The sequence below is a fragment of the Arthrobacter sp. TJ-217 genome, assembly GCF_058269255.1.
The window spans coordinates 1-55559 of record NZ_JBZCNJ010000002.1 but is presented as its reverse complement, the minus strand read 5'-3'; the positions used below and the strand labels follow the sequence as shown (position 1 = coordinate 55559).

The window sequence follows — 55559 nt, the reverse complement described above, 5'->3', positions numbered from 1 at the left end:
TCGGCGATCAGCCCGGCCCAGGGCGAAATCAGCAGCTGCGGGCCGAGCTGCAGGGCCAGGACCACCCCGAGGGCCGAAGCGTTCTGTTCGGTGAGGATGTCATAGACGAGCCAGTCCTGGGCAGTGCGCTGCATCCAGGTACCGATGTTTGAAACGAGCGCGCCGACGAACCAGATCCGGTAGTTGGCTATCCGCAGCGACCGGAACATGCCCACGTGCGCGCTCCTTCCGCCGTCGCCTGCAGCAACCGGCTAAGTTGTCCCCGGCCTAGTTGTCCCCGGCGTCGTGCGCCTTTATGGCGTCATCCGGGTCGCCGAAAGGCGCCTCGGCTTCGACCCCGACATCCACCGGTGAAGGCTCATCCGCGGATGGCTCTTCTCCGGTGGTCTGTTCTGCGGCAGGAGTATCCCCGGCAGCCTGCTCCTCGGCAGGGGCCTCACCGGCTACCTGCTCCTCGGCAGGAGTATCCCCGGCAGCCTGCTCCTCGGCAGGGGCATCACCGGCAAGAGAATCTTCGGCGGCCTGTTCCTCGGCAGGAGCATCGCCTGCAGGCTCATCCTCGGCAGGCTCATCCTCGGCGGCGGCATCCCGAGCCGCCTGCTCTCCGGCGGGCTGCTCTTCGGCAGGCTGTTCGTCGGCAGGGGCATCCTCTGCCGCCGGAGCCTGTTCATCGGCGGCGGAGTCCTCAGGGAGCACCCGCTCGGACCAGGGCAGCCACTCGGGCGCAAGCAGCGCCCGATCCGAAGGAAGCAGCCCCACTTCGGAGACCGTCGGTTCCTTGCCGCGGGGAACCCGGGCGAGCGTCGCGAACCACTCCCAGCCCCCATACCCCGGAACGAAAGCCTCGAAGCGGTGCGTGAGCAGGCGCTCACCGTCCGGATACGAAGCCACATGTTCGCCGATCTGATCGGCCGGAGCGACCTGCAGCAGGCTGTCCCGGGCGAAATCGACGGCCGCTGCGAGCAACGCGTCGGGCTTCGCCGGCCGGCGTGCGGCCCGGCGTTTGACCGGCGCTGCGGCGGTGCCGCCTGCGGTTATTTCAGCGTCGGTCGAGTTGTCAGGCGAGGGAACGTCGGGGCGTGCAGGCATCATCGCTTGGCTACGCATCCAGGTCGTCGGCAACGGCCCGGAGAACCGCTGCGACCTTGCTCGCGTGGGCCTTCTCGGGGTACCTGCCCTTGCGCAGCCCGTTCGACACGTCGTCGAGCAGCTTGATGAGGTCCTCGGTGATCACTGCCATGTCGTCGGCCTTCTTGCGCGTCGCCTTCACGACCGAGGGCTGCGTTTCGAGGATCCGGGCCGAGAGCGCCTGAAGCCCCCGCCGCCCGTCGGCCACTCCGAATTCGAGCTTGGTGCCGACCTTGACCTCGGTGACTCCGGCCGGGAGCGCAGAGGCGTGGAGGAAGACTTCTTTGCCGTCGTCCGTTGCAACGAAGCCGAAACCCTTGTCAGCGTCGAACCATTTCACTTTGCCGATGGGCACGTAGGTTACCTCTTCTTGGGTCTGCTGAGGCGGTGACCGCCTCCGGTTGTTGGAACCCGGCGCTGCGTCGGTGATATGCCGGTGGTGCTCAGCCACTGCCGGGGAAGTCTTTGGAAATAGAATATCCCCTCAGCGCTCACCCGTGCGCGCCGCCGTTCTTGTACGCTGTAAGCGTTATGGCCCCTGATTCCCCTTCCCTGCAGCGCGGGCACGCGCCCCGCCGCACTGCGTCGTCCCTCCGGCTGGTGCTCATGGTCGCGGCGGTTGTGTCCGCCGTCGTGGGCCTGGTTTCACTGGGTGCGATCCTGGCTATCGCATGGCTCCAGGGCGCCATATGGCCCGGGTTCCTCGTGGCAACGTATGTGTGCCTTCCCCTTGCGTTCCTGCTCATGTGCGCCCTGATCATCGACTCAGTCATCGGACGCCGGCGGCTCTGACCCCAGATGCGGTGGGGGTGGTTCGATCCTGCTGATCCATGCCTGCTGATCCAAGCCTGTTGATGCATGCCTGCTGATCCACCGGGCGGCGCCGGCAATGCCCCGGCGGTAACCTTAAGCCAATGTCCGCCATCCGCGCCCTGGCCGATCAGTTGGCCGCCCGCAGCGACTCCGAGCTGCGGTACCTCCTTTCGGCGCGCCCCGACCTCCTGCTCCCTCCGGTCCCCGATTTCGGCGCCCTTGCCGCACGTGCATCAACGCGCGCCAGCGTGCAGCGGGCCCTTGAAAACCTCACCACGCCCCAGCAGCAGCTGCTTGAAGCGGTCCTCCTCGCAGCGGGCGACGAAGACGCCGGCGTAAGCGCCGAAACCCTCGAGGGCCTCGTTGGCGGCGCCGGGCGGGACGAACTCAACCCCATCCTTGCGGACCTCGCTGCGAGGGCCCTGCTCTACGCCGCACCTTCAAGTCAGGCACAAGGGGCGGGAAGTCCTGGGGCATATCTTCCCGTTGGTTCCCTTGGCGAAGCGGTAGGACCGTACCCGGCGGGACTCGGCAGGCCGCTTCCCGTCCTTGCCCGCGTCCTGCCCGCGTACGGCGCCGGACTCCCCAGCGCCGCCCAGCGCGCGCGCGAGCTGGGCGTTGAGCTTGGCGGCACCCCGACACCGGGCGCCGCGGCCGAGGAACTCGACGCTGCGCTGCGGCAGCCCGATTCCTGGACGCGGCTGAGCTCCAGTGCACCGCCCGGGGCAGCCGCACTGTTGGGCAAACTCGGAGGGGCGCCGGTGGGAGCGGTGCCTCCAACGGCCGCACGCGGCCCGCAGACCGATGCGGCCGCCGCACTCGAGTGGCTGCTGCGGCACGGGCTGCTGGCCCAGCTTGACGCCTCCCATGTTGAGCTCCCGCGCGTGGTGGGTCAGGCGGTACGCGGCCACCGGATTATCCAGGTCCTGCAGGCGCATCCGCCGCGGCCGGACCTCCGGAGCGTGCGGGCGGGCATCCGGGACAACGCCGCTCACAGTGCTGTCGCTGAGACGCTGCGCATGATCAGCGCCCTGCTCGGCTCGGCAGCTGCCGCCCCCGTCGCGACGCTGCGCTCCGGCGGGGTCGGCGTCCGGGAGCTCCGCCGGCTCAGCGACGCACTGCAGGTCGAACAGTCGGTGACGCCATGGCTGCTCGAACTCGCCGCCGCCACGGGAGCACTCGCGCTCGACGTCGACGATTCGCGGTGGAAACCGGCCCGTTCCTCAGGATGGGAGCGGGCATCCCGGGACGAGCAGTGGCTTGCCTTGGTGCGCGGCTGGCTCGATCTCGACCGGGCGCCCTCCCTTGTCGGATCGAAGCTGACCGACGGCGGAGCGATCAATGCCCTCGCAGCCGAAGGCTCACGCCCCGACGCCCCCCGGACCCGACGCCGGATGCTCGCCGCCGCCGTTTCGCTCAGCGGCGTCCCTGCCGGCCGGGATGCGCGGGAGTCCACCGAGGATCATCAGGCAAGCGTCGTGCTCGGCGCTGAGGTCCTCGTGGAGCGCCTTGCCTGGGAGCAGCCGCGCCTGGCACGGCGGTTTGAGCGCCTTGTTCCGGGGATGTTCACCGAAGCCGCCGCCCTTGGGCTGTTTGGAGGCGGTGGCCTCACCCACATTGGCCGGCTGGTTGCCGGGGACCGCCTCGACGACGCCGCGGGTGAGGTCCGTGCCACGCTTCCGGCTCCCGTGCGCCACTTCCTCCTCCAGGCCGACCTGACAGCAGTGGCTCCCGGTTACCTCGACCCCGAGGTGGCACGGGAACTGCTCCAGCTTTCGACGCCGGAGGGTCAGGGGCCCGCCACCACCTACCGTTTCTCGGCTGAATCGATCAGGGCCGCCCTCGACACGGGCCTGACCGCGCCCGGAATCCTGGACTTCCTTCACCGCCACAGCGCCTCGGCGCTCCCGCAGGCACTGACGTACCTCGTCGAGGACACCGCTTCACGGCACGGCAGGCTCAGGGTGGGCCGGGCCCAGAGCTACCTGCGCACCGAAGACGCCGCAGCCGTGACCGCCCTGCTCTCGAATCCTAAAGCCGCCGATTTCGGCCTCGTCCAGCTCGCGCCGACCGTCGTGGCCGCCCAGGCGGGACCGGCCGAGCTGGCGGCCCTGCTGAACGAGCTCGGCTTCTCCGCCGCACGGGACCAGGCACCGCCGCGCACCGCCCCGGCCACGCCGCCGGCGTCCCCGGAGAAGCCGCAGGGGCCGCAGTTGACTGCCCGCGCGCGGGTGAACCCCTGGGCCGTCACCGATGACGAGGTTGCCGCTCAGGTCGCCTCACTACGCGCCGGTTCCCGGGCCAATGGGCCCGCCCAGCGCACCGGCGGCGCCGAGGGCGAAGTGATGCTCGGCCTTGAGACCCTGCGCACCGCGATCCGCCGGAAGGTTCCGGTGCGCCTTGGCACGGCGGACAGCTCAGGGAATGCGGTCCGCCAGGTCCTTGTTCCCCTTTCGGTATCCGGTGGAAGGGTACGCGTGTTCGACCCCCTGAAGCAGGTCGAAAAAGTGGTGTCGGTGCACCGGGTAATGGACGTCGAACTTATTGAAGGGACACCGGATGACTGATGGACCGCTGATCGTCCAGAGCGACAAGACAATCCTGCTCGAGGTTGACCATGAACTGGCGACCGAGGCGCGCCACGCCATCGCGGCGTTCGCGGAGCTTGAGCGGGCGCCCGAGCACGTCCACAGCTACCGGTTGACGCCGCTCGGGCTGTGGAATGCGCGCGCCGCCGGCCTCGATGCCGAACGGGTGCTCGACACGCTGCTCAAGTATTCGCGCTTCCCGGTGCCCCACGCCCTGCTCATCGACATCGAGGACACGATGTCGAGGTACGGCCGGCTCCGGCTGGAAAAAGACCCCCAGCACGGCCTTGTGCTGCGGACAACCGACTACCCGGTGCTCGAAGAGGTGCTCCACGCCAAGAAGATCGCCCCGCTGCTAGGGCCGCGGATCGACGGCGAGACGGTTGTTGTCCACTCCTCCCAGCGGGGCCAGCTCAAGCAATTGCTCCTCAAGCTCGGGTGGCCCGCAGAGGACTTCGCGGGGTATGTCGACGGCACGCCGCACCCGATCGCCCTCCGCGAAGAAGGCTGGGCGCTGCGCCCCTATCAGCAGCTGGCCGTCGAGAATTTCTGGTCGGGCGGCTCGGGGGTGGTCGTGCTCCCCTGCGGTGCCGGAAAGACGCTCGTCGGGGCGGCCGCGATGGCGACGAGCAAGACAACAACGCTGATCCTCGTCACGAACACCGTTTCGGCCAGGCAGTGGAAGGACGAACTGCTGCGGCGCACCTCCCTCACCGAGGAGGAGATCGGCGAGTACTCCGGCGCCGTGAAGGAGATCCGCCCGGTCACCATCGCCACGTACCAGGTGCTCACCACACGCCGCGGGGGCCTTTACCCGCACCTTGAGCTGCTCGACGCCAATGACTGGGGGCTGATCGTGTACGACGAGGTGCACCTGCTTCCGGCACCCATCTTCAAGATGACGGCGGACCTCCAGGCCCGGCGGCGGCTCGGACTCACCGCCACCCTGGTCCGCGAGGACGGGCGGGAGGGTGAAGTCTTTTCGCTGATTGGACCCAAGCGGTACGACGCGCCCTGGAAGGACATCGAGGCCCAGGGCTACATCGCCCCCGCCGACTGCGTCGAAGTCCGTGTCGACCTGCCCCGGGACGAGCGCGTCGCGTATGCGATGGCCGACGACGGCGACAAGTACCGGCTGTGTGCGACGTCGGAGACGAAGTCCGGGGTCGTCGAGAAGCTTGCCGCGGCCCATACGGGTGAGCAGCTGCTGGTGATCGGACAGTACATCGACCAGCTCGACGAGCTCGGCGACCGCCTTAATGCTCCGGTCATCAAGGGAGATACCTCGGTCAAGGAGCGCCAGCGTCTCTTTGGTGCCTTCCGCACCGGCGAAATATCAACCCTCGTCGTTTCGAAGGTGGCCAATTTCTCGATCGACCTTCCCGAGGCGTCGGTGGCGATCCAGGTGTCCGGGTCCTTCGGCTCCCGGCAGGAGGAGGCCCAGCGCCTCGGCAGGCTCCTGCGGCCCAAGGCCGACGGCCGGGCGGCGCGGTTCTACACCGTTGTCGCGCGCGACACCCTCGACCAGGACTTTGCCGCGAAGCGCCAGCGCTTCCTGGCCGAACAGGGCTACGCCTACCGGATTCTCGACGCGGCGGGGTTGAGCGGCTGACACCCAGCCCGTGTGGAGCGGGCGCCCAGCAGGCTCCCAGCCAATCTCCAGCTATTTCGCGGATAATGGTGGGCGTGAAGAAAACAGGACCGGAAGCCAGACTGCTCGTCGTTGACGATGAACCGAATATCCGCGAGCTGCTTTCGACGTCCCTGCGCTTTGCCGGGTTTGACGTTGTGGCGGCGGGCAACGGACGCGAGGCGCTCGCGGCTGCGGAAAGCCACAACCCCGACCTCGCCGTCCTCGATGTGATGCTGCCGGATATGGACGGGTTCACCGTCACACGGCGCCTGCGTGCCGCCGGCCGGCATTTCCCCGTCGTTTTCCTTACCGCGCGGGACGACACGGAGGACAAGGTCACCGGCCTGACCGTCGGCGGCGACGACTACGTCACCAAGCCGTTCAGCCTCGACGAGGTGGTGGCCCGGATCCGTGCGGTCCTGCGGCGCACCCAGCCGATGCCCGAGGACGACGCCGTCATCCGCGTCGACGACCTCGAACTCGACGATGACGCACACGAGGTCCGCAGGGCGGGTGAGACAATCGAGCTTTCGCCAACGGAGTTCAAGCTGCTCCGCTACCTCATGATGAACCCGAACCGCGTGCTCTCGAAGGCCCAGATCCTCGACCATGTCTGGGAGTACGACTTCAACGGGGACGCGTCGATCGTCGAATCCTACATCTCCTATCTGCGGCGCAAGATCGACAAGAACCCCGCTGCGGCGGCGCTGATCCAGACGAAGCGCGGAGTGGGCTACCTGCTGCGCAGCACGGACAAGCGGTAGGCAGGGGAAACCTTGCTCAGGCGCTGGAACTCGGCCTCGCTGCGCTCGCAGCTCGTGGCCATCATGACCCTGCTCATGGTGGTCACCGTCGGCATCACTGGGATCGTCACGATCTCCCTGCTGCGCAACGGCCTCATCGAGCGCATGGACAACGACCTGAGCGCCAACGCGCAGAACATCTCCAACGCGTTCTTTCATGAGACCGCACCCGCCGACAGTGCCCTCTTCCGGTTCTACGGCGCCCTCCTCGGACCCGACGGCCGCATCCTCAAGGCAACGCATTCCGCCACCGAAACGGATGTTCCACGGATGCCCGTCATGAGCGCCGCCCAGGTGCGGGAGCTCGACGGCAAGGGATTCGACGTGGAGGGCACCGCCCAGGACAGCCAGGGCTGGCGCGTAAGAATCCTGGAATACGACGACGGCCCGCAGTCCCTGGCCATCGCGTCCCCGCTGGAGACCGTCAACAACTCCCTGCAGGAGGCCTCGGAGATCATCTTCACCGTCGGCCTGCTCTCCACCGCGGTGGCCTCCGCCATCGCGTTCGTCGCCGTCACCCGCCAGTTCCGCCCACTTGCACGCGTTGAGCGCACAGCAGCAGCCATCGCCGCCGGCGATCTCTCGCGGCGTGTTGCAGTTGAGCGGCCCGCAACCGAGGTGGGAAGACTCTCGCGCTCGCTCAACGCGATGCTCGCCCACATCGAGCGCGCGTTTGCGGCGCGGACCGAATCCGAGCGGAAGATGCGCCGGTTCGTCGCCGACGCCTCGCATGAGCTGCGCACTCCCCTCGTCACGATCCGCGGGTTTTCCGAGCTTTACCGCCACGGCGCACTGCAGCAGGAAGCCGATGTCGCGGCGGCCATGGGGCGCATCGAGAGCGAAGCGATCCGGATGGGCCACCTCGTCGAAGACCTGTTGACCCTTGCACGGATCGACGAACAGCGGCCCCTCGAGGCCAAGCCGATCGACCTGATGGTGCTGGGAAACGATGCAGCCCTCGATGCCCGGGCCATCGCCCCGAACCGGACGATCACCGTGACCGGCCTGGACGGCGGCAGCCCCCGGCCGGCGCCCACGGTGGGCGATGAAGCCCGGCTCCGGCAGGTCCTCGCGAACCTCATGACGAACGCGCTGCGCTACACCCCCGACGGAAGCCCGATCGAGATCGCGGTCGGCGTCGAACCCGTCATTCACGGCCGAAGCGATTCAGTGATCGAGGTGCGCGACCACGGACCCGGCATTTCGGAGGACGACGCCGCACGGGTCTTCGAACGTTTTTACAGGGCCGATTCCTCCAGGCACCGCGAAACGGGCGGCACCGGCCTCGGCCTGGCCATCGTCGCCGCGCTGGTGGCCCAGCACGACGGAACGGTGCGGCTCGAGGAGACCCCCGGTGGCGGGGCGACGTTGTCGATCCGGCTCCCCCACGCCGTCGATACGACAGCCGACGCGCCCGGAACCGAGGCGTCGGACGCCGTCTGAGCCGACTTTTCCACATGCCGCCCAGGACCAGTGCGGGCGCCCGGCACACCCCCTACCGTTCAAGGGTCAGCTAACCGGAAACCAGCATCGGGAGCACCCGTGACCCACTTCCACGTAGACACCGACGGCCTGGCAGCGAAGAGCAGCCAGGTCCAGTCAACCATCGGCAGGCTCAACGCCGAGGTCACCGCTATGCAGGCCGGCCTGCAGGAGCTTGAAGCCCTGTGGGGCGGGCAGGCGGCCGTGAATTTCCAGCAGGTCATGCTTCAGTGGCGTTCAACGCAGGCCCAGGTCGAGGAAGCCCTCTCCGGCATCCACGCAGCACTCGTCACCGCCACCCGCCAGTACGCCGAGGCCGAACTGAGCAACGCACGCATGTTCCTTTCCTGACCACGCACGCACTCTGGACACGAAAAAGCGGCACCCCCGAAGGAGTGCCGCTTTCTCGAAAGTGGAGCGGAGGGAACCGGACCGGCTAGAAGCCGCCCATTCCGCCCATCTCGTCTCCACCCGGGCCCGCGGGTGCGGACTTCTCGGGCTTGTCGGCCACAACGGCCTCCGTGGTGAGGAACAGCCCTGCGATCGAAGCGGCGTTCTGCAGCGCCGAACGCGTGACCTTTACGGGGTCGTTGACGCCGGCGGCCAGCAGGTCCTCGTACACGCCGGTTGCAGCGTTGAGGCCGTGGCCCGCGGGAAGGCCGCGGACCTTGTCGACGACAACGCCGGGCTCGAGGCCCGCGTTGAAGGCGATCTGCTTGAGCGGGGCGTCGATTGCGACACGGACGATGTTGGCGCCGGTTGCTTCGTCACCGGTGAGCTCGAGGCTTGCGAAGGCCTTGGCTCCGGCCTGGATCAGGGCTACGCCGCCACCGGCGACGATTCCCTCTTCAACAGCGGCCTTCGCGTTGCGGACGGCGTCCTCGATGCGGTGCTTGCGCTCCTTGAGCTCGACCTCGGTGGCCGCGCCGGCCTTGATGACTGCAACGCCGCCGGCCAGCTTGGCCAGGCGCTCCTGCAGCTTCTCGCGGTCGTAATCCGAATCCGAGTTGTCGATCTCGGCGCGGATCTGGGCAACACGGCCGGCGATGGCGTCGGCGTCGCCGGCACCCTCGACGATCGTTGTCTCGTCCTTGGTGACGACGACCTTGCGTGCCTGGCCCAGCAGGTCAACAGTGGCGTTCTCGAGCTTGAGGCCGACCTCTTCGGCGATGACCTGGCCGCCGGTGAGGATGGCGATGTCGGCGAGCTGCGCCTTGCGGCGGTCACCGAAGCCCGGAGCCTTCACGGCAACAGACTTGAACGTGCCACGGATCTTGTTGACGACGAGGGTGGCAAGGGCTTCGCCCTCGACATCTTCGGCGATGATCAGCAGCGGCTTGCTCGACTGCATGACCTTCTCGAGGACGGCAACGAGGTCCTTGACGTTGGAGATCTTCGAGTTGACGATCAGGATGTACGGGTCTTCGAGGACCGTCTCCTGGCGCTCTGCGTCGGTGACGAAGTAACCGGAGATGTAGCCCTTGTCGAAGCGCATGCCCTCGGTGAGCTCAAGCTCGAGCCCGAAGGTGTTCGACTCCTCGACAGTGATGACGCCTTCCTTGCCAACCTTGTCGAGAGCTTCGGCGATCAGGTCGCCGATCTGCTGGTCGCCGGCGGAGATTGACGCTGTCGCGGCGATCTCTTCCTTGGTCTCGATTTCCTTGGCCGAGGCGAGCAGTTCGGCGGTAACCGCAGCAACTGCCTTCTCGATGCCGCGCTTGAGGCTGAGGGGGTCGGCACCGGCGGCAACGTTCCGCAGGCCTTCCTTGACGAGGGCCTGGGCGAGCACGGTAGCGGTGGTGGTGCCGTCGCCTGCTACGTCGTCGGTCTTCTTGGCGACTTCCTTGACCAGCTCTGCGCCGATCTTCTCGTAAGGGTCGTCAAGCTCGATCTCCTTGGCGATTGAGACGCCGTCGTTGGTGATCGTGGGGGCGCCCCATTTTTTCTCGAGGACGACATTGCGGCCGCGTGGGCCGAGCGTCACCTTAACGGCGTCAGCGAGGATGTTCAATCCGCGCTCGAGGCCGCGGCGGGCCTCTTCATCAAAAGAAATGATCTTGGCCATAACGGCGTAGGTCCTTTCGGGGACAGATATGCGTTTCAGCAAACGAGTGCTCGCCTGCCTGTGGTGCCCGCGACGGCCGGGCCAGCCCGGAAAACGATCTCTTTACGCTCCGGTTCCGGCCCTCACCACAGAGGTTTGCCTGCTTCACCCAACACCCGCCGTTTTAGCAGTCAGCGGGTTCGAGTGCTAAGTCAATAATTAGCACTCCCGCCAGATGAGTGCAAGCCGTGCATTGCGGTAAACCCCTGCTCCACCCTGAGCACAGCCCGGGAAAACTCCGGGGATTTACCTGATGACGGCGCTGCCGGCCAAGGCATAGGTTGAAGAAAGTTCCAACCATCAAGGAGAAATGTGTCAACGACCCCAGACCCCGAGCAGCACAAGCCAGGTTCCGATCGGGAGCCTCTTGATGTTCCCCCCGCCCCGGGCGAGGATCCGGGCTTCGGCCCCGGGCCCTACCCGCAGGGCGGCGAGGCCCCAATGCCGGCGCAGGGCGAGCCCTACCCCGGGCAGTACGGTCCCCCGGGCGGCTATGCGGGCCAGTACCCGCCGCCGGGCGGGCACCCCAACGCCTACCAGCAACCGGGGCAGTACCAGGGAAGCCCCTATGGAAATCCACTTGGAACCTACCTCCAGGGCTACCCGGAGCAGAAGTCGCGCCTTGTGGCAGGCCTGCTCGGGGTCCTGCTGGGCTCCCTCGGCATCCACCGCTTCTACCTCGGCTACGTGGGAATAGGCGTGGCACAGATCATCGTCACCTTCGTAACCTTCGGTGTCGGTGCCATCTGGGGGTTCATTGAAGGCGTAATGATCCTGGTCGGCGCCGAGGCGTTCCGACGCGATGCAAAGGGCGTACCGCTCAAGGAGTAGCCGGACCGCGGCGGCTGGTCCGCTGCTACTGGAAGCCGGGACCCAGGACCACGGTGATGCTGCCGGGAACCCCTGCGGCGTCAACGACCGACGCAATGCCCAGCACCGAGGCTGCTTCCGCGGCGCTGGCCCGCTGGGTTTCGCCGTTGTAGAACACGACTGAGCCCTGGACGGGCGACCCGGTCCAGTTTCCGGGAACGGCGGCGCTCCAGCCGCCGGCCGCGAGGCGACCGGCGGCCGACGCTGCGAGTCCCGGCACCCCGGTTCCGTTGAGTACGTTGACGGCCTGGGTGCGGTCCGGGGCGGCCGGGGCCTTCGTTCCGGCCCGCTTTGTCGCAGAAGCCGACGGCGATGCAGCGGAGCCCGTCCGGGCGGGGGTCGGTGTCGCCGTGGTGCCGCTGGCCTCCGAGGCCACCCCTGTCGCCGACGCCGTGCCGGAGGCTGCCGGGAACTCAGGCGTTTCCGTGCCGGAGGTGGGAACCGACCCGGAGGCGGGTTCGGTCTCGCCTGCCCCTAGCCGGGGAACAACGAAGTACGCGGCGAGCCCGAGGAGCAGCACGAGGATCCCGACGACGATTTTCAGCCAGAGGCCGCTGGAGCGGGTTGGCAGAAAGTGCTCCCGGTGGACGCCCTGCCGGGCTGCGGATTCGGGAACCCGGTCGAATTCGTCACGGGGATAGTTGGTCATGGTGATGGAGGGTCCTTGGGGTAGGTCAGATGTCCGCGCCGAGCCGACGTGCGGAGCGCGCGCGCTGGCGGGAAGTTCGAAGTCTGCGCAGCCGCTTGACGAGCATCGGATCGTGGGCCAGGGCGGCCTCCGAGTCGATGACGGCATTGAGGACCTGGTAGTAGTGGGTGGCCGACATGTTGAACAGGTCGCGGATTGCCTGTTCCTTTGCCCCCGAGTACTTCCACCATTCACGCTCGAGCGCGAGCATCTGCTGCTCACGCTCACCGAGCACGGGCCGGTTGGCGCCGGCCCCCGGCGCCTCGGCGCCTAAACCGGTACCGGCGGCGATTGCTTCAGCGCCTTCGCCCTGTGGCGCGGGATGCGGCTGATCGGCCCCGGTCTGCTGACCCATTCCCACCGCCCCCTCGTGCCCGGCATGCGCATTGTTGCTCTGCCTACTTCCGCACCCATGGTAATGGTGAATGCCACGCATGTCATTTGCGGCGCTGCCGGCGCAGGCGCGGAAGAATGGAGCAATGGACGATGCAACCCCTGCCCTGTTCGAGCTTCCCTCACCCGGTGCTCCGCCCGCGGCACGGGGGGACGGCGCCCCATCGATCCCGTTCCAAGCCCCGGCTCCCCTCACGTCGGTCCTTCCGGCCGACTGGGCGGCAGCCCTCGCCCCGTGGGAACCCACCCTCCACCGGATCGCCGACAAGCTCGTTCTCGAATCCCAGCGAGGACATGAGGTCCTCCCCGCACCGGAGCACATCCTGCGGGCTTTTCGGGTTCCGCTGGAGGAGGTCAAGGTGGTGATTGTCGGCCAGGACCCCTACCCCACCCCCGGACACTCGGTCGGACTGTGCTTCGCCGTCGATCCGGCAACCCGCCCCTTGCCGCGCAGTCTCGTGAACATCTACCGGGAACTTTCCGCCGACCTCGGTGCTGCCGCACCGGCCACCGGTGACCTCTCGGGATGGACGCGGCAGGGGGTGCTGCTGCTCAACCGGGTCCTCACGGTACGCGCCGGAGAGTCGGCGTCGCACCGCGGCTGGGGCTGGGAGGAAATCACCGACGCCGCCCTCAGCGCACTCGTGGCCCGGGGCGGACCGCTTGTGGCGGTCCTCTGGGGGCGCGATGCGCTGAGGCTGAAACCGCTGCTTGGGCACACCCCGACCGTTGAATCGGCCCACCCAAGCCCGCTTTCGGCGTCACGGGGCTTCTTCGGCTCCAAGCCCTTCAGCCGCGTGAACGACCTCCTGCGCCAGCAGGGCGCTGAGCCGGTCGACTGGCTCGCCTTGTAGCCGGCCCCGCATCATGGGGCGGCGCTTGGTTACCGGGATTCCTAGCGGCGCCGGTTGCGCCGGCGTTCGTTGCTGCTCAGCCCCTTGGTGAAGGGGCGTGCGATGTTGTCGCCGAGGACCACGCCGCCCGCGATGGCAAGGATGACGGTGAGCGCGTTGAACAGCCCCAGCGCGCCGGCGCTTGGGACTCCGACGTTGGTCGTCAGCATGTACATCGAACGGAAGATCGACAGTCCCGGGTAGAGGAACATGACCGCCGGAACCGCCACCACAAGCTGGGGCGCCCCCAGGCGGAGCGCGACGGCGCGGGAGAGGGCCCCGATGAGGACTGCGGCGAGCGCCGGCGCCAGCCGGTATCCGACGCCGGCGTTGATCGCCGAAATCCACAGGACGTAACCGGCAGTGCCCACAAGTGCGGTGGGGACCACAAGTTTGAGGTCGGTCTGCTCGGTGACGCCGAACATTGCCACGGCGATGAAGATCAGCACCGCCACCACCGGCCAGGGATACAGCGGGGCGGGAGCCTCAATCAGGTCAAGTTCCGGGATGCCGATGGCGGACCCGAACACCAGTGCGACAGCGATCCCCGAGACAACGCCGCCGAAGATCAGCAGCGCCGAAAGGAACCGCCCCGCCGCGGTGACCGGAAAGCCGTTGATGGCGTCCTGGGTCGCCGAGACAAGCCGCCCGGCGGGCAGGAGCAGCAGGATCCCTCCAACAACCACAAGGGACGGTGCGATTGGCACGTTGAGCCACCAGAAGAGCATGGCGATGAAGGTCGCCATGGCGGACGCGGTGGCCACCGAGAAGAACTCCGGGACCCTCCACCGCCCCAGCTGGCGGGACACAAGGTCGACGAGGATGCAGCTGAAGAGCCCCACGAGGGCACCCAGCACTCCCCCGCCGATGAAAGCGACAATCGCCGCGCCGAAGATTCCGAAGGCCGCGGTGACCATCCAGCGCGGAAAGGGCTTGGGCCGCCGGGTGATCTCCTCGAGGCGTTGGGCCGCCTCGATCCGCGAGACGCCGCCGGCCGCGATGTCGGAGACAAGCTGGTGGATCGCCGCGAGGCCCGCGTAGTTGTTGGTCCATGAACGCACAACGCGCAGCACAGTCGTTGGCGTCTGGTCCTTTGCCGAGTAGTTGATCACCACCGACTGGTTGGTGATGTCCACTTCGATGTGCTGCAGACCGAGCGCGGCAGTGACCGCGATGATGCTCGTTTCGACCTCGAGGGCACCGGCACCGTACCGGAACATCGTCTCGGCGAGGCTGAGCGCGAAGTCGAGTGTCTTGCGGGCGTTGGCGTCCGGCCCGCCGGCGGGAATCGTGGGGTTCGCGTAGGGGCTTCCGGCGAGCCGCTCAACGATGCTCATCGCCTGGGTGGGCGGAACCTCGCCCTGCACCAGCCGGCGCAGCATGCCGCGCGCTGCGGCGTTCGAGCGGTCCGGGCGGACGGCCCGCGGCGTGGTGGGCAGGGCGTCGGTCGGAGAGACGGAGCGCGGCTGCCTGCGCGGCCGCCGCGGGCCCGCAGGCAGGGCGGCCGGAGGTTCGGGCGTGGTGCGGCGGGAGGTACGCGCCGCGGCCTTCGCCTTCTCCTCGGGTGTCGGGTCGAAGGACCGGCGGATGACCGGCAGCGGGCCCGCCGCCGGGGAAGGATTGGTGCCCGGCGCCTTGTCGTTTCCTGCATCGGCGTTGTTGTTCATGATTCACCCCTTCGCCTGTGGCAGGTCAAGGTCAGTAGAAAGGCTGCTGGTGCCGGCGCCAGTAGATCTGGCGTGCGACGCGTTCTCCGGCGGTGTTCCACAGCCGATACTTCCAGCCGCTGAGGACGAGGTCCCAGCAGCCGGTGAAATCGGTGACTGTCTTGGTGAAACTCGTCTTGAACAGTCCGAGCCCATGGTGGGGGTGGGAGGTGTCCTTCAGCTTGTCCGCGGGCGGAGTGCCGCAGAAGTCGTATTCGTGGATGCCGAATTCGTCCTTGAGGTCGTTGATCGCCGTCCACTGGAGCAGGTGGGAGTCCCCGTACTGGGACCGGCCGGGCCTTGACCCGCCGTCCTTGTAGGTTCCCTTGCTGCCGTAGTTGATGATGAAGGCCCCGACCGAGGGTTCCCCGTCCTCATAGACGAAGTAGAGCCTGCCCTGGCCTGCGGCCGCGAAGTTCCCCCAGAACCGGCTGTAGTACTCGAAGGACCTCAGGCGGGCCGCTGAACGGTCCTCGATGTGGGCCATCAGCCGGTACATGATGCGGAAGTTTTCCTCGGTCGGCTCCACCCGGCGCACCTCCACGCCTTCCCGGATGGCACGGCGCACTGCATTGCGTCCCCGCGACGAAAGCGTGCGCAGCAGTGCGTTTGATTCGGGGGTGGTGTCGAGGATGGCCGTGTGGTCATTCGGCTGCAGGTCGAAGGTCTTGACCAGGCCGGCCCCGGGGAGCACCTTGCGCACCTCAGGGCCGTCGACGATGTCGGGTTCGATCTTCACGGCGAAGACATTGAGCCGCGAAACCGCGGCGAAGGTCTTGACGGCCTGGAGGGCCGCGGGGATGTGGGCGACATCGGCCACTCCCGGCCCCTTGATCAGATACCAGAGCCTGCCCATCACGGGGAAGGACTTTTCAAGGACGAGGTTGTGGCTCGTATAGTCGTCCGACTCCAGCACAAGGAACCTGGGCTTCCAGCCGTGGTGCGACTTCACCTCGGCGAATGAAGCCGACTGCAGCACATTCCCGCCGTCCGGGTTGGCGGTGACGAGGTCGTCCCACTTGTTCTGCTCCGTCTCGGTGGCGAAACGCGCGGTGAAGTTAACCAAGGTTCCTTCTCTTCTGGGTGGCGGGGAGGGTGGCCGACTCAGGCGCCGGGGCGCCCTGTTCCACCCGTCCAAGTCTAGCGGCTGCCGCCGGTACGGCCGCATCGGCGCCGGCGGTCCTGTACCCGCCGGGCCGATGATGGATAGCATCAGCCTCATGGACTATAGATATCTGGGAAACAGCGGACTCAAGGTTTCGGAGATCACGTACGGGAACTGGCTGACCCACGGCTCGCAGGTGGAGAACGACATCGCCGTGCAGTGCGTTACCGCCGCCCTCGAGGCCGGCATCAGCACTTTCGACACCGCCGACGCATACGCCAACACCGCAGCGGAAACGGTCCTCGGGGATGCGCTCAAGGGGCAGCGCCGCGAAACGCTCGAGATCTTCACCAAGGTGTACTGGCCCACCGGCAGCAAGGGCCACAACGAGGCTGGCCTCTCGCGCAAGCACATCCGGGCTTCGATCGACGGATCGCTGCGCCGCCTCCAAACCGACTACGTCGACCTCTACCAGGCACACCGCTACGATTCCGAGACTCCCCTTGAGGAGACGATGCAGGCCTTCGCCGACGTCGTCCGTCAGGGCAAGGCACTGTACATCGGTGTCAGCGAATGGAACGCTGAACAGCTCCGGGCCGGCCATGCGCTCGCCCGCGAACTCGGCATCCAGCTGATTTCGAACCAGCCGCAGTACTCGATGCTCTGGCGGGTCATCGAGAAGGAGGTGGTGCCCACCTCGGAGGAGCTGGGCATCTCCCAGATCGTCTGGTCCCCCGTCGCCCAGGGCGTCCTGACGGGCAAGTACCTGCCCGGCCGCGACCCGGAACAGGGAACCCGCGCCGCCGACGAGAAGGGCGGCGCTACGACGATCAAGCGCTGGATGGAGGACGACGTCCTCACCGGCGTCCAGCGGCTGAAGCCGATCGCCGACGGCGTCGGGCTGACCATGGCCCAGCTGGCCATCGCCTGGGTGCTGCAGAACCGCAACGTCGCGTCGGCGATCATCGGCGCCTCGCGGCCGGAGCAGGTGAAGGCGAACGTCGGCGCGGCGGGCGTGGTCCTTGAGGAGTCGGTCCTTGCCGCAATCGACGACGCCGTAGGGGCCCTCGCCGAAACCGATCCTTCACTGACCCGCTCCCCCGAATCGCGGCCGGTCTGATGGCGGACAGGATCGCCGTCACCGGCGCCACGGGCAAATTGGGCCGCAGCGTAGTGCGCTCACTCCGGGCCGACGGGAACTTCGTGCTTGAACTCGACCAGTACGGCGAGCGCAGCCCCGGTTTCCTGCGCGTCGACCTGCGCGACTATGGGCAGGTGCTCGACGCGCTGCTGGGCGTCGACGACCGCACCGACGGCTTCGACGCGGTGGTGCATCTCGGGGCGATTCCCGCCCCGGGCCTCACCGCCGACGCCGCGACGTTCCACAACAACATGCTCGCCACCTACAACGTCTTCCAGGCGTGCCGGCGGGCAGGGATCAAGCGCGTCGTCTACGCCTCGAGCGAGACGGTGCAGGGTCTTCCCTTCGACGAGGCCCCTCCCTACCTCCCCGTGGACGAGGAGTATCCGGCCCGGCCCGAGAGCACGTATTCGCTCGTCAAGCACCTCGAGGAGCAGATGGCGATCGAGATGGCGCGCTGGGACCCGGAGCTGCGCATCACGGCGTTGCGCTTTTCGAACGTGATGGATCCCGAGGACTACGCCGAGTTCCCCTCCTTCGACGCCGACGCGCTGCTGCGCAAGTGGAACCTTTGGGGTTACATCGACGGGCGCGATGGCGCCCAGGCGGTGCAGAAAGCCCTCGAGAACGCAGCTCCCGGGTTCGACCGGTTCCTGATTGCAGCGGCCGACACCGTGATGAGCCGGCCCAGCGTTGACCTCGCGGCCGAGGTGTTCCCCGAGGTGCCGCTGGTTGCGGAAGTCAGCGGCACGGAAACCCTGCTGTCGATCGACAAGGCGCGGAAACTGCTCGGCTTCGAGCCCCGGCACAGCTGGCGCGACCACGTTCCGGAGTCTGTATTGTCCCCGTCAGGAAAAAATCAGTAGGCTTATTATTCATCCAGTGACGCCCCGCATCGAAAGGTGGAACCATGAGCGAAGAGAACCCTCCTGAAACCCTCCCCGAAGAGGACATGCACGTCATTACCGATGACGATCCGGACATCCTCGACGAATCAACGGCAGATGTGCCGTTTATCCCCGGGAGGCCGGACGACTATCCCGGTGCCGCCGAAACCGACCCTGACCGCTGGCAGGAGGATCCGCTGCTGCAGAGCGAGATTGACGATGACGACGAGCAGGAGGAACTGCTCAGCGATCAGATCCTGAGGGATGAATCGCTTGAGGCGCGCTGGGAGCGCGGCGACGAGCAGATTCCCCCGGATGAGCCGACCCTCGGAGAAGCCGCGGCGGACGTCGATTTCGGTGTGGGCGAAGACGACGATTACGACTCGAGCGATGATCCGGCGAACAGCGGAGGCTCGCCGCTGAGCCACATCAACGACCGCGACCTGCAGTAGCGGGTCCGGCAGCGCGGCGCGGGACTGGATCCGGAACGCACCATCGGCTGACGCACTACGACGCGCGACGACGGCCGCCCCCTCCGGGGCGGCCGTCGTTGTTGCAGCTGTCCGCGGCAGGAAGGCAGAACCTAGTAGGAGATGAATTCGACGAGGTCGCCGACCCGGTCCTCCGGGTAGTTTCGGGCAATGTCCGCCTGGCTGATGACTCCAACGAGATCGTGGCCGTCGATCACGGGCAGGCGGCGGACCTGGTGGTCCTGCATTGTCTTGATCGCTTCTTCGACTGTGTCGTCGGCTCCGATGGTGACGGGTTTGCCCTGCGCCAGCTCACCGGCTGTGACGGTGCTTGGGTCCCTGCCGTCGGCGATGGACCGGACAACGATGTCACGGTCCGTCAGCATCCCCTTGAGTCGCTTGTCCTCCCCACAGATGGGCAGGGACCCGACGTCCAGGTCGCGCATCTTCACGGCCGCCTGCTGCAGTGTGTCGTTTTCGCCGATGCACTCTACGCTGCCTGTCATGATGTCTCGAGCCTTGGTTGGCATATCGCTCTCCTCACTTGTGGGTTCCACCGGTGGGCGGACCGGTCGTTGAGGGCTCCGGCACCTTACCGTAAGCCTACTTAGCAGTATCCGCCGCACAGCACATGTTGGAAAGGGAAATTCCCCACCCAGCACCGGATGCCCGCCGCGGCGACCGACCCGTGGGTACTTCCCGGGGGTTATGTTGGGCGCGGGTCCTCCGTAGACTTCCAGTACCTCCTGCCGCCACTCGAAAGGACAGTACCCGCCATGTCAGAAAGCCCCGACCAGCAGGAACGAAGCCACAACGAGGCCCCGGCGGAGGGGGACACCGACGCCGATCCGACAGACATCCGCCACCACACGCAGGATCCCGCAGAGGGAGCCGACCCGGCCGCCAACGGGAAAGACGCCGACACACGGTAGAGCAGTGACCGGGCACGCGCGAGGCTCCAGAGCCGCGGCCACCGTGCGGGCCGGACCCACAATCTCCTTTCACCGTCCGTCCACTCCCTTCCGGATGGAGCGGACCGCACCTATCCATCACGCTGCGCCGGCGCGGCGCAGAAGCAACATCGAAGAGAGAAGGTGCTGCCAATGACGCACGCACTCAAAGACCACTCACACCTCTACAAGCTCCCCGGCCCGTGGACCACCCTTTATGTGGACGGAAGTACCGCAACGGTCGAATCGGTGGCGAGCGACGACGAGCTGCCCCGCCTTGTCACCGAGACGATGGAGCGGGCGGGAACCCCGAAGCAGGACGTGAAGGCCGCGGTCGCTGCCCTCGCGAAGACGTCGAAGGGACTGCCGGACCCGGTGTCCCGCTTTCTTCTCGTGCACGACGGCGAAGCGGTCGTCAACGAGTTCCTTGCCGGACCCATGGTGACGCCCCAGGTGATTGCCGTTGGTCCGATCCCCGATTTCACCCCGATGGTGCGCCACTGCCCTGAGGACTTCGCTTATGTCATTGCGGAAGTGGGGCGCGACGGCGGCGAGGTGTACCTGCGGCACGCGGACCAGCTCTCGGCAGGCCCAACGCGCGGCGAACCGGTCGCCTCGATTGAGGGCGACACCGAACATATGCGCAAGGTCCATGGAGGCGGGTGGGCGCACAAGAGCTTCCACCAGCATGCCGAGAAGGTTTGGAAGTCCAACGCCGGCGGGGTGGCCACCGAAATCGACAGGGTTGTCTCGGCCAGCCGGGCCAAGCTGGTCATTGTGTCAGGAGACATCCGCGCCCGGCAGCTCGTTGCCGAACAGGTCTCCGAGGAAACCCGTTCGATCCTTTCGGTGATTGACAGCCACACCCGCACCGGCGGCTCCGACGCCGAGGCGTTCGCCATCCAGGTCGATCAGCTTGTTACGCGCGTCATGGCGGACCGTCAGCACCAGCTGCTTGACCGGCTCGCCGAGCAGGCCGGGCAGTCCGGCCGGACCTCCGCCGCGGGGGTCGGGCCGGTCATTACTGCGCTGCAGCAGGCGCAGGTCGACACCCTGCTGCTCGAAACCGGCGCCTGGGAGGGACGCACCCTCCTGGCGCTCGACGCCGCACCGTGGGTAGCCACAACGGAAGGGGAAACAGCCGGTGCTGAAGTGATAGGGCCGGTTCCGGCGCTTGCAGCAATCCTGCGGGCGGCGGCGCTGACCGACGCGGAGATTACCTTCTACCCTCCCGGAGCGCTCGACTCGCATCCAATCGCGGCGCTCCTGCGGTGGCCGACTGGCCCTGCCGTCCCGGCAGCCAGCTAGCTCCCGCGCGGCAGAAAACCTGACGGATCAACGCACAAAGGGGCCCGGGCGGCAGTTGCCGCCCGGGCCCCTCTTGCCGAGGTGCTACCTGCTGCCATCCCGGCGCTGGGTGTCCACATCAGGGTCGAGCTCATCGGCCTTTTGGGTGGTTGTCGACGTACGGTCCCTGAGGTCCTGCGCTTCCGCCTGGCGCTCCTGGGCCTGGCGGCGCAGCCGTTCGGCTTCGACCTCGGCCTGCTGGGCCTCGGCGTCGACCATCGCGGCCTTCGCTTCGCGCTCCCGCGCCTCAAGGTCGGAAACGCGCGCCTGCTCACGGATCTCGGCCGCCTTCTGGCGGTCTTTCTCCAGCTGACGGTCAGACCGGGCGCGCTTCCGCTTGCGCCCGAGGGCAATCACAAAACCAATAACAGCAAGCAGGACGATGATCCCAACAATGATCCAGATCAGTTGGCCCGTATCCATTTCACACTCACCTTTTCTTCAGGGTTTTGCCTTGTTTGGCGTCGCGCGCCGGGGCGGAGAGTTTTGTCAGCCGCCCAGTCCGCCGAATCCGCCGGAAAGTTTGCCGAGCAGATCCTGCGGATTGATTCCGAATTTTTCGAGGAGCCCTGCGTCTTTTTCGGAGTCCACCGAGTCGGGCAGCTCTGACTCCGCCTGGCTGGCCTGGTCCGACTTCCCCTGGGACTTCAGCAGGTCAATGATTTGCGATTTGTCGATATTCATTGGTTCCTCCGTTGCTCGTGCGGGACGCCGACGGTACGGCGCGGATTCCTTACGGCGCAATACTAAGCACGCTTAGGGAAGCATTGCACGAGAACGGTCCTTTGTCACGAGCCGGGGGTTGATCCGGTGGCAGAATCATGAGCATGGCTACCTCGTTGGTGATCCTGGCGGACACGCATCTTCCGAAACGCGCCAAGGCGCTTCCGCCTGAGGTCGAAGCCGCGGTCTCGAACGCCGACATCGTCATCCACGCCGGTGACTGGACCGAAACGGCGCTCCTCGACCACCTGCTGGAACGGTCCTCCCGCCTGATCGGGTGTTACGGCAACAACGACGGCCCCGAACTGCGGAAGAGGCTGCCCCTGGTTGCCGAAGCCCGAATCGAAGGCCTGCTGTTCAGGGTTGTCCATGAGACCGGCGCGAAGACCGGCAGGGAACAGCGCATGGACCAGCAGTTCCCCGGCACCGACGTCCTCATCTTCGGGCACAGCCATATTCCCTGGGATTCCACCACCCCGGCAGGGATGAGGTTGCTGAACCCCGGCTCCCCCACCGACCGCCGGCGCCAGCCGCATTGCTCCTACCTGAGCGCCGTGGTTGCTGACGGCAGGATCGACGCCACCCTTCACCAGCTGCCCCTGCGCCGACCGGGCGTTGGGTAGGGTTCCTCTGTAACGCGGTACGGCGGCGTCGCGACGTTCGTCAACGCGGCTGCCCGCTGTCAGGGGGCACCTGCCCGCCGCCAAGGGAAAAGGAAGGCAACATGGCCGCTCGAGTCGGCGCACCAGCTCTCCCTGCGGCCGCCGGGGATTCCAGCGGCGTGCCGCTGTGAGGCGGGTTCTCGTCCTCGGAGGCACGGCATGGCTTGGCCGGGCCGTCGCCACATCCCTGCTTGAACGGGGCGCCGATGTCACCTGCCTGGCGCGCGGCCGATCCGGACACGCCCCCGACGGTGCGCGCCTCATTACCTCGGACCGCGCCGAGGACGGCGCGTACAACGAGGTGGCCGGCCAAACCTGGGATGAGGTGGTCGAACTGTCGTCAAGCCCCGCCTTCGTCAGGGGCGCACTTTCCGCGCTCGCTCCCGAGGCGGAGCACTGGACGCTCGTGTCGTCGGTTTCCGTCTACGCTTCCAACGCCGAACCGGGCGCCGATGAGAGCGCCGCCGTCGTCGAACCGGAGGACGAGACCGACTATCCCTCCGCCAAAGCCGCAAGCGAGCGCGCTGCGGCCCGGGCGCTCGGAGATCGGCTGCTGATCGTGCGCCCCGGCCTCATCGCGGGACCGGGCGACGGGAGCGACCGCTTCGGGTACTGGGTGGCCAGGCTCGCCCTGGCCGGCCGGGAACCGGTGCTCGTCCCCGGCGTTGATAGCCGCCATGTTCAGGTGATCGACGTCCGGGATCTCGCCACCTGGATTGTCGAAGCCGGCAGCAGCACCCTCTCCGGAACCTTCAACGCTGTGGGCAACGAGCACACCTTTGCGGCGATGCTCACCGAAGCCGCAGCGGCCGCAGGGTTCACCGGGACACTCGTTGAGGCCGCAGAGGGGTGGCTGATCGAGCAGGGGGTGCACCACTGGGCCGGTCCGCGGTCGCTTCCGCTGTGGCTGCCCGGGAACGATGATGCAATGGCCCGGCGGAGCAACACAGCGTTCCGCGGCGCGGGAGGTGCCCTGCGCAGCCTCACCGAGACGCTTACCGATACGCTCGACGACGAGCGCCGCCGGGGGCTCGACCGGCCGCGCCGCTCGGGGCTCAGCCGGGCCGAAGAACTTGAACTGCTTGGACGGCTTCGGGGCGGAGCCTGAGCCGGCACTGGCCTCCGGTATTGCCGAACGGGCAGCAACTCATCCCGCGGGATGGTTCTGGGGTGCAGCAGGGATGAAAGACGTACGATCGGGCGCTAACGACGTTGGGGGCGGGATAGTTTCGGGCAATGGGGAAAATCAGCAGGTTTGGACAACGTTGGGGTGCACCGGCATCGGCCGGAGTGTTTTTCGTCTTGTGGTGCGTCGGTGAGGCCGGGCGGATGGGTGGCACTTTCCTGAACTGGCCCTCGGCTCCTTCACTGATCGCGCTCACCGTGGCGCTGGGAGTCTCGGCCCGGTTTCCGGTGATTTCGATGGCCGTGACGGGAGGGCTCCTGGCAGGCCAGGTGCTTTACCTCGTTCCGCCGATAAACTCTGACTGGCCGATCTACCTCGGGGCGGCGTATTCACTGCTGTTCATCGCCTTGAACGCCCGGCCGAAGGTGCAGTGGTCGGCGCTTGCCCTTGCCCCCGTATGCGCCGCGGTGATGGCCTTCCTGATGTTGTCGCGCCAGCATTCCTCCGGCGTCGGGTGGTTCTATATCGACGGCAGCATGTCCCGGGGCTACATGGCAGGGTATTGGATGCTTTGCGCTTCATTCCTGCTGGTGATGATGGTTCCGTTCTGGCTCGCCGGCTATGTGGTCCGCGGGTACAACGAACGCGGCACCCTGTTCCGGGAGCGGGCGGCCGCGGTTGAGGACCTGCGCGCCACCGAGGTGGATCTGATCATCGAGCAGGAACGCACCCGCATCTCAAGGGACCTCCACGACGTGCTCGCCCATTCGCTCGCCGTCATCGTGGCCCAGGCCGACGGCTCTCGCTACCTGAGCAAGGACCAGTCGAAGCCTGTGCTCGCCGCCCTGGAGAACATTGCAGCGTCGGCTCGCGGTGCGCTCCGTGATGCTCAGCGGGTCATCGAGGGCGTGAGCGGCGAGAACTCGGCCCAGCCCCAGCCCGCCCTGGGTGACGTCGACGCCTTGGTGGAGCGGCTGAACAGCGGCAGTCTGGCTGTCGAGCGCTCGGCCTCGGGGACGCCGGTGGAACTTGGCCCCGGTCAGGAGTTGGCGGTGTTCCGGATCATCCAGGAAAGCCTCACCAATGCCTTGAAGCACGGAGGCCCCGGAACCCGGGTCACCCTCCACCTCGACTGGAGCGGACCCGGCCTCTCGGTGCAGGTTGCCTCGCACGCCGGAACGGTTGCCCCCGATCCGGAACGGACGGGCCGCGGCATCCCCGGCATGCGCGAACGCGCCCATCTCGCCGGTGGATGGCTGACCGCCGGGCCCGATGGCGAAACCTTCCGTGTTACAGCGTTTGTTCCCTACGGCCTCCAGCCCTTCGCCGCCGATTCGGCTGTGCTCCAGGGCATCGTCGAGAACGCCAATGCCTGAGAGCGGTCCGCGGGGCAGCCGCATCTCCGTGGCACTGGTTGACGACCAGGCCCTGTTCCGCGCCGGCCTCCAGATGCTCATCGAGTCGCAGTCCGACATGGTGTTCAGTGGAGGTGCAGGCAATGGGCAGGACGCCATTGAGCTTGCCGAGGCCCGGCAGCCGGATGTGATCCTGATGGACCTGCGGATGCCCGTGCTCGGCGGGGTCGCAGCAACCCTGCGGATCATCGAACGGGCACGTGAGGCCGGCCGCGATCGGCCCCGGATCATCGCCCTGACCACGTTCAACCGCGACGCCGCCGTCGTTGACGCCATCCGCGCAGGCGCCAGTGGATACCTGCTCAAGAGCGCTGAGCCGGAGTTCCTTCTCTCAGCCATCCGCACCGTCTACCTGGGGTACTCAGTCATTGCCCCCGGCTCGGCACACGACCTTTTCCAACACATGGCCCGCAACGCCGAGCCGCAGCAGCCGGACCTGCAGTCGATCTCCGGGCTTTCCGCTCGGGAGAAGGACGTCTTCCTGCTCATCGCCAAAGGCCTGAGCAACGCCGAAATCGCCGCAAGCGTGTTCCTGTCGGAAGCAACGATCAAGACCCATGTGCGGAGCATCCTCAGCAAACTCGGCGTACGGACCCGCATCCAGCTTGTGGCTTTCGCCTATGAGCACCGGCTTCTTGGCTGACCGGCCGCTTGCTGCCGATCCCGCCGCCATCGGCCGTTCTCCGAGGCTGCGGTGCGTGACCAGACACCACCGGATTGAACAGTATGCTTATCTTTGCCCATGGGCAAAGCCCGACGACGCAAGAGGAGAAACGGATGGATGCGCGCCGATACGCGTACTTGGGTGATGCGGTGACCCAGGCGGTCCGCGACATCCTCCCGGTCGCAGGAAGCCTCGATGCAGGCGCGCTCGCCGTGGAACTCGAGAAGCGGGTCAGCTGGTACTGGGGGCCCGACCACGGCATGGGAAGAGCGGAGCTTCTTGCCACAGCGCACGATGTGAAGTCGACGGCAACCCGTCCGTCACGCCGCGAAGTCCGCCACTGACCGCTTGATTCGCTCCGGCCGGACCAGACATGTGTGGTGCCCGAACGGCGCCGCCGATCCGTGGCCAGGCAGGCGCCCGTCAATGTGATCAACCCGATACAGACACAGTGCTGTCCTGCAGGACCAGCGGCCTCACAATGGGAGGAACGGCGCAAGGTGAGGAAAAAATTCATGCAGTGGCTCAAAGAGAACAGGGCATCTATACCCTCGGCCGTGGCCCTCTTGGTGGTAGTCGTGTTCTGGATTGTCGCCGCTGCCGGCGGGCTCGGACTGCTCCACGACGCAAGCTCACCCATGGCCATGCTCACCGGCCTCTACCTCATGCTCGCGCTCGTCGCGGTGTCGATCATCGTTGCTGTGCTTGCCGCCACCGACCTCCTCCGCCGGGCGGCCGAGCGGCGCGGACAGCGGCGCATCATCCGCTGAGCAGGAGGCCGCAGCCCGCGCCGGTGCGGCCCCGCCGCGCCTGCTGAAAGGGCCCCCTTCCCAGCGCCCCGGGGCAGGACCAGCACCCTCAATGGGCGGGGCGTCAACGGGGAGAAAAGGCTTCGACTCATCGCCAGGAAGGCGATTTGAACGGAAACCGGCGGCGGGCCTTAACGCAGCAGGCTCGGAGATCCGCGATCTCCGAGCCTGAGCTTCGTTGCGGGGACAGGATTTGAACCTGTGACCTCTGGGTTATGAGCCCAGCGAGCTACCGAACTGCTCCACCCCGCGGCGTCTAAGCAACGCTACAGTGCGGCGGGCAGATCGACTAATCCGCCCTGATTAGCGCATTTCCCCAAACCGTTCCGAAGGGCAGGCCTTTTCCGGTGCGGCGCCCGCGGGAGGCAGCCAGGCACCCCGACACGATGTTCAGGCCACCGCGCGCGTCGAAAGCCGTACCGGATAATCGGAACCTGTTATTCGTTCATCCATGGGGGATCCGTCATCGCTAGAAAATTGTTTTCCGAGCTGTCACCGCAGACCTACTGGCTGGCCGTGAAGCGGCTTATTCTTCGCCGCAAGCTGGCCAACGCTCTGGCCGGTGTGCGCTTTTCCCGCGAGCGCAGCACGGATCCGCTGCCCGTTGCGGTGTACAAACACAACTCGATGATCCGCAGGCGCCTCGGGAACGTCGACCTGGAACTGCAGGACAACAAGGCCATCAGCCTCGGCCTCGCCGCGCCCCACGTCAACGGGATCCTGGTCCGGCCCGGCGAGACTTTCTCGTTCTGGGAGTTGGTGGGCCACTGCACCGCCAAGAAGGGCTACCGGATGGGATTGACCATCAACAACGGAGGCGCCGACGTCGGCATCGCAGGCGGGATGCGCCAGTTCACCAACCTCCTGCACTGGGTGGTCCTCCACAGCCCACTTGAAATCACCGAGCACCATCACCACGGCGAACTGGACCTGTTCCCCGACTTCAACCGGCAGATACCGTTTGGCACCGGGACCTCGATCGTCTACAACCACCTTGACTACCGCTTCATCAACCGGACCTCGAACACATTCCAGGTCCTGGTTCACGTGGCGGAAGACCAGCTGCGGGGAGAACTGCGCGCGGCCGAGCCGCTTTCGGTGAAGTATCACGTCCGGGAACGTGACGCCTACTTCTACGAGAAGGACGGCGAGGTGTACCGCCATAACCGGATCCACCGGATTCAGCGGGACAAGCGCACGGGCAATGAGATTGCCGACGACCTCCTGCTGGAGAACAACGCGCTCGTCATGTACGACCGCGCGCTGATCTCAGCCCCGGTCCTTAAGACAACGCCCTGACTTCGAAGAGCCGCGATCCTGGAAGACTGCCCGGCTGCCGTCGTCCTGCACTACAGGGCATCAGGGGCTCAGGCAAGGCCTCCCGGCTCGGTTTCTCCGGGTGCGGGCACCACGGCCGGCGGTGTTCCGTCATAGCGGGGGCTGTTCTGCGTCGAAGGCCGCCGTCCTCCCGCGCGCCGGAGCACCCCGGGAAGCGACTCCCGGGACGGGGTCTTGGTCTTGAGGGTCTCTGTTGTGCTTGAAACTGTCGATTGGACGGAAGGGCTGTTCCAGGCCTCCATGGCCTTCGACTTGATCTTTTCGTAGCTGCCCCGGCCTGCTCGGGCGCCAAAAACAAATCCGGCCGCCATGCCGGATGCGAAAACAAGCTTGTTTTTCATCGAGGTGCTCCGTTCGCAGTTGGGTGGAAGATGAGCCTCGGGCTGCTAATCGTCGGTGGGGAGGGTGCCTGTCGGAACCGTTCCTTCAGATGGCGTCATCAGCTCAGTGGGCTCCTCGGTGACCTGCTCCTGCGGGGCAGGCACTTCCTCCTGCGCGGTGTTGTCGCAGCCAAGGAGGAGCAGTGCGCTGACGGCAAGGAGGGCGGGAAGGTTCCTGCGGTTTTTCGGATTCACGCTTACCACGTCCTTAGGTTGGTTCACAGCGTGCCTGGTAACCCGTCAACCGTAGCCATCGGCGAAAATTGGAAACAAGGAGTTGCCCCGGCGGGTGGACTTCTTCCCCGCAGGGACCGACCGGCGTAAAATCACCTCCCTCGGCCCGGCCGCGCCTGGTTGGCTCGGTTTGTGGGGTTGAATCGGTTCCATGACCTTTTCCCCGATAACGTTGACCGGTTCCCTCGTCACTCTTGAACCGTTGGCGCACGAACACCGGGACGGCCTCATCGAAGCCGTCCGGGACGGCGAACTCTGGAAGCTGTGGTACACGAACATCCCGGCCCCGGAGGCAATGGAAACTGAGATCGACCGCCGCCTCGAGCGGCAGCAACACGGTGAAATGCTGCCGTTCGCTGCCCGCGACGCCCGCACCGGTTCCATGCTCGGCATGACCACCTTCTGCGACATCGACCGCTCAACGCCCCGTGCCGAGATCGGGTACACGTGGACCCGCGCGTCGGCGCAGCGGACGGGAATCAATGCCGAGAGCAAGCTGCTGCTGCTCACCCATGCCTTCGAGGCCGAGCAGTGTGCGGCGGTCGCATTCACAACGCATTGGCACAATCACCAGTCACGAGGGGCGATCGCCCGTCTCGGTGCACGGCAGGACGGAGTCCTTCGGGCTCACTCGCGCATGCCGGACGGGACCCTGAGGGACACCGTCGTCTTTTCGATCACCGCCCCGGAGTGGCCGGCCGTCCGGTCCGGGCTCAGGCACCGCCTCGCAGCCGCCCGGTAAACCCTGCCAAGGCGTGAGCCACACCGCCACACGTCACTCCACGCACTCTGGAAACGGCTCGGGGCGGGGATGTATAGTAAGCCTACTGACGAATCGGAATCCTTTTCGTCATCGCCTTTCTAATCGAAGGAGACGTTGTGAGCACGAAGGTCGAAAAACGCATTCTGGTAAACGTGCCGGTAAGCACCGCCTACAACCAGTGGACGCAGTTCGAGGACTTCCCCCAGTTCATGGGTGGTATCAAGAGCGTGACGCAATTGAGCGATGACCGTCTCGAGTGGGTGGCTGAAATCGCCGGTGTCCGCCGCAGGTGGGAAGCAAAGATCCTGGAGCAGGTTCCTGACCGCAAGGTCGCCTGGGCCGCAACCGAGGGTGCGACGAACGCCGGCTCGGTAACGTTCGAGGACCTCGGAGGGGGCCAGACGTCGGTCGTGCTCTCGCTCGACTATGAGCCCGAGGGAATCGTTGAGAAGGTGGGTGACAAGCTCAATATCGTCGAGAAGCAGGCTGAAGGCGACCTTAACCGGTTCAAGGAGTTCATCGAGTCCGAGGGTTATGCCTCCGGTGCCTGGCGGGGTTCGGTCAACGAGGGCTCACCCGTCGGGACCCCCGGCGCCATGGACGCCGCCGGATCACGTGGCGACAGCGGCAAGGCCGGAGTGTCGGGCAAAGTTGTCGCTGCCGGCGTCGGTCTGGCTGCAGCAGCGGCAGCCGGCGTAGCAGCAGCCACAAGCGGCAAGAAATCCGACGACGCCGAGCCGGCAACCGACGCATTGCCCCCCGTCACCCCCGCGTCGGAGACGACGGTGCTCCCCCCGGAGCCGGTCGACCCCTTGGTTGCGCCCACAAGCGTCGCCGACGACGACGTCGTGCGCCCGTTCGACCAGACGAACGGTCTCGCTGACACCTCGGGCGAGTCCGACGGCACAGCGGCCAGCGACACGCTCAGCGCCGCCGAGCGGGGAGACGAGCCCCGGCGCTGATCCGAGGCCGCAGTGATGCCTTGAACACCGCGCGAAATGGAGCCTGCGGCCTGTCGGCCGCAGGCTCCTTCGTGTATAGATTGCCTCGGGACGGTCCCCAAGGACTGGAAAGCCTCGTGACCTGGGCCGGGAATTCCCGTCCCGCGCGTTCCGTTATGACAAGGCTGTACCCGCCCACTTTGGAGGAACCATGAGCGCTAGTGAAAATGCCCAGTTGGAGCGCTGGCTCCGCTTTCGGAAAAGCCGGGAGGCCGCTCTCGCCACCGAGTATGGCTGGTTGACGCTCACCTCCTTCCAGTGGCTGGAAAGCGAGCCCTCCCCCGTCGAGCTGGTTCCCGGCCTGTGGTCGTTCGACGGCCCCGCCGCGGTGCTCACCGCCACGGCAGCGGACGGGCTGACCCTCGTCGACAGCGGCGAGCCCGTTGACGGAACCGTCACGGCGGAACTTGAAGACGAAGAATCGCTCATGTGGGTGCAGTATGGCGGCGACGGCAAGCAGCTGGTCGTGGAGCTTGCAAAGCGGGCGGACAAGTACGCAATCCGCACGAGGGATTCGAAGTCGCCGGTGCGCAGTGAGTTCCGGGGGGTTCCCACGTTCGAGTACCGCCCCGACCTCGTGGTTGAGGCCCGCTTCGAGCGGTACCCGGAACCCGTGGAGATGGTCATCGGCACCGCGAATCCGCTGGTCGACGGCGTCCACCGTGCCGTGGGTGAACTGGTCTTCCGGCTCCCCGGAACCGACCACGAATACCGGCTCCAGGCCGAGGAGGAAAAACTCGGTGCCCTGACTGTCACGTTTCATGACGAAACCAACGGTGAGACAACCGATGACTGGCGCAAGGTCGCCACGGCCCGTCCCCGCCCCGATGGAACGGTGATCCTCGACTTCAACCGTGCGATCAACTACCCAAGCGCGTTCACGCCCTACGGAACCTGCCCCATGCCGGTGAAGAACAACAGCCTCGACTTCAAAATCGAAGCCGGCGAGAAGCAGTTGGAGGCGGAGTAACACCCGGGCACGGGGGCCGGCGCTGGGCTGACCCTAGTACACCGCCGCCTCAACTGCACGGGAAAATCATTCCTTGACCGCCACTTTTGTGACGTGTGAGAGTTGCGAGCATCCACAGCGCTTGTTGAGGGGGCTCCCGTGAAGGCAATGGTGTACCGCGGACCGTACAAGATCCGCATCGAAGAAAAGGACATCCCGCCAATAGAACACCCTAACGACGCGATCGTACGGGTGACAACGGCTGCCATCTGCGGGTCGGACCTCCACCTCTACCACGGCATGATGCCCGACACCCGGGTCGGGATGACCTTCGGCCACGAGTTCGTCGGCGTGGTGGAGGAGGTCGGCTCCTCGGTGCAGAACCTGAAACGCGGCGACCGCGTGATGGTCCCTTTCAACGTGTACTGCGGCACCTGCTACTTCTGCTCGCGCGGGCTCTACTCCAACTGCCACAACGTCAATGCCAACGCCACGGCCGTCGGGGGAATCTACGGGTACTCACACACCTGCGGCGGGTACGACGGCGGCCAGGCGCAGTTCGTCCGCGTCCCGTTCGCCGACATAGGGCCGAGCATCATTCCGGAGTGGATGGACGAAGAGGACGCGGTGCTGCTCACCGACGCCCTGGCCAGCGGCTATTTCGGCGCCCAACTCGGGGACATCGTCGAGGGCGACACCGTCATCGTCTTCGGCGCCGGACCGGTGGGCCTGTTCGCCGCCAAGTCCTCCTGGCTGATGGGTGCCGGTCGGGTGATCGTGATCGACCACCTTGAGTACCGCCTTGAGAAGGCACGTACCTTCGCCCATGCGGAGACCTACAACTTCGCCGAGTACGACGACATCGTGGTGGAAATGAAGAAGGTCACCGACCATCTGGGCGCCGACGTCGTCATCGACGCCGTCGGCGCCGAAGCCGACGGCAACTTCCTGCAGCATGTCACCGCGGCCAAGTTCAAACTCCAGGGCGGATCACCGATTGCATTGAACTGGGCGATCGACGCAGTCCGCAAGGGCGGGACCATCTCGGTGATGGGTGCCTACGGCCCGATGTTCAGCGCCGTGAAGTTCGGAGACGCGCTGAACAAGGGGCTCACCCTGCGGATGAACCAGGCCCCGGTCAAACGGCAGTGGCCGCGGCTTTTCGAGCACATCCAGAACGGCTACCTCAAGCCCAGCGACATCATCACCCACCGCATACCCCTTGAGCACATCGCCGAGGGATACCACATCTTCTCGGCGAAGCTCGATAACTGCATCAAGCCGCTGATCATCCCCGGCACCAACTGAAACGGAGCGGACCAATGCCGTACACAGCCGACAAGCCGAGCCGCGCGAAGTCGAGTGAGGAACTGCGGAAGTTGATCCCCGGATGGGGTGCTGACCTCGATCCCAGGGACCGGCCCTCGGTGCCCAAGGAGAAGTTCGACCCTTCCCTGAACGGCGCACGTTGGGACTTTCCCGAACGGCAGCCGGAGAAGTGGCCCCGCGAGAGGTCAATCGAGCACAAGTTCCTCACCCCCGTCTTTGGAACCTCTGCGCCGCCCAAGGGCCTGTCGGGGGTGATGCGGAAGTACTCCTACAAGAAATACAGTGAAGGGCGGGCCGCGCACTGGTTGATCCTGCTGGCTGCCGACAGGGTCGACGCGTGGGAAAGCCACCTCGCCTCGTTCCTGACCCTGCGCCCCGACAACCCGGTGACGGAAACCGGAGTTCTCAGCGAAGCCACCCGCCACGGCATCGCCTCCCGGACCGGGACGAAACGTGCCGACCTCAACCATCAGTGGCTCGACCCGATCATCGTCGGAGCCCCGTGGGTTGCCGCGGGAGCACTTGGATTCTCGGCGGTAAGGCGGCTGACCAGGGCCCGCCGGCGGTGATTTCCGTCTCTTGAATGCTCCTCGACGCTTCCTTAAGGGGCCGCGGGGACAGCCCGTCCACTCGATATTCGGCGCCGTGAAGCCCGAGGTTCCCGGCTCCGGGCCGTGGAACCGGACGGCCCGGTACGAAATCAGTGGGATGGTTGAATATGTCTGATTCCCCTGTTCGTACCGAAACACCGCCCGGCGGAGAGCTTCCGCGCTCCGCCTCACCACCCACCGCACCCGGCCCCGGCAACACCGTGGACAAGCCGGTTTTCATCGTCGCTCTCTCGGTCGCGGTCGTTCTCCTGCTTGCCGCCGTGCTGTTTCCGGCGCCCTTCACCGCCATCACCACCGGCATCCTCGACGGGGTGGTCACCAAGTTCGGCTGGGCTTTCGTCCTCACGGCCACCGGGTTCGTCGCGTTCGCGCTTTTTCTCGCCTTCAGCAAGTACGGGAAGATCCGGCTCGGTCCTGACGGCTCGAAGCCCGAATATTCGACGCTCTCGTGGGTGGCAATGATGTTCAGCGCCGGCATGGGTATTGGTCTCATGTTCTACGGCGTGACTGAACCTATTTCGCATTACCTTGCTCCCCCAATCGAGGGAGTCGAGCCGGGTACTCCTGAAGCCGCGCGCCAGGCAATGAACTACACCCTGTTCCATTGGGCGATCCACCCCTGGGCGATCTACGCCGTCGTGGGCCTCGCCCTCGCCTACTCCGCCTACCGCAAGGGCCGTGGAGCAGGCTTCAGCGCCGCGTTCACCTCCCTTTTCCGTGGACGGCCTGCCCCCAAGGCCCTCCGGGCAGTCGACGTTTTTGCAATCTTCGCCACCCTTTTCGGATCGGCAACCTCGCTGGGCCTTGGCGTCCTGCAGATGAACGGTGGCCTGACCAAGGTCTTCGGGCTCGGTAACAGCCTTGGCATCCAGATCGCCATCATCGCCGTGCTCACGGTCTGTTTCGTCGTTTCCGCTGTGAGCGGCGTCAGCCGCGGAATCAAGTGGCTCTCGAACGGAAACATGATTCTCGCCCTTGCGTTGTTGTTCTTCCTCTTCGTTGTTGGCCCGACCGTCTTCATCCTCGAACTGATTCCAGCGTCGGCCGGCAGCTACCTTGCCGCCCTCCCTCAGATGGCATCCCGCACCGGGGCCTTCGGCGGACACGAATGGCTCGCAGGCTGGACCATTTTCTACTGGGCCTGGTGGGTCTCATGGACGCCCTTCGTCGGCTCGTTCCTCGCCAAGATCTCACGCGGTCGAACCATCCGGCAGTTCGTCATCGGCGTCGTTGGCGTCCCCAGCGCCATCAGCCTGATCTGGTTCAGCGTATGGGGAGGAACCGCGATAACCGCCCAGAACTCGGGAACCGATATTGCGGCCGCGAACGCGGAAAGCCAGGAATCAGCGATGTTCGCCCTGCTGGCGGACTATCCGCTGGCCGCGGTCACCTCGGTCATCGTCGTTCTTCTCGTCGCCGTATTCTTCGTCTCCGGCGCAGATGCATCGTCGATCGTCCTCGGTTCTCTCTCCTCCCACGGCGCAGTGATACCGCGGAAGTGGCTCACCATTCTCTGGGGAACCCTCACTGGCGCCGTAGCCGCTGTGCTGCTGTCGGTTGGAAGCCTCGAAGCGCTCCAGACCCTGACAATCATCGCCGCAGCCCCGTTCGTCCTGATCATGATCGGACTGTGCACGGCGTTGATGATTGACCTCAGGAACGACCCGGCGGTGCGTAGAACCGGATCAACCCGATTCCGCGTCGGCGTGCGAACGCCGCCTGCGGGTTAACACAACCCCTGCGGGCTGCGTGGCGCATAGGGATGGTTCGATCTACCCCTACGCGCCGCGCAGCAGCGGCAGGACCTTCGCACCGAAGACCTCGATGAACCGGGCCTGTTCCTGGCCCACATGGTGAAGGTAGAGCTCGTCGAAACCCAGCTCCAGATACTCCTTCAGCCACTGGACGTGCTGCTCGGGGTCGCTTGAGATATTGACTGTCCCGCGGACCTGTTCCAACGAAACGCCCTGCCGGTCGGCGAGCGCGTCGAAGTCCTGAGCCGTCGCCAGATCCCACGTGGTAGGAGGTCCGACGGCGTTGGTCCGCCATTGGCGGTGCGCAATGGACTCGGCTTCGGCTTTCGAGTCGGCCCAGCTGAGATGGACCTGAAGCACCGCCTTGCCGCCGCCCCCTGCCCCACGGTAGGCCGCGAGCAATTCCTCAAGCGTTCCATGATCCTGGTTGGTGGTAATCAGCCCGTCCGCCCACGCGGCGCCCCTTCGTGCTGTCTCGACGGACATCGCCGGGGCGAGCAGCGCGGGCAGGGGATCGGGCGTATCCCACACCCTCGCGTGATCCACGGTCACGAGGCCATGGTGCGTAACCTCCTCGCCCGCATGCAGCCGCTTGATGACGTCGACGCATTCCTCGAGCCGGCGCTGCCGGAAGTCCTTGTCAGGCCAGACGTCGCCGGTGACGTGCTCATTCATGTTCTGCCCACTGCCAAGGGCAAGCCAGAAGCGGCCGGGAAACATCGCTCCAAGTGTTGCCGACGCCTGCGCGGTAATGGCGGGGTGGTAGCGCTGGCCCGGCGCCGTCACAACACCGATACTGAGTCCGGTGGTTGCAAGCGCAGCTCCCAGCCAGCTCCAGGCGAACCCGGCATGAGCCTGCGCTCCGGACCAGGGTTCAAAGTGATCTGAACACATCGCCGCATCGAATCCCGCCGCTTCCGCCTGCTGGACGTCCAACAGGAGCTGAGCCGGTGAAATTTGCTCGTGCGAAGCATGGAATCCGATAACAGGCATATTCGTGTCTAGCATCCGTGCCCCGTGGTGTCGAGGCTCCTCCTCGTCCGACGGAGTTCCGGGACTGGCTGCTCAGGCGGTCTCGGCCCCGGCGTGGAAAGCCTCTCAGCAACCCTCACGCACGATGGAAACCTCCGATTCGGTGATGCGGACCAGGGTCGAGGCAACGTTGTTGTCCCGCGTGACTTCGGTGAGCAGACGTTCCGGATCCACTTCGGCCTCTACGCAGAAGTTGCCTGGCAGCTTCAATCCCTCAAGCTCGATGTACTGGCCTTCGAGGTACCAGTCGTACACGTCGGCCCAGCCCTCGGTCAGGCCCTGACGGACCTCGAGCGCTTCATGTTCCTCATCGGCGCCGCAGTCGAACTCCTCCGGATCGTACCGGGAGGGCTTACCACCGAGGTTGCCGTCATCGACGATGCACCAGCCCTCCTTATGTGATCCCGTCCACTCCGAGCCTGACTCGGGCCTCATCCTGTACCGCTCGAAGTCCTGGAAGTGGAAGTGCTCGTGGCCGTCGACCGTTTCGTAGCGGATGACCGCGTCCGTTTGCACTTCCCGCTGCGAACCGCCCTGCTGGAGGATACTCTGCGTCACCGTGAGATCAGCGGTCATCGTACTGTCCCGCGTGCCGACGACGTCGAGAGGGCCCGACCCCTCGTTGACGACGTCGGTGTCGAACCGAAGGACCCGCTTGTCGCCCTCGTAGGCAAGGCGGAATGTCTCCAGCGGCAGCATGGTCATGTCGGGAAGAAGGTCCCCTTCCTCCGTCGTAACCGGTGCCGCAGGAGCGGATTCAGAAGCTGAAGGTTCGGGGGTGGCTTCCGTAGCGCTGGGAGGGCCCTGCGTGCTGCAGGAACAGGTGATCAGCGCGATCGTCACCGCCAGAAGGGATCGCCGAACAGGGTTTGAGGATGACATCACATACCTCCGAAGTGGGCGGGATATGCCCGAGAAGAACCGGCGGACCCGCCTCTGGCCCGCCATGTTGCTGAGATTAGCGCGGCTCCGGATGTCAAGTACATGAAGCGCGGGAATCGTGAAGGGGCTTGCGTTTCCGGGCCCTCTGATCTAGGGAAGCTACTCGGAGGCCAGAATCAGTCGGATTGCGTTGCAGGGCCAGGTTTCCCCGCACTCGGCACACTCTTCACCTATGGTTTTGGCCTTCGGCTGGTGCTCCTCCCATTCGGCTCGCGCAAACGGGAGCACTCCGCTTGCTTCGGAGCTGCTTGCTGTATCGCGGCCCAGACGCTCCTCAACCAAGGCGGCGATCTGGCTGTAGGAAAGGCCTTCCAACGGCGGGTGGCTCATGACCCAAGGCTACTGCGGTCACTGCCCTGAAAAACAGGTTGGGACAGGTCCGTTAAGCGACCGGTGGCCTTCCGTGCAATGTGCAGGGAAGGCCACCGCCCTTGCGGTTCGTTACTTACGGAACCGGAACATGGCGTCGTGCACGCTTCCGTCATCGAGGCCGAGTTGGAAAACACGGCATGTGCCTGCCCACTGCGGATCTGTCTTCCAAACGTAGGTGTATTGACCAGTCGAGGCATCGAAGCCAAGACCACTAGCGCCTGCAGCTGTCGTTGACTCGACTTCGTCGACCGGCGCTTGAGTGTCACACCGCACCGTGCGGGACGTTGGTGTGCCCTCAGATATTACACCGAGTCCGAAGTCACCGCCCAAGCTGAACTTCAGCGGTACCGCCCGGCCCGCCTGCATGGCATTCAGGGCGGGAGCTGGGTCAACGGGCGGCTGGAACCCGCCGAACTCGTACTTTGACGCGGCCTTAACAATGACCGAGCCGCTTAGGCCCATATCACCCGCCTCGGTAAACGCTGTGACACTGATTTCCACATCGGCATCACGTTCGACATCGGTGATTGTGAACGCCCTTCCGGTTCCATCGGTCATGCCGACCGGGATTCCGTTGACCGCAACGCCAAAGCGGTTGGCCGCATTGGCAGCATCCGAATCCCAACTCACTTCAACAGTGCTGCCACCACTGGCGTTCGCTACCACCTTGGCTTGAATGTTTCCGGGAGCGGGAAGCTGGTTGGAGGCGGGGCCGGACCCAACATGGACGAATGCGGAGATATTCGAAACGGTTCCGTTGGCATCCCGCATGCGCACCTGCATAACCCCGTCGAATACATCAGGGTAGTTGCGCATGGCAACCGGCGTCGTCGATGATTCCTCAAACACCCCGTCGCCGTTGTAGTCCCATTCGTAGGACACTATCGACGAGTTCGGGGAATAGGACGTTGAGACATCGAACGTGATGTTCTGGCCCGGCTGGGCGTAGTAGTGGGGGTGCTTTATCAGTGCGACCGGTCGCGTGTTGATCTTCGTGAGAGCTTTCGTTAGCGCCGCTTCAGTGTCACCGGTGTTGACAATCACCTCACCCGTCGTCGCCTGTGCCAGGGAGGAGTAAAAGCTGCCGTACCAGGACGGGACGACCGGATAGACATTGACCGGGTCTATCTCAAGCGCCCTCTTGGCTACGGCTGCCAAGGTGCTTCCATCGACCTTGTCAGGGTCGTGGTATCCGGCGTCAGTGAGCAGGATCGCCGCCTTGGTTGCACCATTGCGCCATTCGAGTCCGTTGAACGCCGTCATCAACGCGTGGAGGGCTGCTTCCGGCAGATCACCGCCGCCATAGGCCCGTATCGTCGCAAGCTTCTCGTTGAAATCGGTGGTGTCTTCGTTGAATCCTGAGAGGATTTTCGCAGTGAACGTGTCTCCCTGGTCCTTGTATTCGACAAGTGCGACGCGCCCGCGCTGCGCTTTGATGGTGGTAGCCATTTTCGCAGCAAAGCTCTTGGTGTCTTCGATTTGCCAACCCATTGAGCCGGTTGAATCGATGAGGAACACCACATCCAAGCCAGTGGTTCCGCTACCGGTGTCCTTTATGGAGGTGTCGATTTTATCTGCACGGTCCGGGAATGCCTGCTGAAGCCGTTCAGCGATTTCGATTGCGGCTGCGCTGATGTCCCCTCCCGCAGACTCGTAATCTTCATGCCCGGAGTTTTCGAAAGCGTTTTTTGATGAGCCGCATACGAAGTCGCGGTCGGCGCACCACAGCCCTGTACTCGAAGTCCAACTTGCCGGGAGATAGGGCTTTCGAGCACGGAGCGCACCCCCATCGGTGTCGCAATTCGGCACTGTTCTCCGCCAGTCGGAGTACTCTTCGCCCCGGCACGCGGGTGGGGATGCCCCCTCTCCCTCGGGAAGGTGGAGTTTCGGGTCCCCGAGGAGAGCTTGGAAGAGAACCTTTGAGCGAAGATCAGCCGGCAGGGATTCAACATAGGTTTCACCGACGGTCTGCGCACCTTGGGAGTACCCGCCTAGAACGAAGACCGCCCCAGGGCAGGCTTCGGCTCTAGCCTCCAGGTATGCATTCATTTCGGCGATGCCGCTGTTGACGCTTGCTCCATAGTCGAAGCTTCCGCCGCTGCTGTTGTTGGCGCCTATCATGTTCCAAAACCCGGACCAGGATGCGGGATCGACACTGACCGCCGGATATTGGTGCCCGTCTATGCTCTCTTTACCAAGCTCGTAGAAGTGATATGAAAGCGCTGTGCCGATACGCGTCGCTACTTCGCTGTCGAAAGCTCTTGCTTCTGCCGCGCCAGTTACCTGGCCCGAGCCTCTCGCGAAGACAGATTCGACTTCAGCGCAGGGAGCGTCGATTGCCGGAGTGGCGGCTGACGCTGGTAATCCCATCAGGTGCGATGCCGCTATCGCAGCACTGAGCAGCGCGGCCGAAGGCAGCACAAGTCTATTTCCAAACATATTTCCCCCATTACTCGCTTACCCGAAAGCCGCCGATCAGCGGCTCCCGCTCGGTTCCGCGCGGGACTTCCGTTTCACCCGCGTGACGATTCCACATGCAAATGGAACAAGCTGTTCGCACCCCGATCTGGGCTAGTAACTCCCATCGATATTTCGTACCCCTCAGCAATAGCCGAACCCGAGCACACTTGCCCCTCGCCGATTCTCTTTTCCTGACGCCTGCAGTCTCCCTCAACCTGAGCGTCCAGTCCGGCCGCTTCGGTCAGGCGCAGCAGGTCTTCTGGCAGGAGCTCTTGATCAGCCTGCCAAGTCCTGCTCAACCCGGGACAGGGATTGGCATCGAGACAGATGAACTTTTCCTTTTCAATATTTTCGGATACCAGCGTCCAGCTGATGGGCACTTCTATACGGTCGGCCAACGCAATCATGCGGTCAGTTTCTTGATCGTGTGCGCGGATAATTACAACAGCTACAGCCCCCCATAAAAGAACCGCCACGATGACTATCGCGCCAACTGTTTTTCTCAATTTTGCACCGGACACCTTCCAAGTTGACCCGAGCCTAGTGGGCGGCCTCCGGGAGCGGATGAAAACAAATCCGCAGTTTTTACGCAGTTTTTTGTTCCGTGGATATTTCGGCACTCAAAGCAACCGACGCTGTTCATGGGAGGCCGAATGCATTCATGCTGGGTGATCTTCGCTTCCATCGGCGCGCGATGGGGGTTTAGGACGCTCCATCCTAGGGCAATAGGGCAGGTGCCGAGTGCAGCCAAACAGAGGCTGGTACAAAATTCGACCGCGAGCAAGTACGCTTCACCCAACGATTAGTTTTGGGGGAAACATGGCCGTTGAGGCACTTCGCTATCCGCATTTCCGAACACGCATCCCGGTTCACCGGCGTGCATCCACTTCGGCCTCGGCGGCGGACCCGCGCCGGGTGTCACCGCCCCGGCTCACAAGCACGAGCCAGTCGCCGCCCGGCAGCGGCCTCCCCACGCACTCGCATCGGCGATGAACGCCGCCCCGAGCACGGCATTCCTGGCGGTTACCGCCTGCTGACGCGGTTCCCGAAGCCGTCATCCGATCCACCGGAATCGAAGCTCCGTCGTAGGCGACCGCCGACACCCGAAAGCACCATTTCGCACAGGGGTGGGCAAAAGCCTCGCTGTCGATCCCCGCAATACGTGGCTACAGCTGGCACATGCCGCCCTGACCTCATCTTCTACCGCGCAACCGGCAACCGGTCGCCCACCTTGCAGACCCAATTTTTCAAAGGACTATCATTGCTCTCCAAGAACAGACTGCTCGGACTCACCGCCATCCTCACGATGGTGCTGATGGGAGGTTCGCTCTCGGCAGCGACGCCGGCGCATGCCTCCGCACAGGTCACAAATCCATGCGCTCGCCTGACCTCCGGCCAGGTCAAGTACTCGGGCTTCGGCGCGAAGCGCGTCACTTTCGCAACGACGACGGTACGGGCCACAAGCACAGCGCTGGTCACGAGCTGCGTTCGTTCAGGGAGCACGTACTACCAGGAGTGGCAGACCCGCGGGTACGTCGGCATCAACGGCTTCAAGCCACCGGGGGTTGCCAGCGGACATACCAAGGACGAGTACTCACCCACGGGGTCCTTTTCCGTGACGGAAGGCTTTGGTCTTTACAATCCGGGCACCAATCTGCCCTTCCGCACGCTGAACCGAAACTCGCGCTGGGGCGGGGGCGGAGAGTACGCCTCCAACTACAACAAGTACTTTGAGTCGACACGGGATGTCTGGCCCGACGAGAACATGTGGTGGTTCGCAACACGCCCCAGCGGCGACTACCGCCTTGGCGCGGTCATCAACTACAACCGCCCGCCGGATTCATCGATCAAGGCTGGTGCTGGCTTCGCAATCTTCGTTCACTCCAACCCCGCCCCCACCGCGGGGTGCATCTCCCTGCCTGAAGGCCAGGTGGCCCGGTTCCTCCAGACCGCCGCTTCGGGCGACCGCATCATCATGGGCTCCGTCGACGACGTCTTCACCCCGTACCGGAACAATCCACTGGGCCCCGTCATGGGAAAGTATTCCTCCGCCGGAGGCCAGGTGAAACTGGGCAACCCGGTGGCGAACCAGGTCTACGGGCAAAGCGAAGGCGGCTCCTACCAGGACTATGCGCGGGGGCGCGTCATCTGGTCCCCGACGACGGGCGCCCGCTCCATCACCGGAGTCGTTCGGACAGCCTGGGAGGGGCGCGGCGCCCATAACGGGGTTTTGGGCTATCCCCGTACGGATCAGATTTTCGGCCTGATCAACGGAGGCTCCCAGCAGTTGTTCCAGCGCGGTGCCATCGTCCATTCCCCTACCAGTGGAGCACGAATCTCCACCGGGCCGATCCGCACCGCATGGGGACAGACCGGCTATGAGAAGGGACGGCTCGGCTACCCGATCACCAACGTCTACAAGAACCAAGCAGGCGCCTCGGTCCAGGACTACCAGCGCGGCACCATCACCTGGAGCGCCGCTGCCGGCGCCCGGGTCATCTACCGCTAGGGGCGCCCTGCACCGCGCCGACCCATCCTAAAAGTGTCAGTGGCCGAACATACGGTAGGTACAAGAGGTTGGGTCGGGCTCGGAGGAGCGCCATGGACACGGTCGTATTTTCCTCACCGCGGATTTTCGATTATCCGTGGACGCGGGAGCAGTTGCTGGCGGCCGCCGAGGCCAACCGGGAAGCACAGGAACACAGCGAATACCGCCTGGCGGCCAAGGTGATGGCGGGCCGGGCGAACGCCGTCGACCTTTCCCGAATCCGCGCAATGGTGATCACGGTGATGGGTGGAATCGAGGGCACCCATTACATCTGCGGATCCCTGCAGGGGGCCTGTATGGCGATCAACCTTCCGGGCCTTTTTTCGAACCGGCAACTCCAACTGCTCCTCGCTCCACTGGTCGCGGCAGGTGCCCTTGATGGTCCCGGCTGGGGTTCGTCGGAGTGGTCCTCGCCGGTCACGCCCGAGTTGAATCCCCATACCGGGTTCCGGAGTGAAGCGGTGATGTCCGGCCAGATCGACGCCCGACCTTTGCCTGAGGTCCGGTCACAAGCCGGTCCCGGACGCCTTGACGACCCACTGACCTCGAACCCGGTCCGGGACCTTGACGAACCGGATCCACGAGGACGGATCCGCCGCCGTGTCCAAGCAGCTCCCCGTTCTTCCGAACGGCACGGCCCTCGTCCCGTTGGCGGGTCGGATTCGTCGTGGATCCGTCATCGCCGCCGCCACCGCGCGGTTCATCAGTTGGAAAGATCAATTGCGCGTTCGAACTAGGGTGCCGGTCAACAACTCCGCGGCCGTCCGCGTTATCGGCGTTGCTGACCGGCACCGTGTGGGTAGGGGTTCAGGCCGCTTTGTCGGCCGAGTGGGCTACTGATGACCAGTCGGACATCTCGCTCAGCCGCGCTTCGAGCGCCGTGCGGATCGCACCCTCGCCCTGCGCCCCGAGGATGATGCGGGCCGGGGCCGTAATGGAATTCACAACGGCCAGCATCGCTGCCGCAGCCTGGGCCGGATCGACTCCGGCTCCTGCCGGTGCCTGCTCGATGGCCCGCTTCACTTCGCCCACCGTTCCGTCGTAGGTCCCGGTGACTTCGGTGAATGCGAGGTTGGCGAGGAACGGGGTTTCGGTGGCACTGGGCTCCACAATGGTCACCTTGATGCCCAGCGGTGCAACTTCCTGGATGAGGGCCTCGGAGAGTCCTTCCACGGCGAACTTGGTTGCGGCGAGCAGCCCGACGCCGGGGTGGGCGAACTGTCCGTAAAGGGACGACCCCTGCAGGATGTGTCCGGAACCCTGAGCGCGCAGGACCGGCAGGGTAGCGCGCAGCACGTTCAGCACCCCGAAGACGTTTGTATCGAAGATGGCCCGCGCCTGGGCGTCGGAGGCTTCCTCGACGGCTCCAAAGAGCCCGTACCCCGCGTTGTTCGCGACGACGTCAATCGAGCCGAAACGGGCGACGGTGCGCTGCACCGCGTCTGCGACGGCCTGCTCGCTGGCCACATCGGTGCTCAGCGCCAGCAGCTGCGTTGGGTATTCGGTGAGGAGCCCGGAAAGAGGCTCCGTCTTGCGGGAAAGTGCCGCAACGTTGTCACCCCTGCCGAGGGCGGCGACGGTAAGTGCCCGGCCGATTCCGCTGGAAGCGCCGGTGATGATCCATGTCTTTGCCTGCGTGGAGGCAGTCTCTGAAAAAATCATGTAGGGAGCATAAGCGGTTAGGTTATAACTATCAACCCTCGCGGCGCCATGCGGTTATGTGTAAAAACTTTACGGTTGTAACTCAACAGCGTATGCTGGAGACGTGACTACGGCTCCGCGCACCTCCCCCCTCGTCCCGTCCGTTGAAGCAGAAGCCGTGATGTCCTTCGTCAACACCAGGGCCACGGGGATCGCCGAGGAACAGTGGTCGGGACCGGCCGAGCTGTCCCAGTGGCTGAACGAGCATGCGGACACCCCGGCGGATCTTGCAGTGACTGCCGCCGATGTCGCAGCAGCACAGGAACTCCGCGACGCACTGGTGGTCATCATGCTGAACCATGCCTCCCACGGGGTATCGGAGCAGGAGCTGGCTGACGCGGAAAACCGCGTGGCAAAAATAGGAGCCGCCCACCCGCTCGTCGCCACCCCTTCGTCGCATGGCGTGAAGCTGTTCCCGCTGCAGACGGGAGTCGCCGGCGTACTGGGAAGCGTTCTGGCCGCTGTCACAGCTGTCATCCTCGAGGGGCGCTGGGACCGGCTCAGGGCGTGCGGAAACCCTGAATGCAAGACGGCCTTTTATGACCGGACCCGCAACTCGTCAGGGGCCTTCTGCAGTTCCACAACGTGTGGAGCGAAGATGGCCATGCGTTCCTACCGCCAGCGCAAGGCGTCGGCCGCCTCGAAGGCCGAAGTCAACTAGCGGAACCCGGCTCCCAACCTCGCCGCCCCTAATCTTGACCACTGCCTAATCTTGACCACTGCGGATGCCGCTGTCATGTGCCGCCAAAGCCTCCCTTCTGATGGTATTCGCGTGAAAGAATGTGCCATCGAAACCTACGGAGGCGTCGTGGCCAATAGCAGGTGGAGCCGCAGAGCAGCTGCGCGGAAGACCTCGGGACCTGGGTCTTCCGGACTGGCGTGGCCGCTTCTGGCCGCCGGCGTTTCGACTGTTCTTGTCGGCGCCAGGTCGTTTGCCAACCGCAGGGCAAAGAAGTCCGTTGCCTTGGGCGCGAGGAAGCTCGCCGTCGACGCCGCCAAGGAGCTGCACGAAAAGGCCTGGGCACTTGCAGGCGGTGACCAGAAGGTCACCGCGCTCCACCACGACCTCGATCTCGCCTACGCCGACGTCTCGGCTCTGGTGCTGGACATGAGTGATTCCGGACGAGTTCCCTATGAGGGCCCGACCTTTGAGGAACGGCTCCAGTTAGCGGTCGATGAAGCCGGCGCGGCACTCAATCGCTTTGAGGCCTTCACCGTCGCGGACCCGGAGCGGGCCATGATCGAGCTGAACAGCACCAAGGAGTTTTTGGAGGACATCGTCAAGCCCCGGATCACTGATGCCGGTGTTCCGTGGATGTCCGGGGAACTCGAGGCACAGTGGCGGCACCTCAACTGGGAACCGTACCGCTACGTCCGGCCGGGCGCCGGCGCGGCCGGCTTCGACGACGACGTCAACCGCTATCTGAAGAACGGCACGTCCGACGAGGAGTTGTTGGAAGCCCTCAAAAGGGTGAAGGGCGAAATCGAAGACCGGCGGGATTGTGCTTACGTCATCGGGCTGCTCATCGACTTCACTTATGATCTCGCCGAGAGTTTCGGCGGCAGCCCCAAGTCCCGATCGCGCCGCTCCTAGCTCCTCTTCGAAAGATCCGGAGACTTTCCGCCGCCCAGGCGCCCCATGCAATGCAGGGCCACCTTAGGTAGTGCATCACATGGAGCGCAGGCCGCCCCACGCCGACTGCTTGAACTAGAGATGACCCGCCTCTATTTAGCCCCCATGCTGACCAAGCGGGTCAACCAAAACCTTCCTGCGGCACGCTACTTGAAGGAATGCATGTCGCCTCTGTCCGGAGAGTCAAAGCGCGAGCGGCGTGCTTTGCGACCACGTGGACGTTCGGCTGCAGCGGCCGCCTGGGCCCCGCCGACGATACGGTCCCGGACGTCCTCGCGCACGTCCGGCGATGTGTCGTTGCTGAAGACTGCCGGCCCCAGGATCCCACTCGCCGAGTATTGCACGGCCTGGTGGCGAGTTGGCAGGGGAAGGTCCTGCCACCCCCGGGCGGGAACTACTTGGCTTTGATGGCAGCGACCGAGGTGAATGTTCCGCCCAGCTCGTGAGCGAGCTTCTCCAAGTCCTCTGCCCTTGAAGGAAGACCCCGTGCTTCAGAGAGATCGTGCACAAGCCAGTTGCTGCCCGCGACCATGCTGATGGGCATCCTGTCGTAGCCGCCGCCGGCGGAAGTTGAGTAACCCTCGACGGAGGTCTCGCGGTCCTCGTCACTGGCGTACAGCTCGATCTGGACATGCTCGGTGCACATCGCGTACTCGACGGTGGAGTTCACGATGCGGTTCTCCAGCGGGTCCGCGGTGGGGTCGTCCTCGCAGGCGAGCACTTCGTCGACGGCGGCGCGGGCCTCATCAATGGAGGCAAAGCTCGGCTTCTCCCCTATGTCCGCGCTGGCGATGTTCGACGCGCATGCCGTGAGCAGAAGTGTCCCTGCGAGCAGTGCGGCAATTGTGATCTTGGACGTTCGCTTGTTCATTTCCTTACCCCCATATTGGCTGCCGCCATCCTTACACGGGGGATGGTGATCTGTCCTCAGGCGGCGACCGACAGACACCGCTCTCGCCATCGGGACATCGTAACGGTGCTGGTGTTCCGACCCGGCGGTCACCGCAGCCCCGGGCTCCGCCGCCGGTTCTTCGGCCCGTCTGTCGGGTCATCGTGGTGTCGGTGTGGTCCGGCGATAGCCGCGGCCTCGTCGGCGTTGGTCGTGGCGGGAAGCGGAGCGGCAGCGTCTCAAAACTTGAGTGGAGCCCCCTGCCGGATTCGAACCGGCGACCCCCTGTTTACAAGACAGGTGCTCTGGCCAACTGAGCTAAGGAGGCGTGCTGGCACTGCCAGCGCGCGCCGTCATGAACCCGCGAGGGCATAACGAACGCTCAATAAGGTTAGCCCAGCGCCGCCCTTCCTGAAAACTCAGCCGATCGCGCGCTCGACGGCGGCCGCGAAGTCCTCAACAGCGTTCGGAACTTCCTGCCCGTCCACGTACACGGTCGGGGTGCCGCCGATGTCGTCTGCCTGCGCCGCCTTCGTGGTGTAGGCAACCCACGGGCGGAACGTGTTCTCCGCGAGGCAGGAGGAGATCTCACCGGCACCGGCCTGGGCGGCCAGGCCCGCGAGCCCGTCGTCGTCGAGCTCGCCGTTTTCGTAGTTGGCGAAGAGCGCGGTCGCGAAGTCGAAGTATGCCTCCGGAGCCGCGTCCGCAACGCAGCCGAGCGCATTGGCGCCCCGCGACGAGTAGTCGGTCTGCGAGGACCGGTCGAGGTATGCCACGTTGCGGTATTCCAGCGTGATGTCCCCGGCATCGAGCCACTGCCGCATCTGTTCGGCGTGCCGGGCCTCGAAGTCGGCGCAGTGAACGCAGTTGACGTCGACGTAGGCCACAACGGGCACCGGCTCACCGTCTGCGGCGGGGGCCACCCCGGTGGGCAGCTCTCCCGCGGCCTCCGGCAGCGCTTCAACGCTCACCTCACCGCCGGCCGTCTCCGCCAGCTGGCCGCTTGAGGTCAGCGTGACACCGCCAAACTCGTTGCCGTGCCGCGGTGCCGGGCCGGCATCGGGAACCTGCCCCCGGATGTTGTTCAGCACGATCACCACGATCACCGCGACGATCACCACGGCTGCGGCCACGACACCCCAGCGGAGCAGCAGCGAGGCCCGGCGGTCCTTGCGTGCCTGGGCCTCGCGCTGGAGCCGCTCGCGCTCTCGCGCCTCGGCCGCGCGTTCTGCCTTGGACGGCCTTCGGTTATTGCTCGGTGCCATGAATCCTTCAATCGAGTCCGCGGGCGGAAGCACCCGCACACGGTGCATTCCAGTTTACCGAGTACCGCCCAATACCCTCGCGCCCCCCCCGGAGACCAGTGCCGACCCGATAGAGTTCACCAGTAGGCCTACTAATGCGCAGGAGCAAGTGTGACTGAAGCGGATACAACCCCAACGACCCCGTACGGTGACTGCGAGTTCATTGTGGTGTCGAACCGGCTGCCGGTCGACCGCGTCACCGACGACGACGGCAACAGTTCCTGGCGGCGCTCCCCCGGCGGCCTCGTCACCGCCCTTGCCCCGGTGATGTCGAAGGCCGAGGGGGCTTGGGTCGGCTGGCACGGCGCACCCGATGAAACCCTTGACGCTTTCAACGAAGCAAACATGCACCTCGTACCCGTCCCGCTGAGCGCGGACGAGGTTGAGCTTTACTACGAGGGTTTTTCGAACGCGACCCTTTGGCCGCTCTACCACGACGTCATCGCCCCTCCGGAGTTCCACCGCACCTGGTGGGACGCCTACCGCCGCGTCAACGAGCGGTTCGCCGCGGCGACCGCGGCCACCGCCGCCGAGGGTGCGACGGTGTGGGTGCAGGACTACCAGCTGCAGCTGGTGCCGAAACTCCTCCGGAAGGCCCGCCCCGACCTGGTCATCGGCTTCTTCAACCACATCCCCTTCCCTCCCCTTGAGATCTACGCGCAGCTCCCCTGGCGCAAACAGGTGATCGAGGGGCTGCTGGGCGCGGACCTGATCGGTTTCCAGCGCCCCAGCGACGCGAGCAACTTCCTGCGCTGCGTACGCCGTTTCCTCGGCCACACCATCCGCCAGCAGCAGGTGTATGTCCCCGAGGATGGCAACGCACCGGCGTATACGTCACGGGCCGAGGCGTTCCCCATCTCGATCGACGTCGACGCAGTCACCCAGCTTGCCGAACGCGAAGACATCATCGAGCGGTCCAAGGAGATACGGCGCGAACTCGGCAACCCCAAGCACGTCCTGCTCGGGGTTGACCGGCTCGATTACACCAAGGGGATCGGCCACCGCCTCAAGGCGTACGGCGAACTGCTTGAGGACGGACTCATCACCGTCGAAGACGCCTCGCTGATCCAGGTGGCCAGCCCCAGCCGCGAGCGGGTCGAACAGTACCGCCTGCTCCGTGAAGAGATCGAGGGGGCGGTCGGGCGCATCAACGGCACCTACGACACTATGAGCAACACCGCCATCCGCTACCTTCACCACAGCTACCCCATCGAAGAGATGGTGGCCCTCTACCTGGCCGCCGACGTCATGCTTGTCACCGCCCTGCGCGACGGCATGAACCTTGTTGCCAAGGAGTACGTGGCCGCGCGGACCGAAAACCGCGGCGCGCTGGTCCTGAGCGAGTTCGCCGGCGCTGCCGACACCCTCCGGCAGGCCGTCCTGGTGAACCCGCACGACATCGACGGCCTCAAGGCCGCGATCGTGTCCGCGCTGAACATGCCCGCTTCCGAGGCAGCGCGCAGAATGCGCACAATGCGCCGTTCGGTGCTTCAGAACGACGTCGAACGCTGGTCGCAGACCTTCCTCAACGCCCTGCGCGGCGGCAACGAGGAGACAAGTGATGACTGAGAAGCCCTCCGGAAACCTCACCTCCGCGCTTGAGCAGCTCGTCTCGACCCCGCGTCTTCTCGTGGCGCTCGACTTCGACGGCACGATGTCACCCCTTGTGGAACGGCCCGAAGATGCGCGCGCCCTGCCCCGCTCGGCTGCCGCACTTCAGGCACTGGCGGCCCTGCCCGACACGACGACGGCGCTGATCTCCGGCCGGGCCCTCGACAGTCTGCGCGCTGTGGCACTACCCGAGCCCGAGACCCTGCTCATCGGCAGCCACGGAGCTGAGACCTGGACCGGCCCCAACGGATCGCCGCTGACGCTCACCCCCGAGCAGCAGGCCCTGCTCGGATCGGCGACGTCCGCGGTCGAAAAGGTCGTCGCCGCACACCCGGGCACCCTTGTTGAACACAAGCCCGCCGGCGTCGTCCTCCACACCCGCACCGCGCACGACGACGTCGCAGCGGCCGCCGTCGAGGCGGCGCGCGACGCCCTGTCCCGGCTCGACGGCGTCGTGCTCACCGACGGCAAGCGCGTCCTTGAAACCTCAGTGGTGCACACCGACAAGGGGCAGGGCCTGCGCCTGCTGCGGGAACTCAGCAGGGCCACGAGCGTGCTCTTCGCGGGCGACGACGTCACCGACGAACACGCCTTCCGGGCCCTCGAACCGCAGGACGTCGGGCTCAAGATCGGCGAGGGAGACACCGCGGCACGGTACCGGGTCGAGTCCCCCGAGGCCCTTGCCGACGTGCTCGAGGCAGTGCTCGCCCTGCGGACCCAACGTGCTTCTTCCTAGCATTCATGCCATACTCCAAAAGGGTGTAACAGGCCGTTGGCCGACAACACCCCGCACAACAGCTAACTGAATACACTCCATTCACTACGGATCGTCGGGCACGTACCTGCCCGTGAAAAGGAAAATAAACATGGCAACGGTTACGTTTGACCAAGCTACACGCGTGTACCCGGGCACCGAAAAGCCCGCTGTAGACCGCCTCAACATCGAAATTGCGGACGGTGAGTTCCTCGTCCTCGTAGGCCCCTCCGGCTGCGGCAAGTCCACCTCCCTGCGGATGCTTGCAGGACTCGAAGACGTCAACTCCGGCCGCATCCTCATCGGCGACCGCGACGTCACCGACGTTCCCCCGAAAGACCGCGACATCGCGATGGTCTTCCAGAACTACGCCCTTTACCCGCACATGTCAGTCGCCGACAACATGGGCTTCGCCCTGAAGATTGCAGGCGTCTCCAAGGAGGAGCGCGCCGAGCGCGTCCGGGAGGCAGCCAAGCTGCTCGACCTCGAGGACTACCTCGACCGCAAGCCGAAGGCACTCTCCGGCGGCCAGCGCCAGCGCGTCGCAATGGGCCGCGCCATCGTGCGTAACCCGCAGGTCTTCCTCATGGATGAGCCGCTGTCGAACCTTGACGCCAAGCTTCGCGTCCAGACCCGCACCCAGATCGCATCGCTGACCCGCCGCCTGGGCGTCACAACGGTTTACGTTACCCACGACCAGGTTGAGGCAATGACCATGGGTGACCGCGTTGCGGTCCTCAAGGACGGCGTGCTGCAGCAGGTCGACACCCCGCGCAACCTGTACGAGCGCCCGAAGAACGTCTTCGTTGCCGGCTTCATCGGCTCCCCCGCAATGAACCTGCTCGAACTGCCTGTTGCCGACGGCGGAGTCCTGTTCGGCGGCACCGTTTACCCGGTCCGCCGCGACATCCTTGACACAGCAGCGGGCAACACCGTCACGCTGGGTGTCCGCCCCGAGGATCTCGTTCTCGCGGCCCCCGGTGAGGGACTCCAGGTTGAGGTCGACGTCGTCGAGGAACTCGGCGCCGACGCCTACATCTACGGCCACACCACGCTCAACGGCCAGAACCACGACATGGTTGCCCGCGTTGACGGCCGCCGCCCTCCGATGAAGGGTGACACCGTTTACGTCCGCCCCGAGCAGGGCCACGTGCACCTGTTCGACACCACGTCCGGCGCACGCCTGGCCGAGACGGTCTAGTACGAAGCATCGTTTCCGGTGCGGTGGTTCCCAGGCTGCGTCTTCGCGGACGGGGAACCACCGCATTCCGGTTTAAGCAGACGGATTGCCTGCTTGAGGCACACACAGTGACCGGCGCACCGGCGGTCCGACAGAAGGCAGCACCATGACCGAGACATACAACGCCAACTGGCACGACGAACCGACGGACTATGCGCAGACGGGCAAGCTGCCGCGCATCAAGTCAACACCTCCGGCGTCGACGCTGGGCTCGCTGAACATCACCGCGGCCGCCGCAGATCCCGAACTCCTCGACCTGCCCTGGCACGTCGCGCTCGAGGAGTGGCCGGCACACAGCCTCGCGGCGCTCCCCCGCGGCATTTCCCGCCATATCGTGAGGTTCGCCCATCTCGGCGGATCCGTCATCGCCATCAAGGAAACCAGCGAGCACGTTGCCCGCCACGAGTACCACATGCTCCGCAAGCTCCAGCGACTCGACGTTCCCTGCGTCGAACCGGTCGCTGTCATTGCCGGGCGCACAGCCCCCGACGGCACTGAACTCGACCCGGTCCTTGTCACCCGGCACCTGAAGTTCTCGATGCCCTACCGGGCCCTGTTCTCCCAGACACTGCGCAAAGATACGCTCACCCGGCTGATCGATGCGCAGGCGCTGCTGCTGGTCCGCCTTCACCTGATCGGCTTCTACTGGGGCGACGTCTCCCTATCAAATACGCTGTTCCGCCGGGACGCCGGAGCATTCGCCGCGTACCTTGTAGACGCCGAGACCGGGGAACTCTACCCGGAGCTTTCGAGCGGGCAGCGCGAATACGACCTCGAGATAGCCCGCGTGAACATCGCCGGTGAGTTGATGGACCTCGCCGAGGGCGGGCTGATCGAGGAAAAGGTCGACCCGCTGGCCACGAGCGAGCTCATCATGGACAGCTACCGCCGCCTGTGGTCGGAGCTGACGGAGCAGGAGTCCTTTGAACTCGGCGAACGGTGGCGGGTCAACGCGCGTATCCGCCGGCTGAACCAGCTGGGCTTCGACGTCGACGAGTACGTCATCAAGACCGTGGCCGACAGTTCCAAGATCCAGCTGCAGCCAAAGGTCGTCGACGCCGGACACCACAGCCGGCGCCTGCTGCGGCTTACCGGGATCGATGCCCAGGAGAACCAGGCCCGCCGTCTCCTGAATGACATGGACGCCTACCGTGCGGACAACAACAACCTCGACATCGATGAGGAGATCAGCGCCCACCTCTGGGTGAGCGAAGTCTTTGAGCCGATCGTGCGGGCGGTTCCGCGCGAACTCGGCGGCAAGCTTGAACCCGCTGAGGTGGTCCACGAGGTCCTCGAGCACCGCTGGTACATGTCCGAGAAGCAGGACCGCAACGTCCCCCTCGCTGAAGCAGTGCAGTCCTACCTCGACTCCGAGCTGCGGCACCGCCGGGACGAAGCGGAGATCATGCTCACGGCCGATTCAAAGACGATCGGGCTCGACGGCGACAACAGCTTCCCGAACAGCTGACGGCCCGGTCGGGCCGGGCCGTCAGCTCCCGTTGGATGATTCGCCCGGGCCTACGGTACCGCGGGGCACTCGACCGGGTTGCCCCGGAATTCCTGCGGACCGGGGCCCGCCTGCTCGCAGAATTCGGCAACCTCCGTGGCAAGCGGGATGACGGCGATGATTGCGACGATCAGGATCACCAAGCCGATTGTGGCAAGAGCGCCGATGATGATGCCGGCCAGTGCAAACCCGTTGCTCATGCGGGCCTTCGATGACTTCACCATGGCCACGATGCTGACAATCAGACCCACCGGGTTGAGGAAGGGGATCACGGCAAGAATGAGTCCAATGATCCCGAGCGTGCGCCCCGGATTCTGCTGAGGCTGCTGCCCATAGCCGGCGTAACCTCCGCCGGGCTGACCGTAGGGGGATTGTCCGTACGGGGTCTGCCCCTGCCCGTAAGGGGGCTGCGGCTGGCCATAGGCGGGCGGGCTCGAGGCCGGCCGTTCAGGCACCGATCCGCCCTGGGGAGTTGCCCACGGATTGTTCCGGTCGGAGCCGCTGTCGGACGGTCCTGGACGGTTCTCTGACACAATTGCCCCCGGGCTTTTCGTCGGTAGAGGATAAGTTTTATTGAGGCCGGGAACGGCCTCTTGCCCGAGAATATCACCGCACCACGCAGGTTTATTCGGGGGTCAGCCCGTTCTCTTCCCCCGCGTCACTGTATGTCAGCTCGCAAGCCGGGGCCGCGGCTTCCCTCCCCTGTTCTTCAGCGGATGGCCTTCCCGGGGTTGAGGATGCCCGTTGGGTCGAAGACCTGCTTGATGCGGCGCTGCAGCTCAAGCAGTTCTTCCGACTGTTCCCACGCGAGCCAGCGCAGCTTGTACTGGCCGACGCCGTGCTCCCCCGTGATCGTCCCGCCGAGTTCCAATGCCTTTCGGACGGAATCGTCGAGGGCGGCGTTGAGCCGCCCGCGTCCCTCCTCGCCTTCCTCGGCTCCTACCCAGAAGGTGGGATGCAGGTTGCCGTCTCCTGCGTGGGCAACGACCTTCAGCCGGACCGCGTGGCGGATGGCCATCTCCTCGAGGGCAGCAATGTAGTGGACTAGCCGTGATCTCGGTACTGCGACGTCCTCCCCGACCCGGTGTTCGTGATCGACTTCATCACCGCGGCTGTGGCGACGCAGTTCGATGAGCTGGGCGGCCTCGGCGGCGTTTTCCTCGCCCGCGATGCCTCCGAGCGCGGCAAGGACCCGCCGGACCGCTGCGGCCTCCTCCGCTGCACCGAAGCCGTCGGTCTGCAGCAGGAGAAGTGCGTTGCCGCGGGAGCGAAGTGAAGACCCCTGGGCAGTGTCCAGCGCCTGGAGCGTCATTCCATCGAGCAGTTCCATGATTGCGGGCTGAACCCGGGCCCTGCCCACGGCGAGTACCCCTGCGGCAGCACCCTGCACGTCGGGAAAGAAGGCGGCGACTGTATGGACGTTCTCGGGCAGATAGCGCAGGCGCACTGTCACCCCGACCACCACACCGAGGGTTCCCTCCGATCCGACGAACAACGAGGTCAGGTCGTATCCGGCCACCCCCTTGAAGGTCTGCTGGCCCGTGGAGAGGAGGGTTCCGTCAGCGAGCACGATGTCGAGGGCCAGCACTGAATCCCTCGTCACCCCGTACTTGGCGCACCGGAGTCCGCCAGCGTTGGTCGCGACGTTGCCGCCGATCGTCGAAGTCCGGTAGCTGGCCGGATCCGGCGCATACATCAGGCCATGCTCGGCAGCTGCGGCGTTGAGGTCCGCATTGATGACCCCGGGTTCGACCACTGCGGTTTCATCCTCCGGGTTCAGCGCAAGGATTCTGTTCATCCGCTCAAGGCTCAGCACAACGCAGCCCGCTGTGGCGTGGGCGCCGCCCGAGACGCCGGTGCCGGCGCCGCGGGGCACCACCGGCACATCGTTGGCCGTGGCCCATGCCAGCAGCCGCTGTACGTCGTCAACGCAGGTGGCGTGCACCACCGCTATCGGCTCGACAAGTTCCACAACGGGGCCCTGATCGCGCGCGTAGAGCAGCCGTTCCGGACCTTCGGTGATCACCTTGCCGGGCAGGAGTGCCGCGAGGGACTCCTGGAGGGCATCTAATGCACCGAAGGCGGAGCCGGCCTGCCGCATCAGACAGCGCCCATGAACCGGGAATACCGCGCCAGTGCGAGGGGCCAGAACTGGGCGTAGCGGTCACGCAGCGTGAGTGTTTCGCTGCCCTGGACCCAGCCGCTGTGCGTGAGCTGTACGGTGGTCAGCGTGCCGTGGCCGTCCCGGTTTGCCGAAATGAAAGTCATCCTGACATTTGTGGAGGGTGCCGTTCCGGGATGGTGGCGCCAGAGGAGTTCAAGGCTGCTGCCGGGCTCCCGGTCGTGGACCTCGGCCCAGACCGCTTCCTGGTCCTCCTCCGAAGTTTCAACAAGGGCGTTGTCCTCGAGGTCGAAGAAGCTGCCCTCACCCCATACGCTGAGCTCGCCCGCCGGCCACCACAGGTGGATGTGCTCAGTGAAACCAGCGAAGGCATGCACCTCGTCGGCCGGAACATCGACGCTCACGGTAATGTCCTCGCCCCTCGAAGTGGCAGAGGGTTCCGGCGCCGCATGGGAAAAAAGATCACTCATGATCCGACTGTACCGGTTGCAGCGTTGGAGTTTCCGGGTGGTCCGGTGCGCGGGTGGTGGGGGGGGTGGTTAACGTGGAAGAGGCCCCACCGTGGTGGGGCCTCTTCGTTACGTGTTGTCCGGCGGTGTCCTACTCTCCCACACTCTCTCGGGTGCAGTACCATCGGCGCTGTGGGTCTTAGCTTCCGGGTTCGGAATGGGACCGGGCGTTTCCC

The 55559-nt window shown here is 65.3% G+C and carries 57 protein-coding genes, 2 tRNA genes and 1 rRNA gene (1 of these 60 running past the window's edge); 34 read left to right on the top strand and 26 right to left on the bottom strand.

All coding sequences use genetic code 11. The features are described 5' to 3' along the window. The 3 genes in view from AC4D2R_RS03365 to AC4D2R_RS03355 are tightly spaced (at most 52 nt apart) and all read right to left on the bottom strand, a layout consistent with a single transcriptional unit that may run on beyond the window. Window positions 1-215, bottom strand: partial view of an MFS transporter gene (locus tag AC4D2R_RS03365; RefSeq protein WP_490937504.1) — the start only. 1060 nt of this gene lie to the left of the window's left edge; the window shows 215 of its 1275 coding nt (coding positions 1-215); the start codon lies at window positions 213-215; its stop codon lies off the left edge, out of view. A 52-nt stretch (window positions 216-267) separates the two neighbouring features. Next, window positions 268-1089 carry a DUF3027 domain-containing protein gene (locus tag AC4D2R_RS03360; protein WP_490937502.1) on the bottom strand — a complete coding sequence of 274 codons (822 nt, stop codon included), beginning with the start codon at window positions 1087-1089 and terminating at the stop codon, window positions 268-270. A 10-nt stretch (window positions 1090-1099) separates the two neighbouring features. After that, the gene (locus tag AC4D2R_RS03355) at window positions 1100-1483 is read right to left on the bottom strand and encodes a cold-shock protein (RefSeq protein WP_490901618.1); all 384 of its coding nucleotides are present in this window, start codon (window positions 1481-1483) and stop codon (window positions 1100-1102) included. Window positions 1484-1659: 176 nt separating this feature from the next. On the opposite strand from AC4D2R_RS03355, the gene AC4D2R_RS03350 reads away from it, so the two are divergent. From AC4D2R_RS03350 to AC4D2R_RS03325, 6 genes are all read left to right on the top strand, one after another. Then, on the top strand, window positions 1660-1920 hold the full coding sequence (locus AC4D2R_RS03350; protein WP_490937500.1) for a hypothetical protein: 261 nt from the start codon (window positions 1660-1662) through the stop codon (window positions 1918-1920). 122 nt (window positions 1921-2042) lie between these two features. After that, complete coding sequence (locus AC4D2R_RS03345; RefSeq protein ID WP_490937498.1) at window positions 2043-4508, top strand: helicase-associated domain-containing protein; 2466 nt, start codon at window positions 2043-2045, stop codon at window positions 4506-4508. Then, window positions 4501-6141 carry a DNA repair helicase XPB gene (locus AC4D2R_RS03340; protein WP_490937496.1) on the top strand — a complete coding sequence of 547 codons (1641 nt, stop codon included), beginning with the start codon at window positions 4501-4503 and terminating at the stop codon, window positions 6139-6141. Before AC4D2R_RS03345 ends, AC4D2R_RS03340 begins: the two co-directional genes overlap by 8 nt. Before the next feature lie 74 nt (window positions 6142-6215). Beyond that, window positions 6216-6926, top strand: a complete 711-nt coding sequence (locus AC4D2R_RS03335) for a response regulator transcription factor (RefSeq protein ID WP_490901612.1) — start codon at window positions 6216-6218, stop codon at window positions 6924-6926. A 12-nt stretch (window positions 6927-6938) separates the two neighbouring features. Beyond that, window positions 6939-8408, top strand: a complete 1470-nt coding sequence (locus AC4D2R_RS03330) for a sensor histidine kinase (RefSeq protein WP_490937493.1) — start codon at window positions 6939-6941, stop codon at window positions 8406-8408. A gap of 99 nt (window positions 8409-8507) precedes the next feature. Beyond that, window positions 8508-8798, top strand: coding sequence for a WXG100 family type VII secretion target (locus tag AC4D2R_RS03325; protein ID WP_490937491.1), 291 nt, complete (start codon window positions 8508-8510; stop codon window positions 8796-8798). Between the two features lie 85 nt (window positions 8799-8883). Here the strand turns inward: AC4D2R_RS03325 and groL are convergent, their stop codons facing one another. Further along, entirely contained in the window at window positions 8884-10512 is a 1629-nt protein-coding gene (gene groL / locus AC4D2R_RS03320; protein ID WP_490901607.1) for a chaperonin GroEL, read from the bottom strand. 351 nt (window positions 10513-10863) lie between these two features. On the opposite strand from groL, the gene AC4D2R_RS03315 reads away from it, so the two are divergent. Beyond that, window positions 10864-11382 carry a TM2 domain-containing protein gene (locus AC4D2R_RS03315; protein ID WP_490937489.1) on the top strand — a complete coding sequence of 173 codons (519 nt, stop codon included), beginning with the start codon at window positions 10864-10866 and terminating at the stop codon, window positions 11380-11382. A 25-nt stretch (window positions 11383-11407) separates the two neighbouring features. Here AC4D2R_RS03315 and AC4D2R_RS03310 read toward each other — a convergent pair whose 3' ends face one another. Next, on the bottom strand, window positions 11408-12070 hold the full coding sequence (locus tag AC4D2R_RS03310; RefSeq protein ID WP_490937487.1) for a LytR C-terminal domain-containing protein: 663 nt from the start codon (window positions 12068-12070) through the stop codon (window positions 11408-11410). A gap of 25 nt (window positions 12071-12095) precedes the next feature. Then, complete coding sequence (locus AC4D2R_RS03305) at window positions 12096-12464, bottom strand: DUF3263 domain-containing protein (protein WP_490937485.1); 369 nt, start codon at window positions 12462-12464, stop codon at window positions 12096-12098. Between the two features lie 124 nt (window positions 12465-12588). On the opposite strand from AC4D2R_RS03305, the gene AC4D2R_RS03300 reads away from it, so the two are divergent. Then, a complete protein-coding gene (locus tag AC4D2R_RS03300; protein ID WP_490937483.1) occupies window positions 12589-13356 on the top strand; it encodes a uracil-DNA glycosylase in 768 nt (255 codons plus the stop codon). Between the two features lie 41 nt (window positions 13357-13397). Here AC4D2R_RS03300 and AC4D2R_RS03295 read toward each other — a convergent pair whose 3' ends face one another. Both AC4D2R_RS03295 and AC4D2R_RS03290 read right to left on the bottom strand, forming a co-directional pair. Next, window positions 13398-15062, bottom strand: coding sequence for a threonine/serine exporter family protein (locus tag AC4D2R_RS03295; RefSeq protein WP_490937481.1), 1665 nt, complete (start codon window positions 15060-15062; stop codon window positions 13398-13400). A 31-nt stretch (window positions 15063-15093) separates the two neighbouring features. Further along, on the bottom strand, window positions 15094-16167 hold the full coding sequence (locus tag AC4D2R_RS03290; RefSeq protein WP_490937479.1) for a lipid II:glycine glycyltransferase FemX: 1074 nt from the start codon (window positions 16165-16167) through the stop codon (window positions 15094-15096). Between the two features lie 154 nt (window positions 16168-16321). Between AC4D2R_RS03290 and AC4D2R_RS03285 the strand changes: the two genes are divergently transcribed. From AC4D2R_RS03285 to AC4D2R_RS03275, 3 genes are read left to right on the top strand one after another with little or no spacing between them, the layout of a single operon-like run. Next, complete coding sequence (locus tag AC4D2R_RS03285) at window positions 16322-17326, top strand: aldo/keto reductase family protein (RefSeq protein ID WP_490937477.1); 1005 nt, start codon at window positions 16322-16324, stop codon at window positions 17324-17326. Next, window positions 17326-18213, top strand: coding sequence for an NAD-dependent epimerase/dehydratase family protein (locus AC4D2R_RS03280; RefSeq protein ID WP_490901593.1), 888 nt, complete (start codon window positions 17326-17328; stop codon window positions 18211-18213). The genes AC4D2R_RS03285 and AC4D2R_RS03280 overlap by 1 nt, the downstream gene beginning before the upstream one ends. Window positions 18214-18257: 44 nt before the next feature. Next, on the top strand, window positions 18258-18686 hold the full coding sequence (locus AC4D2R_RS03275; RefSeq protein WP_490901592.1) for a hypothetical protein: 429 nt from the start codon (window positions 18258-18260) through the stop codon (window positions 18684-18686). A gap of 131 nt (window positions 18687-18817) precedes the next feature. On the opposite strand, the gene AC4D2R_RS03270 is transcribed toward AC4D2R_RS03275, so the two are convergent. Beyond that, window positions 18818-19210 (bottom strand): CBS domain-containing protein, encoded by a 393-nt coding sequence (locus AC4D2R_RS03270; RefSeq protein ID WP_490937475.1) that lies wholly within the window; start codon window positions 19208-19210, stop codon window positions 18818-18820. A gap of 270 nt (window positions 19211-19480) precedes the next feature. Here AC4D2R_RS03270 and AC4D2R_RS03265 point away from each other — a divergent pair, with 270 nt between their 5' ends. Continuing rightward, on the top strand, window positions 19481-19636 hold the full coding sequence (locus AC4D2R_RS03265) for a hypothetical protein (protein ID WP_490901590.1): 156 nt from the start codon (window positions 19481-19483) through the stop codon (window positions 19634-19636). A gap of 171 nt (window positions 19637-19807) precedes the next feature. Next, window positions 19808-20962 carry a baeRF2 domain-containing protein gene (locus AC4D2R_RS03260; protein ID WP_490937473.1) on the top strand — a complete coding sequence of 385 codons (1155 nt, stop codon included), beginning with the start codon at window positions 19808-19810 and terminating at the stop codon, window positions 20960-20962. Window positions 20963-21046: 84 nt separating this feature from the next. On the opposite strand, the gene AC4D2R_RS03255 is transcribed toward AC4D2R_RS03260, so the two are convergent. After that, entirely contained in the window at window positions 21047-21424 is a 378-nt protein-coding gene (locus AC4D2R_RS03255) for a hypothetical protein (protein ID WP_490937471.1), read from the bottom strand. 66 nt (window positions 21425-21490) lie between these two features. Next, window positions 21491-21685, bottom strand: a complete 195-nt coding sequence (locus AC4D2R_RS03250; protein ID WP_490901587.1) for a hypothetical protein — start codon at window positions 21683-21685, stop codon at window positions 21491-21493. Window positions 21686-21828: 143 nt separating this feature from the next. Between AC4D2R_RS03250 and AC4D2R_RS03245 the strand changes: the two genes are divergently transcribed. The 6 genes from AC4D2R_RS03245 (at window position 21829) to AC4D2R_RS03220 (ending at window position 26361) form a co-directional block, all read left to right on the top strand. Further along, window positions 21829-22347: a metallophosphoesterase family protein gene (locus AC4D2R_RS03245; protein WP_490937469.1), complete on the top strand. Its 519-nt coding sequence runs from the start codon at window positions 21829-21831 to the stop codon at window positions 22345-22347. A 166-nt stretch (window positions 22348-22513) separates the two neighbouring features. After that, complete coding sequence (locus AC4D2R_RS03240) at window positions 22514-23494, top strand: NAD-dependent epimerase/dehydratase family protein (RefSeq protein ID WP_490937433.1); 981 nt, start codon at window positions 22514-22516, stop codon at window positions 23492-23494. A gap of 221 nt (window positions 23495-23715) precedes the next feature. Continuing rightward, complete coding sequence (locus tag AC4D2R_RS03235; RefSeq protein ID WP_490937431.1) at window positions 23716-24888, top strand: sensor histidine kinase; 1173 nt, start codon at window positions 23716-23718, stop codon at window positions 24886-24888. Further along, entirely contained in the window at window positions 24881-25570 is a 690-nt protein-coding gene (locus AC4D2R_RS03230) for a response regulator (RefSeq protein WP_490937429.1), read from the top strand. The genes AC4D2R_RS03235 and AC4D2R_RS03230 overlap by 8 nt, the downstream gene beginning before the upstream one ends. A 134-nt stretch (window positions 25571-25704) precedes the next feature. Further along, complete coding sequence (locus AC4D2R_RS03225; RefSeq protein ID WP_490937427.1) at window positions 25705-25935, top strand: hypothetical protein; 231 nt, start codon at window positions 25705-25707, stop codon at window positions 25933-25935. 171 nt (window positions 25936-26106) lie between these two features. Further along, window positions 26107-26361 (top strand): hypothetical protein, encoded by a 255-nt coding sequence (locus AC4D2R_RS03220; protein ID WP_490901578.1) that lies wholly within the window; start codon window positions 26107-26109, stop codon window positions 26359-26361. Window positions 26362-26578: 217 nt separating this feature from the next. Here the strand turns inward: AC4D2R_RS03220 and AC4D2R_RS03215 are convergent. Beyond that, window positions 26579-26652: transfer RNA gene (locus AC4D2R_RS03215), tRNA-Met, on the bottom strand. 225 nt (window positions 26653-26877) lie between these two features. Here AC4D2R_RS03215 and AC4D2R_RS03210 point away from each other — a divergent pair. Continuing rightward, complete coding sequence (locus AC4D2R_RS03210) at window positions 26878-27699, top strand: VanW family protein (RefSeq protein WP_490937425.1); 822 nt, start codon at window positions 26878-26880, stop codon at window positions 27697-27699. 68 nt (window positions 27700-27767) lie between these two features. On the opposite strand, the gene AC4D2R_RS03205 is transcribed toward AC4D2R_RS03210, so the two are convergent. Both AC4D2R_RS03205 and AC4D2R_RS03200 read right to left on the bottom strand, forming a co-directional pair. Beyond that, window positions 27768-28079, bottom strand: a complete 312-nt coding sequence (locus tag AC4D2R_RS03205) for a hypothetical protein (protein WP_490937423.1) — start codon at window positions 28077-28079, stop codon at window positions 27768-27770. 45 nt (window positions 28080-28124) lie between these two features. Further along, on the bottom strand, window positions 28125-28313 hold the full coding sequence (locus AC4D2R_RS03200) for a hypothetical protein (protein WP_490901573.1): 189 nt from the start codon (window positions 28311-28313) through the stop codon (window positions 28125-28127). Window positions 28314-28503: 190 nt separating this feature from the next. Here AC4D2R_RS03200 and AC4D2R_RS03195 point away from each other — a divergent pair, with 190 nt between their 5' ends. From AC4D2R_RS03195 to AC4D2R_RS03170, 6 genes are all read left to right on the top strand, one after another. After that, window positions 28504-29094, top strand: coding sequence for a GNAT family N-acetyltransferase (locus tag AC4D2R_RS03195; protein ID WP_490937421.1), 591 nt, complete (start codon window positions 28504-28506; stop codon window positions 29092-29094). Between the two features lie 137 nt (window positions 29095-29231). After that, window positions 29232-30077, top strand: a complete 846-nt coding sequence (locus tag AC4D2R_RS03190) for an SRPBCC family protein (RefSeq protein ID WP_490937419.1) — start codon at window positions 29232-29234, stop codon at window positions 30075-30077. A gap of 190 nt (window positions 30078-30267) precedes the next feature. Further along, window positions 30268-31086 (top strand): DUF1684 domain-containing protein, encoded by an 819-nt coding sequence (locus tag AC4D2R_RS03185; RefSeq protein ID WP_490937417.1) that lies wholly within the window; start codon window positions 30268-30270, stop codon window positions 31084-31086. Window positions 31087-31224: 138 nt separating this feature from the next. Then, window positions 31225-32373, top strand: a complete 1149-nt coding sequence (locus AC4D2R_RS03180) for a zinc-dependent alcohol dehydrogenase (protein WP_490937415.1) — start codon at window positions 31225-31227, stop codon at window positions 32371-32373. A gap of 14 nt (window positions 32374-32387) precedes the next feature. Next, entirely contained in the window at window positions 32388-32963 is a 576-nt protein-coding gene (locus tag AC4D2R_RS03175) for a hypothetical protein (protein ID WP_490937413.1), read from the top strand. Between the two features lie 149 nt (window positions 32964-33112). Further along, window positions 33113-34735 carry a BCCT family transporter gene (locus AC4D2R_RS03170; protein ID WP_490937411.1) on the top strand — a complete coding sequence of 541 codons (1623 nt, stop codon included), beginning with the start codon at window positions 33113-33115 and terminating at the stop codon, window positions 34733-34735. A gap of 48 nt (window positions 34736-34783) precedes the next feature. Here AC4D2R_RS03170 and AC4D2R_RS03165 read toward each other — a convergent pair whose 3' ends face one another. The 4 genes from AC4D2R_RS03165 to AC4D2R_RS03150 form a co-directional block, all read right to left on the bottom strand. Continuing rightward, complete coding sequence (locus tag AC4D2R_RS03165) at window positions 34784-35752, bottom strand: TIGR03885 family FMN-dependent LLM class oxidoreductase (protein WP_490937409.1); 969 nt, start codon at window positions 35750-35752, stop codon at window positions 34784-34786. Between the two features lie 105 nt (window positions 35753-35857). Beyond that, window positions 35858-36496 carry a lysyl oxidase family protein gene (locus tag AC4D2R_RS03160; RefSeq protein ID WP_490937407.1) on the bottom strand — a complete coding sequence of 213 codons (639 nt, stop codon included), beginning with the start codon at window positions 36494-36496 and terminating at the stop codon, window positions 35858-35860. 678 nt (window positions 36497-37174) lie between these two features. Continuing rightward, a complete protein-coding gene (locus tag AC4D2R_RS03155) occupies window positions 37175-39526 on the bottom strand; it encodes a PxKF domain-containing protein (protein WP_490937405.1) in 2352 nt (783 codons plus the stop codon). 92 nt (window positions 39527-39618) lie between these two features. Then, complete coding sequence (locus AC4D2R_RS03150; protein ID WP_490937403.1) at window positions 39619-40086, bottom strand: hypothetical protein; 468 nt, start codon at window positions 40084-40086, stop codon at window positions 39619-39621. Window positions 40087-40826: 740 nt separating this feature from the next. Here AC4D2R_RS03150 and AC4D2R_RS03145 point away from each other — a divergent pair. Next, window positions 40827-42074, top strand: a complete 1248-nt coding sequence (locus AC4D2R_RS03145) for a hypothetical protein (protein WP_490937401.1) — start codon at window positions 40827-40829, stop codon at window positions 42072-42074. Window positions 42075-42166: 92 nt separating this feature from the next. Beyond that, entirely contained in the window at window positions 42167-42850 is a 684-nt protein-coding gene (locus tag AC4D2R_RS03140; protein WP_490937399.1) for a hypothetical protein, read from the top strand. Between the two features lie 70 nt (window positions 42851-42920). Here the strand turns inward: AC4D2R_RS03140 and AC4D2R_RS03135 are convergent, their stop codons facing one another. Next, window positions 42921-43775 carry an SDR family NAD(P)-dependent oxidoreductase gene (locus AC4D2R_RS03135; RefSeq protein ID WP_490937397.1) on the bottom strand — a complete coding sequence of 285 codons (855 nt, stop codon included), beginning with the start codon at window positions 43773-43775 and terminating at the stop codon, window positions 42921-42923. A gap of 103 nt (window positions 43776-43878) precedes the next feature. On the opposite strand from AC4D2R_RS03135, the gene AC4D2R_RS03130 reads away from it, so the two are divergent. Together AC4D2R_RS03130 and AC4D2R_RS03125 are read left to right on the top strand one after the other, a co-directional pair. Beyond that, window positions 43879-44475, top strand: coding sequence for a CGNR zinc finger domain-containing protein (locus tag AC4D2R_RS03130; protein WP_490937395.1), 597 nt, complete (start codon window positions 43879-43881; stop codon window positions 44473-44475). Between the two features lie 51 nt (window positions 44476-44526). Beyond that, the gene (locus AC4D2R_RS03125) at window positions 44527-45408 is read left to right on the top strand and encodes a hypothetical protein (RefSeq protein WP_490937393.1); all 882 of its coding nucleotides are present in this window, start codon (window positions 44527-44529) and stop codon (window positions 45406-45408) included. A 433-nt stretch (window positions 45409-45841) separates the two neighbouring features. On the opposite strand, the gene AC4D2R_RS03120 is transcribed toward AC4D2R_RS03125, so the two are convergent. The 3 genes from AC4D2R_RS03120 to AC4D2R_RS03110 all read right to left on the bottom strand — a co-directional run bounded on the left by AC4D2R_RS03120 (window position 45842) and on the right by AC4D2R_RS03110 (window position 47601). Beyond that, on the bottom strand, window positions 45842-46318 hold the full coding sequence (locus AC4D2R_RS03120; RefSeq protein ID WP_490937391.1) for a hypothetical protein: 477 nt from the start codon (window positions 46316-46318) through the stop codon (window positions 45842-45844). Window positions 46319-46587: 269 nt separating this feature from the next. Then, window positions 46588-46664, bottom strand: a tRNA-Thr gene (locus AC4D2R_RS03115). A 91-nt stretch (window positions 46665-46755) separates the two neighbouring features. After that, window positions 46756-47601 carry a thioredoxin domain-containing protein gene (locus AC4D2R_RS03110; protein ID WP_490937389.1) on the bottom strand — a complete coding sequence of 282 codons (846 nt, stop codon included), beginning with the start codon at window positions 47599-47601 and terminating at the stop codon, window positions 46756-46758. Window positions 47602-47751: 150 nt separating this feature from the next. Between AC4D2R_RS03110 and AC4D2R_RS03105 the strand changes: the two genes are divergently transcribed. The 4 genes from AC4D2R_RS03105 to AC4D2R_RS03090 all read left to right on the top strand — a co-directional run bounded on the left by AC4D2R_RS03105 (window position 47752) and on the right by AC4D2R_RS03090 (window position 52713). Next, a complete protein-coding gene (locus AC4D2R_RS03105; RefSeq protein WP_490937387.1) occupies window positions 47752-49209 on the top strand; it encodes an alpha,alpha-trehalose-phosphate synthase (UDP-forming) in 1458 nt (485 codons plus the stop codon). Continuing rightward, entirely contained in the window at window positions 49202-49987 is a 786-nt protein-coding gene (otsB, locus tag AC4D2R_RS03100; RefSeq protein WP_490937385.1) for a trehalose-phosphatase, read from the top strand. Before AC4D2R_RS03105 ends, otsB begins: the two co-directional genes overlap by 8 nt. Before the next feature lie 130 nt (window positions 49988-50117). Beyond that, on the top strand, window positions 50118-51206 hold the full coding sequence (locus AC4D2R_RS03095) for an ABC transporter ATP-binding protein (protein ID WP_490937383.1): 1089 nt from the start codon (window positions 50118-50120) through the stop codon (window positions 51204-51206). Between the two features lie 145 nt (window positions 51207-51351). Continuing rightward, complete coding sequence (locus AC4D2R_RS03090) at window positions 51352-52713, top strand: DUF4032 domain-containing protein (RefSeq protein ID WP_490937381.1); 1362 nt, start codon at window positions 51352-51354, stop codon at window positions 52711-52713. A gap of 50 nt (window positions 52714-52763) precedes the next feature. Here the strand turns inward: AC4D2R_RS03090 and AC4D2R_RS03085 are convergent, their stop codons facing one another. The 4 genes from AC4D2R_RS03085 to rrf form a co-directional block, all read right to left on the bottom strand. Next, on the bottom strand, window positions 52764-53207 hold the full coding sequence (locus AC4D2R_RS03085; RefSeq protein ID WP_490937379.1) for a DUF4190 domain-containing protein: 444 nt from the start codon (window positions 53205-53207) through the stop codon (window positions 52764-52766). A gap of 254 nt (window positions 53208-53461) precedes the next feature. Then, a complete protein-coding gene (locus AC4D2R_RS03080) occupies window positions 53462-54853 on the bottom strand; it encodes an FAD-binding oxidoreductase (protein WP_490937377.1) in 1392 nt (463 codons plus the stop codon). Beyond that, window positions 54853-55344 (bottom strand): SRPBCC family protein, encoded by a 492-nt coding sequence (locus AC4D2R_RS03075; protein WP_490937375.1) that lies wholly within the window; start codon window positions 55342-55344, stop codon window positions 54853-54855. Before AC4D2R_RS03075 ends, AC4D2R_RS03080 begins: the two co-directional genes overlap by 1 nt. 117 nt (window positions 55345-55461) lie before the next feature. Continuing rightward, window positions 55462-55559 (bottom strand): 5S ribosomal RNA (gene rrf, locus AC4D2R_RS03070); the annotation flags it as partial.

Bases quoted from the DNA above. Each gene is read 5' to 3' on its own strand.
- AC4D2R_RS03270 (WP_490937475.1), bottom strand. From the start codon at position 19,210: ATGACAGGCAGCGTAGAGTGCATCGGCGAAAACGACACACTGCAGCAG.
- AC4D2R_RS03095 (WP_490937383.1), top strand. From the start codon at position 50,118: ATGGCAACGGTTACGTTTGACCAAGCTACACGCGTGTACCCGGGCACC.
- AC4D2R_RS03245 (WP_490937469.1), top strand. From the start codon at position 21,829: ATGGCTACCTCGTTGGTGATCCTGGCGGACACGCATCTTCCGAAACGC.
- AC4D2R_RS03235 (WP_490937431.1), top strand. From the start codon at position 23,716: ATGGGTGGCACTTTCCTGAACTGGCCCTCGGCTCCTTCACTGATCGCG.
- AC4D2R_RS03265 (WP_490901590.1), top strand. From the start codon at position 19,481: ATGTCAGAAAGCCCCGACCAGCAGGAACGAAGCCACAACGAGGCCCCG.
- AC4D2R_RS03075 (WP_490937375.1), bottom strand. From the start codon at position 55,344: ATGAGTGATCTTTTTTCCCATGCGGCGCCGGAACCCTCTGCCACTTCG.
- AC4D2R_RS03360 (WP_490937502.1), bottom strand. From the start codon at position 1,089: ATGCCTGCACGCCCCGACGTTCCCTCGCCTGACAACTCGACCGACGCT.
- AC4D2R_RS03185 (WP_490937417.1), top strand. From the start codon at position 30,268: ATGAGCGCTAGTGAAAATGCCCAGTTGGAGCGCTGGCTCCGCTTTCGG.
- AC4D2R_RS03090 (WP_490937381.1), top strand. From the start codon at position 51,352: ATGACCGAGACATACAACGCCAACTGGCACGACGAACCGACGGACTAT.
- AC4D2R_RS03280 (WP_490901593.1), top strand. From the start codon at position 17,326: ATGGCGGACAGGATCGCCGTCACCGGCGCCACGGGCAAATTGGGCCGC.
- AC4D2R_RS03120 (WP_490937391.1), bottom strand. From the start codon at position 46,318: ATGAACAAGCGAACGTCCAAGATCACAATTGCCGCACTGCTCGCAGGG.
- AC4D2R_RS03340 (WP_490937496.1), top strand. From the start codon at position 4,501: ATGACTGATGGACCGCTGATCGTCCAGAGCGACAAGACAATCCTGCTC.
- AC4D2R_RS03160 (WP_490937407.1), bottom strand. From the start codon at position 36,496: ATGACCATGCTGCCGCTGGAGACATTCCGCCTTGCCTACGAGGGCGAC.
- groL (WP_490901607.1), bottom strand. From the start codon at position 10,512: ATGGCCAAGATCATTTCTTTTGATGAAGAGGCCCGCCGCGGCCTCGAG.
- AC4D2R_RS03250 (WP_490901587.1), bottom strand. From the start codon at position 21,685: ATGAATATCGACAAATCGCAAATCATTGACCTGCTGAAGTCCCAGGGG.
- AC4D2R_RS03205 (WP_490937423.1), bottom strand. From the start codon at position 28,079: ATGAAAAACAAGCTTGTTTTCGCATCCGGCATGGCGGCCGGATTTGTT.
- AC4D2R_RS03220 (WP_490901578.1), top strand. From the start codon at position 26,107: ATGCAGTGGCTCAAAGAGAACAGGGCATCTATACCCTCGGCCGTGGCC.
- AC4D2R_RS03110 (WP_490937389.1), bottom strand. From the start codon at position 47,601: ATGGCACCGAGCAATAACCGAAGGCCGTCCAAGGCAGAACGCGCGGCC.
- AC4D2R_RS03295 (WP_490937481.1), bottom strand. From the start codon at position 15,062: ATGAACAACAACGCCGATGCAGGAAACGACAAGGCGCCGGGCACCAAT.
- AC4D2R_RS03345 (WP_490937498.1), top strand. From the start codon at position 2,043: ATGTCCGCCATCCGCGCCCTGGCCGATCAGTTGGCCGCCCGCAGCGAC.
- AC4D2R_RS03225 (WP_490937427.1), top strand. From the start codon at position 25,705: ATGGATGCGCGCCGATACGCGTACTTGGGTGATGCGGTGACCCAGGCG.
- otsB (WP_490937385.1), top strand. From the start codon at position 49,202: ATGACTGAGAAGCCCTCCGGAAACCTCACCTCCGCGCTTGAGCAGCTC.
- AC4D2R_RS03260 (WP_490937473.1), top strand. From the start codon at position 19,808: ATGACGCACGCACTCAAAGACCACTCACACCTCTACAAGCTCCCCGGC.
- AC4D2R_RS03275 (WP_490901592.1), top strand. From the start codon at position 18,258: ATGAGCGAAGAGAACCCTCCTGAAACCCTCCCCGAAGAGGACATGCAC.
- AC4D2R_RS03080 (WP_490937377.1), bottom strand. From the start codon at position 54,853: ATGCGGCAGGCCGGCTCCGCCTTCGGTGCATTAGATGCCCTCCAGGAG.
- AC4D2R_RS03350 (WP_490937500.1), top strand. From the start codon at position 1,660: ATGGCCCCTGATTCCCCTTCCCTGCAGCGCGGGCACGCGCCCCGCCGC.
- AC4D2R_RS03140 (WP_490937399.1), top strand. From the start codon at position 42,167: ATGGACACGGTCGTATTTTCCTCACCGCGGATTTTCGATTATCCGTGG.
- AC4D2R_RS03135 (WP_490937397.1), bottom strand. From the start codon at position 43,775: ATGATTTTTTCAGAGACTGCCTCCACGCAGGCAAAGACATGGATCATC.
- AC4D2R_RS03310 (WP_490937487.1), bottom strand. From the start codon at position 12,070: ATGACCAACTATCCCCGTGACGAATTCGACCGGGTTCCCGAATCCGCA.
- AC4D2R_RS03300 (WP_490937483.1), top strand. From the start codon at position 12,589: ATGGACGATGCAACCCCTGCCCTGTTCGAGCTTCCCTCACCCGGTGCT.
- AC4D2R_RS03255 (WP_490937471.1), bottom strand. From the start codon at position 21,424: ATGGATACGGGCCAACTGATCTGGATCATTGTTGGGATCATCGTCCTG.
- AC4D2R_RS03165 (WP_490937409.1), bottom strand. From the start codon at position 35,752: ATGCCTGTTATCGGATTCCATGCTTCGCACGAGCAAATTTCACCGGCT.
- AC4D2R_RS03175 (WP_490937413.1), top strand. From the start codon at position 32,388: ATGCCGTACACAGCCGACAAGCCGAGCCGCGCGAAGTCGAGTGAGGAA.
- AC4D2R_RS03230 (WP_490937429.1), top strand. From the start codon at position 24,881: ATGCCTGAGAGCGGTCCGCGGGGCAGCCGCATCTCCGTGGCACTGGTT.
- AC4D2R_RS03195 (WP_490937421.1), top strand. From the start codon at position 28,504: ATGACCTTTTCCCCGATAACGTTGACCGGTTCCCTCGTCACTCTTGAA.
- AC4D2R_RS03285 (WP_490937477.1), top strand. From the start codon at position 16,322: ATGGACTATAGATATCTGGGAAACAGCGGACTCAAGGTTTCGGAGATC.
- AC4D2R_RS03305 (WP_490937485.1), bottom strand. From the start codon at position 12,464: ATGGGTCAGCAGACCGGGGCCGATCAGCCGCATCCCGCGCCACAGGGC.
- AC4D2R_RS03170 (WP_490937411.1), top strand. From the start codon at position 33,113: ATGTCTGATTCCCCTGTTCGTACCGAAACACCGCCCGGCGGAGAGCTT.